We start from the raw sequence: 42,872 nt of genomic DNA on the forward strand, positions 1-42,872 counted from the left end.
GAACGTGAAGGCGACGTTCGACGAACCCACCCGCACCCGCTACGTCCTGGTCCATGTCTCCAAGCTCCCGCTGGAGTTCGGGAACAAGTACCGCGGCGGCATCACGGAGATCAACATTCTCGGCCGTTGAGCACGGGAGTGGCGGCGGGCCTCCCGTCGCCGCCCCCGTCCGCCCGCCCCACGCGGGTCGGGGCGGCGGCGACGGATTGCGCTTTCCCCCTGCCTCTCGCCGTCTGAATCGTGATAGACAGACCGAGCCACAGCCGATTCGATCAGGTACGGAATGCGACTGACCAGAGGGTGGAGGCCGTGACGACGGGGGCGTCCCACACACTCAGTGACTTCGAACTCATCGCCCGCCATGTCGAGGGCGACCCCGACGCCTTCGGTGAACTGGTCCGCCGGCACCGCGACCGGCTCTGGGCCGTCGCCCTGCGCACCCTGGGCGACCGGGAAGAGGCCGCGGACGCCGTCCAGGACGCGCTGGTCTCCGCCTTCCGTGCGGCCCACACCTTTCGGGGGCAGTCGGCCGTCACCACTTGGCTCCACCGCATCACGGTGAACGCCTGCCTGGACCGGGCCCGCAAGGCCGCCACCCGGAAGACCGCTCCCGTCGACGACACCGAGCGCCTGGAGCAGCTCCTCGAACCGCACGAGTCCGCCGAGGCACCCGCCGAACGACACGACCTCAACCGCGAGGTGCTGGCCGCGCTGGCGAAGCTCCCCACCGATCAGCGGGCCGCTCTGGTGCTGGTGGACATGCAGGGCTACTCGGTCGCGGAGGCCGCCCGGATCCTCGACGTCCCCGTCGGCACGGTGAAGAGCCGCTGCGCCCGGGGGCGGGCCCGGCTCCTGCCGATGGTCACCCATCTGCGCGGCGACCAGGGGGATAGCCCCGATCACAGAAGGGGAAGGAACCGGACGCCGGGGACAGCCGTCCCACCGGCGACGGACCAAAAGGACGCAGGGCCGAGTGATCCTGCTGCTGTGAAGGGCGGAGGTGGACGCACGTGACATCCACGGCCGACATGACTCAGCATCCGGACGTCTCGGAGATCTCCAACCTCGCGGAGGGCCTGCTCTCCCCTTCTCAGAGCGCCGATCTCCGCGAACACCTCGACGGCTGTGAACTGTGCGCCGACGTCCAGGCGTCCCTGGAGGAGATCCGCGGGCTGCTGGGCACCCTGCCCGGGGCCGCACGCATGCCCGCGGACGTCGCCGGCCGCATCGACGCGGCGCTCGCCGCCGAGGCACTGTTGAACTCCAGCGCCCCCGAACACCGGCCGCACGACGCGTCCGCCGATGCGAATGTTTCACGTGAAACAGCGCAGCAGCCGTCGTCAACGACGACCGCCGACGCCGCGACCGACACCGACGCAACCACCACCGAGAACGACGGCGCGCCCCACACGGGCAGCGCTCCCCGCAGCGCCACAGCCGCCCAGGGAGCGCCCAAGAGCGTGGACCGGCCGGCCGGCCATGCGCGTGGCGCCACCGGGCCCGGTCGCGCCCCCCAGCTACGCCGGAAGCGGCGCGCCGCCCTCTGCGCCGTCGCCGCCGTCGCCGTCGCGGGCGTGAGCGTGCTCGTCCTCCAGACCTACCGGGCCGTGGACGACCAGCCGAAGGCCACCGAGGTCCAAGCCACCTCCACGGTCGACGGATCGAAGGAGTTCTCCGCCGCCGCCCTCAAGGGGCAGGTGCAGGCCCTGGTCTCCGACTCCGCCCCGCTCAGCCCGAACGGCAACCGGGGGAACACCCTGCGCACGGAGGGGGAGCCGGGGACCCGAGCACCCGGCACCGAGATCGGCAACGGCACGGAGGTCGCCGTCTCGGTGCCGCCCTGTGTCCAACTGGGCACCGGCCGCACCGATCCTCCGATCGCCGCGGAACAGGGCCGCTACCAGGGGTCCGCCGCCTACCTCGTGGTGCTTCCGCACTTCAAGGACGCCCAGCAGGTCGAGGCGTTCGTGATCGACGCGAGCTGCACCTCGGACTCGTCCACCTCTTCCGGAGAGGTCCTGCTGGCCCGTTCCTATCCTCGTCGTTGACGCTTTCCACAGCGCTGCGCTGACAACACGGGAATGCATCCCCCGTAGGATCCGTTGGGTGGGGTGAGAGCCTTCGACCCCGGGCCCAACAGTCAGCAGCCAGCCTGCAGAGACGAGGAAGAAATCCGTGAGCGACGTCCGTAACGTGATCATCATCGGCTCCGGACCCGCCGGCTATACGGCGGCGCTCTACACCGCGCGGGCGTCGCTGAAGCCGCTGGTGTTCGAGGGTGCCGTCACCGCCGGTGGCGCACTGATGAACACGACCGATGTGGAGAACTTCCCCGGCTTCCGCGACGGCATCATGGGCCCGGACCTCATGGACAACATGCGGGCCCAGGCCGAGCGCTTCGGTGCCGAGCTGGTGCCGGACGACGTGGTCTCCGTCGACCTCAGCGGTGAGATCAAGACCGTCACCGACACCGCCGGCACCGTGCACAAGGCCAAGGCCGTGATCGTCACGACCGGTTCCCAGCACCGCAAGCTCGGCCTGCCGAACGAGGACGCGCTCTCCGGACGCGGCGTCTCCTGGTGCGCCACCTGCGACGGCTTCTTCTTCAAGGAGCAGGACATCGTCGTGGTCGGCGGCGGCGACACCGCGATGGAGGAGGCGACCTTCCTCTCCCGGTTCGCCAAGTCGGTCACCATCGTCCACCGTCGGGACAGCCTGCGTGCTTCGAAGGCCATGCAGGACCGTGCCTTCGCCGACCCGAAGATCTCCTTCGCCTGGGACAGCGAAGTCGCGGAGATCCACGGCGACCAGAAGCTCTCCGGCCTGACCCTGCGCAACACCAAGACGGGCGAGACCTCGCACCTGGCGGCCACCGGACTCTTCATCGCCGTCGGCCACGACCCGCGCACCGAGCTCTTCAAGGGTCAGCTCGAACTGGACGACGAGGGCTACCTGAAGGTCGACGCCCCGTCCACCCGCACCAACGTCACCGGTGTGTTCGCCGCCGGCGACGTGGTCGACCACACCTACCGCCAGGCCATCACGGCCGCCGGCACGGGCTGCTCCGCCGCTCTGGACGCCGAGCGCTTCCTCGCCGCGCTGGCCGATGGCGAGCAGGCCGCCCAGGCCGAGCAGACCGCTGCGGTCTGATCCCACCCCAGCAACTCCCCGCCACCCCGCAGAAGACTAAGGAGGCCGCCGTGGCCGGCGCGCTGAAGAACGTAACGGATGCCACCTTCGAAGAGGAGGTCCTCAAGAGCGGCAAGCCCGTTCTGGTGGACTTCTGGGCCGCCTGGTGCGGTCCGTGCCGCCAGATCGCGCCGTCGCTTGAGGCGATCGCGGCCGAGCACGGCGACAAGATCGAGATCGTCAAGCTCAACATCGACGAGAACCCCGCCACTGCTGCGAAGTACGGCGTCATGTCCATCCCGACGCTGAACGTGTACCAGAACGGCGAGGTCGCCAAGACCATCGTCGGCGCCAAGCCGAAGGCCGCGATCGTCCGCGACCTGGAGAGCTTCCTCGGCTGAGCACTGCACGAGCAGCCACTTCACGGCGCTGATGCGCCTGCGTTGTTTCACGTGAAACATGCGCCAGGGCCCGTCCCCATCCGGGGGCGGGCCTCGGTGTTACAGGGGGCGCAGCACCGGCTCCTTCTGCACCGCTCCCAGCAACCGGTCCAACGCCAGCTCCACGTCTTCCTTCCAGGAGAGCGTGTTCCGCAGCTCCAGCCGCAGTCGTGGATACGTCGGATGCGGACGGACCGTCTTGAAGCCCACGGCCGTCAGATGGTCAGCGGGCAGGACGCAGACGGGCTCCTGCCAGTGCACCAGACCGAAGGCTTCGATCGCCTTGAAGCCCCGGCGCAGTATGTCCTTGGCAACCGTCTGCACGATGACCCTGCCGAGCCCCTGCCCTTGGTAACCGGGGTCGATCCACCCGGTGATCAGTTGAACCGCGTCCACCGACACCGGACTCGTGGGAAAGGCCAACGAGCGCGGCGCGTAAGCGGGAGGCGCGTAGAGGACGAAGCCCACCGGCACCTCGTCGACGTAGACGACCCGTCCGCAGGAGCCCCACTCCAGCAGCACCGCGGAGATCCACGCTTCCTTCTCCAGTTCGGGCGTGCCCGCCTTTACGGCTGCTTCTCCGCTGACCGGATCAAGTTCCCAGAAGACGCACGAGCGGCATCGCCTGGGGAGGTCCGAAAGGTTGTCCAGGGTGAGGGGTACAAGCCGACGCCCCATGAAGGCTGTTCCTCGCTTCCTTCCCCGGCCGCGTTCCGGGCGGCTGCCAGGACGCTCCGCTCAAGGAGCAGGCTGGTGACGAAGCCCCCCACCGCTCCCAGGCCCAACCCGGCCGTCACCCATTGACTGCGGCTGACCGATCGCATGGCCCTGTCCTCCTCCGAGGCGGCTCACACCGTGGATGCGTCCCTACCCCACGCATCGTATCCATCCGGCTTCGAAGCGGACACCGATGTCATGCAGAAGGCGGGCCGCCATCGGTGATGCACCGTGTCGGCCCGCCTCCGTCGATCGTGCGGGAAGGTCAGTCCTCGCCGTCCTCGCCCGTTCCCGTCAGGCCCTTCTCCAGGGCCCGGTCCTCGCCCGGAGCGAGCGTGCCGAGAATGCGCTCCAGATCCTCCATCGAGGCGAACTCGACGACGATCTTCCCCTTCTTCTGCCCCAGGTCGACCTTCACCCGGGTCTCGAAGCGGTCGGAGAGACGGGACGCCAGGTCGGTGAGCGCGGGCGAAACCCGAGCGCCGGCCCGCGGGCCCTTCTTCTGCTTGGCCGAACCCTTGGCCTCGGACTCGTACAGCTTCACGATCTCTTCGACCGAGCGCACCGAGAGCCCCTCGGCGACGATCCGCCGGGCCAGCTCTTCCTGTGTCTGCGGATCCTCCACACCGAGCAGCGCCCGGGCGTGCCCGGCCATCAGCACTCCGGCCGCCACCTTCTGCTGAACGGCGGGCGTCAGCCGCAGCAGCCGCAGGGTGTTGGAGACCTGAGGACGGGAGCGGCCGATCCGGTCGGCGAGCTGGTCATGGGTGCAGCTGAAGTCCTTGAGCAACTGGTCGTAGGCGAACGCCTCTTCCAGCGGGTTCAGCTGTACCCGGTGCAGGTTCTCCAGGAGCGCGTCCAGCAGCAGCTTCTCGTCGTCCGTGTGGCGGACGATGGCGGGGATCGTCTCCAGGCCGGCCTCACGGCAGGCCCGCACACGACGCTCACCCATGATCAGCTCATACTGCTCCGGCTCAGTCTGTCGAACGACGACCGGCTGGAGGAGCCCGACCTCCTTGATGGAGACGACCAGTTCGGCGAGATCGTCCTCGTCGAAGACCTTGCGCGGCTGGAAGGGGTTACGGCTGATCGAGTCCAGCGGCACTTCCGCGAAGAACGCACCGACCGGCGTCAGCAGCTCAGGAGCGGTATCCGGCTCCGGCTCGGGCACCACGACGGAGTCGGGCGCCGGGGCGGCCGACGGCAGCTTCAGCGACGTGGGCGTCGTGACTCCGCGGTCCACGGTCTGCACGGGAGATGACCCCGAAGGGCTCCCCCCGCTACCGGTGGGCACCGGCTTCTCTTGGGGAGCTGCAGGGATCAGGGCGGCGAGCCCCCGCCCCAACCCTCTACGTCGCTCACTCACTGGATCCCCTCCGAGACGTTCTTCTGGCTGTTCTGCACGCCCGCATGGGCGTGATGCGGGTCGTACTGGAGGCCGACGCCGCGCAAGGCGATCTCTCGTGCCGCTTCCAGATACGACAGGGATCCGCTGGACCCCGGGTCATAGGTCAGCACCGTCTGTCCATAGCTCGGTGCCTCCGAGATGCGGACGGAGCGCGGAATGCTCGTCCGTAGGACCTCCTCACCGAAGTGACTGCGGACTTCGTCGGCCACCTGGGAGGCGAGCCGGGTCCGACCGTCGTACATCGTGAGGAGGATCGTCGACACGTGCAGCACGGGGTTCAGGTGGCCGCGCACCAGATCGACGTTCCGCAGCAACTGCCCCAAGCCTTCCAGCGCGTAGTACTCGCACTGGATGGGGATCAGGACCTCGGCCCCGGCCACCATGGCATTGACCGTCAGCAGCCCGAGCGACGGAGGGCAGTCGATGAAGATGTAGTCCAGGGGCTGCTCGTACGCCTGAATCGCACGCTGGAGCCTGCTCTCCCGCGCCACCAGCGACACCAACTCGATCTCCGCACCGGCGAGATCGATGGTGGCCGGGGCGCAGAAGAGACCTTCGACGTCCGGGACGGGCTGGACCACGTCCGAGAGCGGCTTGCTCTCCACCAGGACGTCATAGATCGAGGGCACTTCGGCGTGATGATCGATCCCCAGTGCCGTGGAGGCATTGCCCTGCGGATCCAGATCGATCACAAGAACACGTGCGCCGTGCAGCGCGAGCGACGCAGCAAGGTTGACGGTGGTCGTCGTCTTGCCCACGCCGCCCTTCTGGTTGGCGACGACGACGATGCGCGTCTGCGCAGGTCGGGGCAGCCCCTCGCCGGCACGCCCCAATGCCTCCATGGCCAGCTGGGCTGCACGGCCGATGGGGGTGTCGTCCAAGGGGGGCGGTGTTTCACGTGAAACATCGTCTCCCGGCGACTCGGTACGGGGACCGGGGACCGGATCGGTCATCGGTCCCGCGATGTTGGCGTCGGACCGCAAGGATTCACTCTCCTCGACTTCAGGCTCGCGATGAACAGAGCCTGCCATGCTTTCGGGGTCATGAACCAGCGAGGCCCGTGCTTCTGTGGATGAATCCACGTCTGTGGACAACTTCGTAACCCCTGCGAGGGGTCTGCGGTTCCGAATCGGGGCGGCAGCACGCCCGCGGCTGATGATTCCGTGCAGCAGTGAGCGACGTTTCACGTGAAACACGATGCCCGGGCCGCGAAACGACATCCGGACGACACTCCGAAATACGTACGTATGGAACTACTCAGCGACGCCGACGACCACGGCTGACCCGAGCCGCCTTCGCCCGCTTGGCGGCGAAGCGGACCCCGCCCGGGCTCTCGCCGACCTCCACCCGCACCACGGTGGCCAGCGGATCGACCAGCCCCTCACCGACGTGCAGCACCTCGGTCTCCACCACACCGAGCTTGCTCAGCGCAGCACGGGCACCCTTCAGCTCCTCCTCGGCGGTGTCGCCCTTCAGAGCCAGCATCTCCCCGTAAGGCCGCAGCAGTGGAACGCCCCAGCCGGCGAGCCGATCCAGCGGCGCCACGGCTCGGGCGGTCACCACGTGCACCGGAGGCACCTTGCCCAGCACTTCCTCGGCCCGCCCGCGGACGACGGTCACATGGTCTAGCCCCAGCAGCTCGACGACCTCCTGGAGGAAATTGGTCCGTCGCAGCAGGGGTTCCAGGAGCGTGATCTTCAGATCCGGGCGCACCAGGGCCAGCGGGATGCCGGGCAGACCGGCGCCCGAGCCCACGTCGCAGACCGTGACTCCCTCCGGCACCACCTCGGAGAGCACCGCGCAGTTCAGCAGGTGCCGCTCCCAGAGCCGGGGGACCTCACGGGGGCCGATCAGGCCGCGCTTGACGCCGGCGTCAGCGAGCAGTTCCGCGTACCGCACGGCTTCCGGAAAGAACTCTCCGAATGCCGTCCGCGCCGCATCGGGCGCCTGGGGAAGCTCTGCTGCCTCCGTCACGGGGACCGTCCTTCCGTACCGCACTGTCGTTCATCGAACGGGGTGGCTGATGACTATCAGGCTGACAAAGATCGGCCCCGCCTGTGAACAGACGGGGCCGACGGAACGATCGAGGTCAGGCGGGGAGCACGACGACGAACCGCTGCGGCTCCTCGCCCTCGGACTCACTGCGCAGACCCGCCGCGGCGACCGCGTCGTGCACGACCTTGCGCTCGAACGGCGTCATGGGGTTCAGCTTCACCGGCTCGCCGGAGTTCTTCACCTCGTCGGCGGCCTTGGCCCCCAGCTCGGCGAGTTCGGTGCGCTTCTTGGCCCGGAAGCCCGCGATGTCCAGCATCAGCCGGCTGCGGTCGCCCGTCTCGCGGTGCACGGCGAGCCGGGTCAGCTCCTGGAGGGCTTCCAGGACCTCGCCGTCCCGGCCGACGAGCTTCTGGAGGTCCCGGCTGTTGGCGTCGCTGATGATCGAGACCGCGGCCCGGTCGGCCTCGACGTCCATGTCGATGTCGCCGTCGAGGTCGGCGATGTCGAGCAGGCCCTCCAGGTAGTCCGCGGCAATCTCCCCCTCCTGCTCAAGGCGGGTCAGGGTGTCGCTCTCCTCAGCGGCGGGGATGGTGCCTTCCGTCACGGATGGACTCCTTCTACTACTTCTTGGACGACGGGTGCTTGGGGCGCTGCTGGCCCTTGCGCTGTCCCGACTTGGGCTGCTGGCGGGCCGAGTTGGCGCGTCCGGCCTGCTTGGACTTGGGCTTCGCGCCCTGTGACGCGTCCTTCTCCAAGGACGTCGTGGACTCCGACCCCTTGGGCGAGGAGTCCGACGGGGAGTCCGAAGAGGAATCGTCGGAAGAGTCGGAGGAGCCCGAGGAGTCCGAGGAGGACTTGTCCTCGGCGCTGCTGCCGCCGCCCCGCTGGGCACCGCCGGACTGGCGCTTGGACTTCGTCTGCCGCTTGGGCTGCTGACGACGCTGGGCGGCGCCGCCCTCGGCCTCGGCGGCGATGGTCTCGCTCTTGATCACGGTGCCGTCCGCCTGGGCGGCGTAGCCGGCCTTGGCCAGGCTGCTGATGAACTTGCGCTCGTTGTCGTTGCGGTCCGAGCCCTTGGCGACGAGCGTCTGCACGACCTTGCGCTTGCGGCGCGAGCGGACCTCACCGTGCTGGGTGGCGCCCTTCAGCAGCCGCTCCAGGTACTGGTCCTGGGCCTTGCTGCCGGGGGTCGGGTTCTGGTTGATCACGTACATCTGCTGACCCATGGTCCAGAGGTTGGTGGTCAGCCAGTAGACGAGGACACCCACGGGGAAGTTGATGCCCATCACGGCGAAGATGATCGGGAAGATGTACATCAGCAGCTTCTGCTGCTGCATGTACGGGGTCTTCACGCTCAGGTCGACGTTCTTCTGCATCAGCTGGCGCTGCGTGTAGAACTGCGACGCCGACATCAGGATGATCATGATGGCGGTGACGACGCGGACGTCGGTGAGCGAGGCGTCGAGCGAGGCGACCTTGGCGGAGCTGTCGGTGAACTTCGCCGCCAGCGGGGCGCCGAAGATGTGCGCCTGACGGGCGCTGGCGAGCAGCGGCTCGTTGATCACGCCGACGACGTCACCGGACGCGATCTTGGAGAGCACGTAGTACAGCGCGAAGAAGAACGGCGACTGCGCGAGGATGGGCAGGCACGAGGAGAGCGGGTTGGTGCCCGTCTCCTTGTACAGCTTCATCATCTCTTCGGACTGACGCTGCTTGTCGCTCTTGTAGCGCTCCTGGATCGCCTTCATCTTCGGCTGGAGCGCCTGCATGTTCCGCATCGACTTGATCTGCTTCACGAAGAGCGGGATCAGACAGATGCGGATGAGGACCACCAGCGACACGATGGACAGTCCCCAGGCCCAGCCCGTGTCCGGGCCGAACATCGCCCCGTAAAGACTGTGGAACTGGACGATGATCCACGAGACGGGCGTGGTGATAAAACTGAAGAGACCGGCAATCGTGTCCACTAATCAGGCTCCTTGAGCATTGGGCGAGGTGTCTGCGGCCGTGCTCGGGGGGTTACCCCGGGAAGGCACGTCCGTGGGGTGCCCGCCCTTCGTGCCGCCGTCGGCGTCCTTGCCCCGTAGGGCGTCGCGCAGCATCTCGTGCCACCGCGGTCGCTTTCGTGGCGGCACGTGATCCACTCCGCCTGGCGACCACGGGTTGCACCGTAGGATCCGCCAGGCGGTGAGCACCGTGCCTTTCAGTGCACCGTGCCTGTCTATGGCCGTGTATCCGTAGTGGGAACACGACGGGTAGTACCGGCAGACGGGGCCCAGCATGGGGCTGATCGTCCACTGGTACAGCTTGATCAGAGCCAGCAGCGGGTACTTCATCGCGTGCCCCCTCCCAGCAGCCGCGAGAGGGCGGCGTCCAGGTCTCGGGCCAGCTGTGGTTGGTCGGCGTCGCCCGCTCCGGGCAGCGCCCGTACGACCACCAGGCTACCGGGGGGAAACTCGGCGAGCCGGTCGCGTATCAGATGCCGCAGCCTGCGCTTGACCTTGTTGCGTACGACCGCGCCACCCACTGCCTTGCTCACGACGAAACCCGCACACGTCGGGGGAGCGCTCTCCCCAGGCGCGTGCGGGTCCGTTGAACCGCTGCGTAGGTGGACGACCAGGAGGGGGCGTCCGGCCCTGCGTCCTCGTCGTACCGCGGTCGCGAAGTCCTCGCGCCGCCTCAGCCGATTCTCGGTAGGCAGCACGTCATGACCTGTGCGCGATCAGGCGGACAGGCGAGCGCGACCCTTGCCACGGCGAGACGCGAGGATCGCGCGGCCGGCGCGGGTACGCATGCGCAGACGGAAACCGTGGGTCTTGGCCCGACGACGGTTGTTCGGCTGGAAGGTGCGCTTGCTCACTCGGGGGCTCCAGAAATGATTCGTAGATGGCGGGACATCGCCTGGCTGTCACCGTGCGCCCACGAGAAGCTCGCGTTTCGCCCGAGTGCACCGCTTCATGACCACGGAAGGTGAACTCTGTGATCTTTGCCCATCGGAGGCAGGCGGCAGCAGCCATCGACAACTCGACCTGGTCACGGTACGCGGGGCTGCGCCATCCGGTCAAACCAGCCCCCGGTCGCCCGTCGACCGTCCGACAAAGACGGCCCTCTGTGCACAGGCTGTGGACAACAACTTGAACCACGCGGGTCGCGCTGACTACCTTGGCTGAACTCCGAATCTTTTCCTTTCTGTCCTTGACTGTCCTTCCCCCACCCCGTCCCCGGAACCACACATTCGTGGGACGCCGCGGGACCTGCGAGAGAGCGTGCCTTGTGGCTGACGTACCTGCCGATCTTGCCGCAGTGTGGCCACGGGTGCTGGAGCAGCTCCTCGCCGAAGGGGCGCAGGGGGTCGAGCCCAAGGACAAGCAGTGGGTCGAGCGCTGCCAGCCGCTGGCGCTGGTCGCGGACACCGCGCTGCTCGCCGTCCCCAACGAGTGGGGGAAGCGGGTCCTCGAAGGCCGGCTCGCCCCGCTGATCAGCGAGACCCTGAGCCGGGAGTGCGGCCGACCCATCCGGATCGCGATCACGGTCGACGAATCGGTCGCCGGCCCCGCGGCGCCGCAGCAGTCGGCGCCCTCCTCCGCGCCGCACTACGAAGGGCGCGACGAAGCGCAGGACGGCCCGTACCCGCCGGACGGTCAGTACGGGCAGGACGACCGCTACCCGCCGGACGACCGCTACCAGCAGGGCGGCCCCTACGGCGGGTACGGCCACCGGCCCGCCGACGACGGCCTGCCCGAGATCCGGCCCGCCTACCCCGACTACGCCCAGCAGCGGCCCGAGCCGGGCGCCTGGCCGCGCACCCAGGAGGACCTGTCCTGGCAGCAGCCGCGGCTGGGCGGCTTCCAGGACCGGGACCCGTACGCCACCGCACGGCCGCAGCCCCCGCGCGACTACCGCGCACCGCAGCCGCCCGAGCGCCAGGGGTACGACTCCGGCCGCCCGGAGCGCCCCGAGCCCCCGCCGCCGCACCGCGGCGGTCCGACCGGACCGGGGGGCCCTGGCGGGCCCGGCAGCACGTCTGCGGGCGGTTCCGGGGCGCAGTCCGCGGCCGCGGCCGGCCCGGGCGAACCGCACGCCCGGCTGAACCCCAAGTACCTCTTCGACACCTTCGTCATCGGCGCGTCCAACCGGTTCGCGCACGCGGCGGCCGTCGCGGTCGCCGAGGCCCCGGCGAAGGCGTACAACCCGCTCTTCATCTACGGGGAGTCGGGGCTCGGCAAGACGCACCTGCTGCACGCGATCGGGCACTACGCGCGCAGCCTCTACCCCGGGACGCGGGTGCGGTACGTCAGCTCCGAGGAGTTCACCAACGAGTTCATCAACTCGATCCGGGACGGCAAGGGCGACACGTTCCGCAAGCGCTACCGGGACGTGGACATCCTGCTGGTCGACGACATCCAGTTCCTCGCGAGCAAGGAGTCGACGCAGGAGGAGTTCTTCCACACCTTCAACACCCTGCACAACGCCAACAAGCAGATCGTGCTCTCCTCCGACCGGCCGCCCAAGCAGCTGATGACGCTGGAGGACCGGCTGCGGAACCGCTTCGAGTGGGGGCTGACGACCGACGTCCAGCCGCCCGAGCTGGAGACCCGGATCGCGATCCTGCGCAAGAAGGCGGTCCAGGAGCAGTTGAACGCGCCCCCGGAGGTGCTGGAGTTCATCGCGTCCCGGATCTCGCGCAACATCCGCGAGTTGGAGGGCGCGCTGATCCGGGTCACGGCGTTCGCGTCGCTGAACCGGCAGCCCGTCGACCTCGGGCTGACCGAGATCGTGCTGAAGGACCTGATCCCCGGCGGCGAGGACTCGGCGCCCGAGATCACCGCGGGCGCGATCATGGCGGCGACCGCGGACTACTTCGGTCTGACGGTGGAGGACCTGTGCGGCTCCTCCCGCAGCCGGGTGCTGGTCACGGCCCGGCAGATCGCCATGTACCTGTGCCGGGAGCTGACGGACCTGTCGCTGCCCAAGATCGGTGCGCAGTTCGGCGGCCGGGACCACACGACCGTGATGCACGCGGACCGGAAGATCCGCGCGCTGATGGCGGAGCGCCGCTCCATCTACAACCAGGTCACCGAGCTGACCAACCGCATCAAGAACGGCTGACCGACCGAGCACGCCACCGGCCCCTGACGGCCGTCGTCGAGGCGCCCCGGGAGAACGCTCCCGGGGCGCCTCTGCGCGTGCGCACGGGGCGGTGGGCGTGCGCCGGGAGCCGTTCTGCGCGACCGTCCGAGAGGCGCGACGCACCCGTCCGAGGGCCGCGCCGGCGGCTTTCCGCGCGTCCGCAACCGCGTTTTCGGGTACGAACCGGGGGCGCGGGCGCTGTGGAGCGGCGCCGGAGGCCGCGGGCGGTGTTCGAATACCCGGCCCGGGAGCCGGGTTCTCCACAGATTCGGGGACGATCGTCCGTCCACAGGCTGGGGACTGCGAAGTTGTCCCAACTCCATCCACAGGCGGGCCGATCACCTCATGATCGCAGCAGGTCAGCCGGTTGTGGATTTGTGGCCAACCGCAATCCACAGACTGTGGACAGCCGTTCCTTCCACAGGGCGCCGCGGGCGTTGTCCACCGGCGACCCACAGGCCGGGGGCAGTTGCCCACAGCTTCTCCACACCGCTGTCCACTGTTCGGCAACGAAACACCCGCTCTCACCGGGTCGAGTGAAAGCCGTCACACCAGGGAGCCGGGTTGGGCTGTGGGGAACCTGGGTAAAGCTGGGGACAGGACTGGGGAGAACTCCCCTCGGGCTGTGCATCGACTGTGCAGAACTTTCCGGCGTCCACAGGAAACCCGGGTTATCCACTGCCGTCACCCACAGGACCGGTGGACAAAAAACCGCGCCTGAGCTGCGCAAACGAGGTTTTCCACGGTTTCCACAGGCCCTACTACTACTCCCACTTAGAGTTACCGGTGAATCCGTTTCGAAGCGGGGCCTGTGCACAACTCGACGCCGGAGCCCGATCCGCCCGCCGCCACGACTTGACCCCGAGCCGCACCTACTGTCGGTGCCGTGCGTCAGACTGGTCCCCGGCGACACAGCCGACACGAAGGCCAGCAAGGCGAGACGGCGATAGCAGGAGGCGGTTCCGGTGAAGATCCGGGTTGAGCGCGATGTACTCGCGGAGGCGGTGGCCTGGGTGGCCAGGAGCCTCCCGGCCCGTCCCCCCGCGCCCGTGCTCGCTGGCCTCCTGCTGAAGGCGGAGGACGGCGCGCTCAGCTTCTCCAGCTTCGACTACGAGGTCTCGGCCCGGGTCTCCGTCGACGCCGAGGTCGAGGAGGACGGCACGGTCCTGGTCTCCGGCCGGCTGCTCGCCGACATCTGCCGCGCCCTGCCCAACCGCCCGGTGGAGATCTCCACAGACGGTGTACGGGCGACCGTGGTCTGCGGCTCCTCCCGCTTCACCCTCCACACCCTCCCGGTGGAGGAGTACCCGGCGCTGCCCCAGATGCCGACCGCCACCGGCACCGTGCCCGGTGAGGTCTTCGCCGCCGCCGCCTCCCAGGTCGCCATCGCCGCCGGCCGGGACGACACGCTGCCCGTGCTCACCGGCGTGCGGATCGAGATCGAGGGCGACACCGTCACCCTCGCCTCCACCGACCGCTACCGCTTCGCGGTCCGCGAGTTCCTGTGGAAGCCGGAGAACGCCGACGCGTCCGCCGTCGCCCTGGTGCCCGCGAAGACGCTCCTGGACACCGCCAAGGCGCTGACCAGCGGAGACACCGTCACGCTCGCTCTCTCCGGCTCTGGCGCCGGCGAGGGTCTGATCGGTTTCGAGGGCGCCGGCCGGCGGACCACGACCCGGCTGCTCGAAGGCGACCTGCCGAAGTACCGGACGCTGTTCCCCACCGAGTTCAACTCGGTCGCGGTGATCGAGACCGCGCCGTTCGTCGAGGCCGTCAAGCGCGTCGCCCTCGTCGCCGAGCGCAACACCCCGGTCCGGCTGAGCTTCGAGCAGGGCGTGCTGATCCTGGAGGCCGGCTCCAGCGACGACGCACAGGCTGTGGAGCGCCTCGACGCCCAGCTGGAGGGCGACGACATCTCGATCGCCTTCAACCCGACGTTCCTGCTCGACGGTCTGAGCGCGATCGACTCCCCGGTCGCCCAGCTCTCGTTCACGACCTCCACCAAGCCCGCGCTGCTCAGCGGCAAGCCGGCCGTGGACGCCGACGCGGACGAGGCGTACAAGTACCTGATCATGCCGGTGCGGCTGTCCGGCTGAGGCCGCCGGCCCGCTGCACCCGGCGCCCGTCGAGCCCCACCGGATCCTCCGTCGTAGGCTCGACCCAGGTCAGGTACGGAAACCTCGGAACACGTGAACGAAGCGAAGGACACTGAGATGCAGCTCGGCCTCGTCGGCCTCGGGAAGATGGGCGGCAACATGCGCGAGCGCATTCGCCGCGCCGGCCACACCGTCGTCGGATACGACCGCAACCCGGACCTCGCCGACGTCCACAGCCTCCAGGAACTTGTGGACGCGCTCCCCGCCCCCCGCGTGGTGTGGGTGATGGTCCCGGCCGGCGCCGCGACCCAGTCCACCGTCGACGAGCTCGCGGAGCTGCTGTCCCCCGGTGACGTCGTCGTCGACGGCGGCAACTCCCGCTGGACGGACGACCAGAAGCACGCCGTCGAGCTGGGCATCAAGGGCATCGGCTTCGTCGACTGCGGCGTCTCCGGCGGCGTCTGGGGCCTGGAGAACGGCTACGCGCTGATGTACGGCGGCGACGCGGAGAACGTCGCCCGCGTCCAGCCGATCTTCGACGCCCTCAAGCCCGCGGGCGAGTACGGCTCGGTGCACGCGGGCAAGGTCGGCGCCGGCCACTTCGCCAAGATGGTCCACAACGGCATCGAGTACGCCATGATGCAGGCGTACGCCGAGGGCTGGGAGCTGCTGGAGAAGGCGGACGCCGTCACCGACGTCCGCGAGGTCTTCCGCTCCTGGCAGGAGGGCACCGTCATCCGCTCCTGGCTGCTCGACCTGGCGGTCAACGCGCTGGACGACGACGAGCACCTGGACAAGCTGCGAGGGTACGCGGAGGACAGCGGCGAGGGCCGGTGGACGGTCGAAGCCGCCATCGACCACGCCGTGCCGCTGCCGGCGATCACCGCGTCGCTCTTCGCGCGCTTCGCGTCCCGCCAGGACGACTCTCCGCAGATGAAGATGATCGCCGCGCTGCGCAATCAGTTCGGCGGCCACGCCGTGGAGACCAAGAAGTAACGGCACCAAGAAGTAACGGCTTCGGCCGGGGAGGTCGGCTTCCAGCCATGCACGTCACGCATTTGTCGTTGGCCGACTTCCGCTCGTACGCCCGGGTCGAGGTCGCCCTCGACCCGGGCGTCACCTCGTTCGTGGGGGCGAACGGCCAGGGCAAGACCAATCTCGTCGAGGCGGTCGGCTATCTGGCCACCCTCGCCAGCCACCGCGTCTCGTCGGACGCCCCGCTGGTGCGGGTCGGCGCCGACCGGGCCGTGATCCGGGCGGCCGTCACCCAGGGCGAGCGCTCCCAGCTCGTCGAGCTGGAACTGAACCCCGGCAAGGCCAACCGCGCCAGGATCAATCGGTCCTCGCAGGTCAGGCCGCGTGACGTGCTGGGGATCCTGCGTACGGTGCTCTTCGCGCCGGAGGACCTGTCGTTGGTCAAGGGCGACCCCGGCGACCGCCGCCGCTTCATGGACGAGCTGGTCACGGCCCGCTCGCCGCGGATGGCCGGCGTCCGGTCCGACTACGAGCGGGTGCTCAAGCAGCGCAACAGCCTGCTGAAGTCGGCGGCGCTGGCGCGCCGGCACGGCGTCGCCAAGGGCGCATCCGGCGGCGGGGCGGACCTGTCCACGCTCGACGTGTGGGACCAGCACCTGGCGCGCACCGGAGCGGAGCTGCTGGCGCAGCGCCTGGAGTTGATCTCGGTGCTCCAGCCGTTGGCGGACAAGGCGTACGAATCGCTGGCACCCGGGGGCGGCCCGGTCGTCCTGGAGTACCGTTCCTCCGCGCTGGAGGACCGTTCCGCCAGCGGTGACGCCAGCGACGGCACCGGCAGCGACGGCGGTACAGCGGGGGACGTACGGACCCTCCCCCAGCCGCGGGAAGAGCTGTACGCACAGCTGATGAACGCGCTCGGCGAGGCCCGCAAGCAGGAGGTCGAGCGCGGGGTGACGCTCGTCGGGCCGCACCGGGACGAACTGCTGCTGAAGCTGGGCCGGCTGCCGGCGAAGGGGTACGCGAGCCACGGCGAGTCCTGGTCGTACGCGTTGGCGCTCCGACTCGCCTCGTACGACCTGCTGCGGGCCGAGGGCAACGAACCCGTGCTCGTCCTGGACGACGTCTTCGCCGAGTTGGACGTGCGCCGTCGGGAGGCGCTGGCGGAGCTGGTCGCGCCGGGCGAGCAGGTGTTGGTGACCGCGGCGGTCGACGACGACGTGCCGGGGGTGCTGGCCGGGGCGCGGTACCGGGTGGCCGGCGGCGAGGTGACGCGGCTGTGAACGGAGCGATGCCCTTCCCCGGGGGACCCGGCGGACCCGGTGGACCGGGTCTGCCCGGCGGCTCCGGTGCACCCGGTGCTCCAGCGCAGCAGGAAGCCCCGCTGACCCCGAGCGCACCCGCCGCTTCCGGCGTCGACCTGGCGCGGGTCGCCCTGCGCGCGGCCAAGGAGCAGGCCCGGGCCCGCGGCGCCGCCGCGCAGGAGCGCAAGCAGGCCCGCCGGGGCGGCGGCCTGCGCTCCGGCGCCCGCGCGGACGGCCGCGATCCGCTTCCGCTCGGCGCCGCGATCAACCGGCTGATCACCGAGCGCGGTTGGGAGACGCCCGCCGCGGTGGGCGGCGTGATGGGCCGCTGGCCGCAGATCGTCGGCGAGGGCCTGGCCAACCACTGCGTACCCCAGCGGTACGACGAGGACGAGCGCGTCCTGACCGTCCAGTGCGACTCGACGGCCTGGGCCACCCAGCTCCGGCTGCTCGCGCCCCGGCTCGTCGCCCGGCTCAACGAGGACCTGGGCCAGGGCACCGTACGGCTGATCAAGGTCATGGGGCCGGGTGCGCCCCGGCGCGGTTACGGCCCGCTGCGGGCCCCGGGCAGCACGGGCGCCGGCGACACCTACGGGTGAGCCGGCCCGTACGCGTACGCCCCTTCCGCCACCTGCACTCTTTGTCCCTTTTGCGGGGCAGTCCGTGTACGGTCCCTTCACCTCTCCTGCACCCTGCGTGAGCGTCGTCGGGGGTGCCCGGACGGGCGTTCCCACACCGTGAGCACCGTTTGACAGCTCGAAGCCCACAATGCCCGTGTGAGCCTCTTGAGCCCCCTCCCCTGATATGGGGAGTCGGGCCAACGGGTCCCAGGGCGGCACATGCGGACTCAAGCGCCGGCAAACCCCCATTCGTGTCGGCGGTACCGGTAGACTGGTGGACAATCCCGCCACCTTGCGGAACATGTCGAAACGACGCAGCCGTACCCGTCTGCACGGAGAACGGCTTGTGCTGTGCCAGAAAGGGCGCTTCGTGGCCGATTCCGGCAACCCCAACGAGATCAACCCGTCCACCTCCGCCGGCGACAGCGGCGAGGCCACCGCCTCGTACGACGCCAGCGCCATCACCGTCCTTGAGGGGCTGGACGCGGTCCGCAAGCGGCCCGGCATGTACATCGGCTCGACCGGTGAGCGTGGCCTTCATCACCTGGTGTACGAGGTCGTCGACAACTCCGTCGACGAGGCGCTCGCCGGACACGCGGACACCATCGACGTCACGATCCTCGCCGACGGCGGCGTCCGGGTCATCGACAACGGCCGTGGCATCCCCGTGGGCATCGTTCCGTCCGAGAACAAGCCCGCCGTCGAGGTCGTGCTCACCGTGCTGCACGCCGGCGGCAAGTTCGGCGGCGGCGGCTACGCCGTCTCGGGCGGTCTGCACGGCGTCGGCGTCTCCGTCGTGAACGCGCTCTCGACCAAGGTCGCCGTCGAGGTCAAGACGGACGGCCACCGCTGGACGCAGGACTACAAGCTCGGCGTCCCCACCGCCCCGCTGGCGCAGCACGAAGCTACGGAGGAGACCGGCACCTCGGTCACGTTCTGGGCGGACGGCGACATCTTCGAGACCACCGAGTACTCCTTCGAGACGCTGTCGCGGCGCTTCCAGGAGATGGCCTTCCTGAACAAGGGCCTCACCCTGAAGCTCACCGACGAGCGCGAGTCCGCGAGGGCCACCGCCGGCGCCGACACCGCCGAGGAGGCGGACGCCGACCAGGCCCGCACGGTCACGTACCACTACGAGGGCGGCATCGTCGACTTCGTGAAGTACCTGAACTCGCGCAAGGGCGAGCTGGTGCACCCCACCGTGATCGACGTGGAGTCCGAGGACAAGGAGCGGATGCTCTCGGTCGAGATCGCGATGCAGTGGAACTCGCAGTACAGCGAGGGCGTCTACTCGTTCGCGAACACGATCCACACCCACGAGGGCGGTACCCACGAGGAGGGCTTCCGCGCCGCGCTGACCGGCCTGGTGAATCGCTACGCCCGGGACAAGAAGCTGCTGCGCGAGAAGGACGACAACCTCTCCGGCGAGGACATCCGCGAGGGTCTGACGGCGATCATCTCGATCAAGCTGGGCGAGCCCCAGTTCGAGGGCCAGACCAAGACCAAGCTGGGCAACACCGAAGCGAAGACCTTCGTCCAGAAGGTCGCCCACGAGCACCTGACCGACTGGTTCGACCGCAATCCGAACGAGGCCGCGGACATCGTCCGCAAGGCCATCCAGGCCCAGACGGCCCGCGTCGCCGCCCGCAAGGCCCGCGACCTGACCCGCCGCAAGGGCCTGCTGGAGTCGGCGTCCCTGCCCGGCAAGCTCAGCGACTGCCAGTCGAACGACCCGACGAAGTGCGAGATCTTCATCGTCGAGGGCGACTCCGCCGGCGGCTCCGCGAAGTCCGGCCGCAACCCGATGTACCAGGCCATCCTGCCCATCCGCGGCAAGATCCTGAACGTCGAGAAGGCCCGGATCGACAAGATCCTCCAGAACACCGAGGTCCAGGCGCTGATCTCGGCCTTCGGCACCGGGGTCCACGAGGACTTCGACATCGAGAAGCTCCGCTATCACAAGATCATCCTGATGGCGGACGCCGACGTCGACGGCCAGCACATCAACACCCTGCTGCTCACCTTCCTCTTCCGCTTCATGCGACCGCTGGTCGAGGCGGGCCACGTCTTCCTCTCCCGCCCCCCGCTCTACAAGATCAAGTGGGGTCGGGACGACTTCGAGTACGCGTACTCGGACCGCGAGCGCGACGCCCTGGTCGAGCTGGGCAAGCAGCAGGGCAAGCGCATCCGCGAGGACTCGATCCAGCGCTTCAAGGGTCTGGGCGAGATGAACGCCGAGGAGCTGCGCGTCACCACGATGGACGTCGAGCACCGCGTCCTCGGGCAGGTCACGCTGGACGACGCCGCCCAGGCCGACGACCTCTTCTCGGTGCTGATGGGTGAGGACGTCGAGGCCCGGCGCTCCTTCATCCAGCGCAACGCCAAGGACGTCCGCTTCCTCGACATCTGAGTCGGCCCCCGCTGACCGCACGAAAGGACCCACGACCAGCAATGGCCGACGAGAACACCCCTGCCACCACCGCTGCCGAGGACGAGCCGCCGACCATGCGGATCGAGCCCGTCGGGCTCGAAACCGAGATGCAGCGCTCGTACCTCGACTACGCGATGTCCGTCATCGTCTCGCGTGCGCTGCCGGACGTGCGGGACGGCCTCAAGCCCGTCCACCGCCGCGTGCTCTACGCGATGTACGACGGCGGCTACCGGCCCGAGAAGGGCTTCTACAAGTGCGCCCGCGTCGTCGGCGACGTCATGGGCACGTACCACCCGCACGGCGACTCCTCGATCTACGACGCCCTGGTGCGGCTCGCCCAGCCGTGGTCCATGCGCATGCCGCTGGTCGACTCCAACGGCAACTTCGGTTCCCCGGGCAACGACCCGGCCGCCGCCATGCGGTACACCGAGTGCAAGATGATGCCGCTGTCCATGGAGATGCTCCGGGACATCGACGAGGAGACCGTCGACTTCCAGGACAACTACGACGGCCGCAACCAGGAGCCGACGGTCCTGCCGGCGCGCTTCCCGAACCTGCTGGTGAACGGCTCCGCGGGCATCGCGGTCGGCATGGCGACGAACATCCCGCCGCACAACCTGCGCGAGGTCGCGGCCGGTGCGCAGTGGGCGCTGGAGCACCCGGACGCGTCCCACGAGGAGCTGCTGGAAGCGCTGATCGAGCGCATCAAGGGCCCCGACTTCCCCACCGGCGCGCTGGTCGTCGGCCGCAAGGGCATCGAGGAGGCGTACCGCACCGGGCGCGGCTCCATCACGATGCGCGCGGTCGTCGAGGTCGAGGAGATCCAGAACCGGCAGTGCCTGGTGGTCACCGAGCTGCCGTACCAGGTCAACCCGGACAACCTCGCGCAGAAGATCGCCGACCTCGTCAAGGACGGCCGGATCGGCGGCATCGCCGACGTGCGCGACGAGACCTCGTCCCGCACCGGCCAGCGCCTGGTCATCGTCCTCAAGCGGGACGCGGTCGCCAAGGTCGTCCTCAACAACCTCTACAAGCACACCGACCTCCAGACGAACTTCGGCGCCAACATGCTGGCGCTGGTCGACGGGGTGCCGCGCACGCTCTCGCTGGACGCCTTCATCCGCCACTGGGTGACGCACCAGATCGAGGTCATCGTCCGGCGCACCCGCTTCCGGCTGCGCAAGGCGGAGGAGCGGGCGCACATCCTGCGCGGTCTGCTCAAGGCGCTGGACGCCATCGACGAGGTCATCGCGCTGATCCGGCGCAGCGACACCGTCGAGATCGCGCGCGGCGGCCTGATGGACCTGCTGGCGATCGACGAGCTCCAGGCGAACGCCATCCTGGAGATGCAGCTTCGCCGGCTGGCCGCGCTGGAGCGGCAGAAGATCCTCCAGGAGCACGACGAGCTCCAGGCGAAGATCAACGAGTACAACGCGATCCTGGCCTCCCCGGAGAAGCAGCGCGCGATCGTCAGCGAGGAGCTGGCGGTGCTGGTGGACAAGTACGGCGACGACCGGCGCTCGCAGCTGGTGCCCTTCGACGGCGACATGTCCATCGAGGACCTGATCGCCGAGGAGGACATCGTCGTCACGATCAGCCGCGGCGGCTACGTGAAGCGCACGAAGACGGACGACTACCGCTCGCAGAAGCGCGGCGGCAAGGGCGTGCGGGGCACCAAGCTCAAGGAAGACGACATCGTCGACCACTTCTTCGTCTCCACCACCCACCACTGGCTGCTCTTCTTCACCAACAAGGGCCGGGTCTACCGGGCCAAGGCGTACGAGCTCCCCGACGCCGGCCGGGACGCCCGCGGGCAGCACGTGGCCAACCTGCTGGCCTTCCAGCCGGACGAGCAGATCGCCGAGATCCTGGCGATCCGCGACTACGAGGCCGTGCCGTACCTGGTGCTCGCCACCAAGGGCGGTCTGGTGAAGAAGACGCCGCTGAAGGACTACGACTCGCCCCGCTCGGGCGGCGTGATCGCGATCAACCTCCGGGAGACCGAAGACGGTCGCGACGACGAGCTGATCGGCGCCGAGCTGCTGTCGGCCGAGGACGACCTGCTGCTCATCAGCAAGAAGGCCCAGTCGATCCGGTTCACTGCGACGGACGAGGCGCTGCGTCCGATGGGACGAGCGACGTCGGGCGTCAAGGGGATGAGTTTCCGCGAAGGAGACGAACTCCTCTCGATGAATGTCGTCCGGCCCGGTACGTTCGTGTTCACCGCCACCGACGGTGGGTACGCGAAGCGGACCGCCGTCGACGAGTACCGCGTCCAGGGCCGCGGCGGCCTCGGCATCAAGGCCGCCAAGATCGTGGAGGACCGCGGGTCGCTCGTGGGCGCCCTGGTGGTCGAGGAGTCCGACGAGATTCTGGCCATCACCCTCGGCGGCGGTGTGATTCGCACGCGAGTCAATGAAGTCAGGGAGACCGGGCGTGACACCATGGGTGTTCAACTGATCAACCTGGGCAAGCGCGATGCCGTGGTGGGCATCGCCCGGAACGCCGAGGCCGGTCGCGAGGCCGAGGAAGTCGACGGAACCGACGTCGAGACCGAAGTCGGAACCGATGTCGGCGCCGAGGGAACCGACGGGGCCCCGCAGACCTCTGAAGAGGTCAGGGGGATCAGTGGCGAGGCCGGCGACGGTCCGGCCGAGGCGGCAGCCGAGGGCACCACGCCCCCGGCCGGTGAGCACGAGGAGTAGAGCGTGAGTGGAGCCACGGGAGCCGGTCCGGCGGCAGCTGCCGGAGCTACTGGAGCGAACGGTCCCCGTGGCTCTGCCACGGACTCCCAAGGAGTTGCGGTGACAGACACGCGTGACGGCCAGTCCCCGGTCTTCGGCGGCGAACGCCCCAAGCCGCGTCCGTCGGGCCCGTACCGTCCGCCCCAGGCGTACCAGACGCCCCAGGAGGAGGACCCGGACGGCGCGGTGCGCATGCCGCGCACGGGGGCGCGCACGACCCCGCGCACGCGCAAGGCGCGCCTGCGGGTGGCGAAGGCCGACCCGTGGTCCGTGATGAAGGTCAGCTTCCTGCTCTCCATCGCCCTGGGCATCTGCACGATCGTCGCCTCGGCGGCGCTGTGGATGGTCATGGACGCGATGGGCGTCTTCTCGACGGTCGGCGGCACGATCAGCGAGGCGACGGGCTCGAACGAGAACAACGGCTTCGACCTCCAGGCGTTCCTGTCCCTGCCGCGCGTGCTGATCTTCACCTCGGTCATCGCGGTGATCGACGTCGTCCTGGTGACGGCACTGGCCACGCTGGGCGCCTTCATCTACAACCTGTCGGCGGGCTTCGTGGGCGGCGTGGAGCTGACCCTGGCGGAAGACGAGTAGCAAGCCCGAATCCGCTGCTCGCAGCGGGTCGCGGGGCGGTTCCGGGGCCGTTCCGGACCGGTTCTGGACCGGTTCCGGCACCGCCCCGGGGCCGTCGCGCCGGCCCCGTCGGGAACGGATTTGGGAGCAGCGCCGGACGTGCGCTAATCTTCAGAGGTCAGCGCGCAGCGCGGCGGGGCTATAGCTCAGTTGGTTAGAGCGCATCCCTGATAAGGATGAGGCCACAGGTTCAAATCCTGTTAGCCCCACATTGACGAAACCCCCGATCCATGAGGATCGGGGGTTTCTGTTTGCACATGAATTCCGTCGGCGGCTCGGATGCTGGCCGGGCCGTCATGTCCTTTGCTCGGGGTGGCGTCGTCTTTCGGCGATCGCGTAGCGGGCGAGGGTCTTCACGTGTTCCGCGAGCTGTATCAGGTATTCGCCGGGCGGGGTGGGGCCGGGGCCTTCCGCGGCGGCTGTTTGGGCGCGGTGGATGTCGCGGAGGAGAACGTGTTGGTGGCCGCCCGCGGGGAGGCTGCGGGCGTACGCCTCGGCCGGGGCGGCCAGTACGGAGATGTGGGTCCGTAGGCGGTCGCGTAGGGCCACTTCTTTGTCCGGCAGCGCCTGGGCCACCGTCCATGCCAACTGCACGTCTCGCGTGACGTCAACCAGGCTCACGCCCACTCGCCCCTCGGCCATGGCATCCATGGAACCGGCGCGGCGGGGCGTGGACCAGGACGCCGTGCGGCCATTGAGCGGCCATCGGACGGCCGCCGCCAACTCGGTGCACACCTACGGCCAAAGGAGGCATGGAGCGCGCGTCGGCGGAGGCGTACCTTGGACACGTGGCGAGCCCAGACACCAACAGGAAGTTACGGACGGCCCGGATCGAGCAGGGGTGGCACTCCCAGGAGCAGGCCGCCGAGGCACTGAGCACCATCGGCCAGAACATCCTGGAGGACCCGCACTTCTGCATCAGCGTGCGGACGTACCGCAGATGGGAGTCCGCGACGCCGGGCTGGCCGCGTCCCGACACCGCCACCGTCCTCAGCGCGGCGTTCGGGTGCAGCCCCGCTGACTTGGGATTCACGCCGTCGGCCGGCCGGCCCCCCGGCCCGGACGCTAGGGAGGACCCTTTGAAGCGCCGCAACTTCCTCGCAGCCGGGTCGGCGGGCGCGCTGGCCGCGGTCAACGCCGCGCCCGCCGGAGCCGTGGCCCACCGCCGCGTCGATCCCCAACTCGTCGGCTACTTCAGCCAACAGCTCACCGGGCACGCCGCGGCCGACATGTTCCTCGACCCCCGCGACCTGATAGGGACCGTCGGGGAGCAGCACCGGCTCATCGCCGGCCTTGCGCGCACGGCCGACGGGCCGGTGCGCGACGACCTGACGCGGGTGGGCGCCGCCTACGCCGTACTCGCCGGTTGGCTCCACCAGGACGCCGGCGACTGGACCGCGGCGCGTTCCTGGCACGCCTCCGCGCTGGCCGACGCGCAGACCATCGACGACCCGGACCTCCACGCGTACACCCTGGCCAACCTCTCCTACCTGCACACGGAGATGGGCGACGGGCGGGCGGCCGTCGCGCTGTGCAGCCGCGGCCTGTCGCTGCCCGGAATTCCTCCGGTGGCGCGGATGCAGTTGATGTACCAGCAGGCGCACGGTCATTCGCTGCTCGGCGACCGGGGGGCCGTGGACCGTCTCCTCGACGCCGCCGAGACCACCGCCCGGACCCGGCCCGAGCAGCCGCCCGCGCCCTGGAACCGTACGGCGGCGATCACGAACTCGCTGTTCTTCGACATCCAGCGCGCGACTTGCTACGGGCGGCTCGGCCTGCACGTGCAGGCGCAGCCGCTGTGGGAGCGCGTGACGTCCGCCGTGCCCGACAGCGCCCGCCGTCGCGCCGGCATCTACCTCGCCCGGCAGGCCAGCGCGCACGTCGCGCTCGGGGACCCGGAGCAGGCGCTCGTACTGGCCGCCGAGTCGGCGCAGATCGCGGCCGAGTCCGGGTCGGTGCGTCACCTCGGTGAACTGGCCATGTTGCGGAGTCACATGAGTCCGTGGCAGAAGGGCCCCTTGGCCGCCCAGCTTGAGCTGGCCTTCCAGCCCGTTTCGGGGTGATGGCACCCGCCGCAGGTGCCGCGTCAGGGACGGGCTCCGTGGGAGACTTCCCGCCTCCGGCCTGGTGTTCGAGGCCGGGTTCGCGTACGTCGGGGAGGGACCTTGAGACGGGGCAGGAACCGTACGGCTTTGGGCGCGGTCGTGGGGATGGTCTTATTGGCCGGCTGCGAGGGGAGCGCAGCGGAGGGGAAGCCGGAGACGAAGGCGTCGGAGGCGTTGAAGGTTCCGCCTTTGCCGTCGCCCCTGGTGAAGACGGGGGAACAGGTCGTGGACGACTTCGAGTTCGCTGTGCAGGGGCTCGCCGAGGCCCGGACGACCGTCATGGAGGAACGCGAGGACGGCAGCCCTTGCGGGGTCGCCGCTGTCGGCTTCACGAAGGCGGTTGCCGGCATCAGTGACGCTCAACTCGTCGTCGATCGGCTGGTGCAGAGGGGTTGGCGGGACGGTGGTGACATGCCGGCTGACGGAGGGACGGTGAGAGTCGCCCAGGCCGGCGAGTCGAGGATCTTCGTGACCGGATCGGCAGTGCCTGAGGAGTTCACGGCCCAGGCCGGCGCCAACAAGGGGGTCGTCACCTTTCAATGGATGGCGCGGTGCGGCCCCAAAGAGGAGATCCCGCCCGAGGACGGGCCGCCGCCGAAGCCTCAGTGGGAATGACTCGGGGAGACCTTGTTCCCCAGCGTTCCTATGTGCTCGATGAAGACCGTGACCCAGTCGCCGGGGGCGAGTTCGCCCGCCCCCGTGGGGGTGCCGGTGAGGACCACGTCGCCCGGGGCCAGAGGGGTCGTCGCGGTGATGTGGGCGAGGAGCGGGGCGACGGGGGCGGGCAGGCGGGCGGTGGTCGACTCCTGGCGGCGTACGCCGTTGACCATGCTGCCGATGCGGAGTGACGCCGGGTCGATGCCCGTGACGATCCAGGGCCCGAGGGACAAGGAGTCGGGCGTGAGGGCGTTGGCGCAGGTGTAGCCGAAGACGCGGGAGTCGCGGCCGATGACGACGGCCAGCTCGGCCGCGTAGCGCGCGGGCGGGTCGACGGTCGTGTGCGGGTTGACGGGGGTGGGCGGAGGGCTGAGGGAGAAGTGGGGGGAGCACGGGGGCGTAGTGCGTCGGGGCGGGTCCGAGGGGGCGTTGGCGTAGGCGTCCCGGACCGCCACCACCCGTCCCGGCAGCAGCGGCGACAGGAAGTGGACCTCCTCCATCTCCAGCAGCTCGCCCGTCGGTGACGCGTCCGTGCGGACCGGGTCGTCGCTCAGGACCTCGATCGGGGTGACGTCGTCCACGGTGGGTGCCACGCGGCCGAACCGTGCGCGGCCCAGGTGTTCGAAGCGTACGTACCGCTGGCGTTCCATCTGCTCAACTCCGTTGGCCGGCCGTCGTCGTGGGGAGCGCAGTTCATCAGGGCGGCGGGGTGCTCAGCAAGGTGAAGCCGAGGCCGGAGATGACGAGGCCGGTGGGGCTGAGGGCGGTGGGGCTGTGGGCAGTGGGGCTGTGGAGCGCGGTGTTGCGGTGGCGCGCCGTGTGCACCAGGCGCTCTGTGGTGTCTCGGCTCGTGCTGCGATGACTCAGTTGGAGAAGAGGCCCAGTGTCGCGTCGAGGGACCACGTCTGCCAGGCCATGCCGAAGAGCGCCACCACTGCGATCAGCGCCATCATCAGGTTCTGGCCCTGTTCCGCCCAGTCGTGGACCATCAGTACCAGGTAGATCAGGCTCAGCAGCAGCCCGCAGGCGAGGGCGATCGGGGTGAGGAAACCGGCTACGAGGCCCAGGCCGAGGGCCAGCTCTGCGTAGGCGACGACGTACGCCATCGTGCGCGGGTGTGGTCTCACCACGGTGTCGAAGCCCTTGCGGACGACGGGCCAGCGGTGCTTCTCCGCTATGCCGCCGGCCCAGGCGATGCCGCCGCCCTTGAACCACTCCTTCTTGTCCTTGTGGCGCCAGCTCTCCAGCCACCACAGGCCGAGCCCGATGCGGAGCACCGCGAGCCACTGGGCTCCGTCGAGCCAGATCGTGTCCATCCGGGCTCCTTCGTGTGGCGTCGTCGACTTTCCCGACGGGTTTTCCTGATGGGTCGTCAGTTCAGCGGAGGCGGGGCGATGGCGCAAGGGGTGCGGCGGGTGCTTGCCCTCTTCGACCGGCCGGCCGTAGCCTGAATCTGATGGGTCGTCAGATGGGAGTGTGATCGGCGTGGTCGACAAGGCGAACGGCGACAAGGACCTGCCCAGGGTCATCAGCGTGGACGATCACGTGATCGAGCCGGCGCACCTCTTCGAGACCTGGCTGCCGGCGAAGTACCGGGAGCGCGGGCCGCAGCCCTTCACCGCGGGGATCGGGGAGTTGGCGTACGTCGGCGGGAAGTACCGCTTCACCACGGACCCGGACGGGCAGCTCACCGACTGGTGGCGGTACGAGGGCGAGATCTTCCCGTACAAGCGCATCATCGCCGCCGTCGGGTTCTCCCGGGACGAGATGACCTTGGACGGGATCACCCGCGAGCAGATGCGGCGCGGCTGCTGGGACCCGAAGGCGCGGCTGGCCGACATGGACCTGAACCACGTGGAGGCGTCGCTGTGCTTCCCCACCTTCCCCCGCTTCTGCGGGCAGACCTTCGCCGAGGCCGGGGACAAGGAGGTCGCGCTCGCGTGCGTGCGCGCGTACAACGACTGGATGGTGGAGGAGTGGTGCGGCGACAGCGGCGGGCGGCTGATCCCGCTCTGTCTGATCCCGCTGTGGGACGTGGAACTCGCCGTCGCCGAGATCCGGCGGAACGCCGCCCGCGGGGTGCGCGCGGTGACTTTCTCCGAGATACCGACGTACCTGGGGCTGCCGTCGATCCACTCCGGGTACTGGGACCCCTTCTTCGCGGCCTGCGAGGAGACGGGGACGGTGGTGAACATGCACATCGGGTCGTCCTCGCAGATGCCCGCGGCCTCCCCCGACGCACCGCCCGCCGTCCAGGCGTCGCTGAGCTTCAACAACGCCATGGCCTCGATGATGGACTTCCTCTTCAGCGGGGTGCTGGTGAAGTTTCCGCGGTTGAAGCTGGCGTACAGCGAGGGGCAGATGGGGTGGATCCCGTACGCGCTGGAGCGGGCGGACGACGTGTGGGAGGAGCACCGGGCCTGGGGCGGGGTGCGGGACCTGATCCCCGAGCCCCCGTCCACGTACTACTACCGGCAGATCTTCTGCTGCTTCTTCCGGGACAGGCACGGGATCGAGGCGATCGAGCGGGTGGGGGTGGACAACGCGACCTTCGAGACGGACTACCCGCACGTGGACTCGACGTGGCCGCACACCAAGGAGGTGGCGGCCGAGCACGTCGGCGGGCTGTCGGACGAGGTGGCGTACAAGCTGCTGCGCGGGAACGCGATCCGGATGCTGGACCTGCCGTTCGACCGGGGGCGGGGGGTGTGAGCGGTGGGCTGGGAGTGGAGCGGTGCGCTCTGGGTGGAGCGGTGCTCTGAGGGTGGGGCGGTGCTCGTGCTTCGGAGCACTGCTCACGCCGCGAGAGCGGGACTCAACACCGAGAGCGCTGCTCTCGGTGTTGAGCGCCAGCCTTGGGGGCGAGCACTGCTCTTGGCATAGAGCAGCGCTCTCGGGGGCGAGTGGTGCTCTCGGCATAGAGCAGCACTCTTGGGGTTGAGCACCGCTCTTGGAGGCGAGCAGCACTCTCGATGTGGAGCGCCGCTCACCGCGTGGAGTGCCGCTCTCCGCGTGGAGCGCTGCTCTCGGCGTGGAGCACCGCTCACCCGTGCATGTGGGCGCCCTTGAAGACCTTGTCGACCGCGTTCTTGGGGCCGTACGCCGCCAGGCCCACCAGGTTCAACTGGTCGCGGGGCACTGCGCGCACCGCGGCGCGGTTGTCACGGTCGTTGCCGGTGGCGAACAGGTCCGCGGTGAAGACGGAGCACGGGAGCGAACGAGCCACGGCCCGCTGGTGCGCCGTCGTCAGCAGTTCCTTGCCGCCCTCGAAGACCAGCACGGGCTGTCGGAACATCGGTAGGTACGGGGTGTCGTCGGCGTCCGCGTACGGTTCGCCGATCACCTCGGGATGGCGGGTGCCGAGGCCGCTGACGAGGAAGGCGGTCACGTTGAGTCGTTGCCAGGCGGCCAGGTCGGTGCGGAGCAGTACGGCGATCTTGGTGTCGAAGCGCACGGGGGCGTCGTCGTTCGTCATGCGCCCAGCGTGCCGACGGGCGGCCGGGCCCTTCTTGTACGTTCCTGGCCACTTGCGGCCGACCGCGGCCGCCCGCGGCCACCAGTGGGCAGGCGCGGTCAGCCGCTGCCGGTTGCCGCCGGCCGTTCCGCCGCTGATCAGCCGTGGGTGGTGCGCAAGGGCACGCAGGTCACCGATCGGTATCGGTCGGTGTGTATAGTCGGGCGCCAGAAGTCCTCATTCGTCATACGCATACGTCAAGGAAAGACGAGGTCGCGCGGTGAAGAAGCTTCTCCTGGTCGCACTGGCCGCCATCGGCGGGCTCCTCGTGTACCGCCAGATCCAGGCGGATCGGGCCGAGCAGGACCTGTGGACGGAGGCGACCGACTCCGTGCCCGCAGGTTCGGGTTCGAGTGTCTGAACGCTCAACTGTTCTTCCGCAAAGCCCCGGTTGCTCGATCTGAAGCGACCGGGGCTTTCTGCTGCCCGCGGTGAGGGCCGGGTCGTCGAGGTCAGGCCGCTTGGCCCAGGGCCCAGAAGCCGACGGCGAAGCAGATCAGGGCGAGGAACAGCACCGGGACGGCGACCTTGGGCGGGGGGCCGGTGCGCTTGCGTCTGCGCTCGTTGCGGCGGCGCTCGGCCCGGGAGAGCGGGGCTTGCGGCTGCGGTGCGGTGTACGGGCGCGTGTGCGGCGTCTCGTACCGGGCGCTGTGACCGCCCTGGCTGCCGTGACCGCCGTGACCGCCGTGGCCACCGTGCGCGTCGTACTGCCGTACGGCCCGGGGCGGTGGCGCGGGGGCCGGTGTGGGCGTCGGTGTGGGATCCGGGGTTGGTGACGCCGGGGGTACGGGCGGGAGCGGCGGCGGGGGAGTCGGGGTCGGCGGCTGGCTCGGCGGCGGGGGCACCAGGAGCCCTGACGAAGGAGACGACGGATGTGACGTCTGCGGCGGTGGTGGTACGGGGGAGGCGGGAGTGACGCGAGATGGTGGGACGGGCCCTTGCCCCGTGGGCCCGTTCGGGCCGAAGCCCGTGGGCAGCGGCTCCAGTTGGTCGAAGATCTCCACGGGTTCGTCGTCCGGCCCCGTGTCCGGCAGCGCGTCGACGGCCGCCAGCAGGGCCTTGCGTGCGCCCGCCGCCGAACGGAAACGGTCCTCCGGATCCGGCTGGAGCAGCCCCGCCAGGACCTGCCACAGGGGCTCGGGTATGCCGAGGGGGGCGCTCGGGGTGCCGTGCTCGGCGAAGTGGTCCACCAGTGCGCCGGCGTCCGGCTTCTGGCCCTGGAGGAGGTAGAGGCCGACCAGTCCGACCGCGAAGAGGTCCGCGGGGAAGTCGGGCTCGGCGCCGGCCATCTGCTCGGGGGCGAAGTAGCCGGGGGTGCCGACCACGTAGTTCGCCTCGGTCAGCCGCGGCTCGCCCTTGCGCATGGAGATGCCGAAGTCGGAAAGGCGCAGGTGCGGCCGGCCCGTGCCGGTGGCCTCCATCAGGATGTTCGCCGGTTTGATGTCGCGGTGCACCACGCCTTCCGCGTGCACCGCGGAGAGCCCGGACAGCAACTGGTCGAGCAGGGCGCACACGTAGTGCGGGGGCAGCGGGCCGTAGTCGCCGATCACGTGGGCCAGCGAACCGCCGCCGACCAGGTCCATCGTGAAGAGGACCTTGTCGTCGTCCGCGGCCCAGCTCGCGGGGGCGAGGACGTGCGGGTGGTCGATCCGGGTGGCCTGCTCGCGCACGAAGCGCAGAAGGGTGTGCGCGTCGCCCTGCTGGAGCACCTTGGCCGCGACGTAGCGGCGGCGCCGGTGGTCCCAGGCGCGCCACACCGCGCCCACGCCACCGTGCCCGATCGGGTCGATCAGCTCGTACCGAGCGGCGAAGACCTCACCCATGGTGCCGTGCCCGCTCCTCGTTCCGTCATGAGGCGTTCGCGCCGCCCCGCATCGCCTCGCCACTGCTGTGAGTCACTGCCGTGCGTCGTGCGTCGTGCGTCGTGTGCTGTGCGCCGGGCTCGGTCGCGCGTCCGGCGCGGCCGGTTCAGCTCTGGTGGGACTCGTAGTGCGCGACGGCGTCCGCCGTGCGCCCGGCGCCGTACACCCGGAGGAACTCTGCCAGCTCCGGGTGGGTGGCGGCGAGGGAGTCGGCGGCGTCGATGATGTCCCCCGCGGCCGACACGGACCGCAGCAGCGACTGGATCTCCCGCACCACCCGGCGCACGGTCGGAGCGCCCGAGCTGGTGGTGGTCTGGCTGGTGCCGGTCAGTACGGACCCGCCCTGCGACTTCTTGATCTCGTCCATCCGCCCCGTCGCCTCCACGGCGCTCACGCTGCCGTCCGCGACCTGTCCCGCCAACTCCTGGAGCGCCTGCACCCGCTGGACGACCGCGGGGTTCCCGATCTTCGCCCGCTGGCCGCTCATCAGCTGGGACAGCATGGGGGCGGACAGTCCGAGCACGGCCGCGAGCCGCGCCTGGTTCAGCCCCAGGTCGTCTATGAGTCGTCGGAAGAGCGCACCCAACGGTTCCCCGTACCAGCTGCGCTGCAGCTCACGTGCCCTGGCGGTCGTCTCCTGCTGAGCGGCGTCCATGCGCGTCTCCCCATCGCTTCCCCATGCGGGGCTTCCCACGGCTGGCTTCGCTGCTGCGAACCACGCCGTGCATCTTACGGAGAGTGGTTGCGCATCGGGAGTCCCAATCCTTTTGCAGGATGGGCGGGGGTACCCGGTATTCTGGTGCCCGGCGACGGTCGGGGCGATGACGGTGTTCATCGGTCCCGTTCTTCGTTGGTCCGGGGCCTTAGCTCAGTTGGTAGAGCGCTGTCTTTGCATGGCAGATGTCAGGGGTTCGACTCCCCTAGGCTCCACATCCCGAGAGGCCCTCTGAACTGCGGAAACGCAAGTCAGAGGGCCTCTTTGTGTCATTGGCTCGGCTCCGACGGGCCGGCGGTCGAGCGGCAGTCCCCGTCGGGTTGACGGCTGTGTCCCACTTCGCAGCGCAGGCGGTGCCGGGGCCGGAGATCCGGCGCTTGCCTCGTCGCTCGTTCAGTTCTTCGGTTCGGTCCGGCGCCAGTGGTTGTTGGTGGTGTGGTCGCCGGCGAGCCAGCGGGCGAGGTCGGCGTGTGCTGTGGTGCGTCGCTCGGCGTCGATCTTCTCCACGTCGGGGTGGTCGACGGCGAACTCCAGGATCAGACCGTTCGGGTCCGTGACGTACAGCGAGACGCAGAACCCGTGGTCGATCACGTGGGCGTTCGATTCGGCGTGGCCGGCCGCGGTGATGCGCTGGAGCAGGGCTTCCTGGGCGTCCGCCTCGACCTTGAAGGCGATGTGGCGCGCGGGGGTGGAGTTGATGTCGGTCTTGAACTCCTCCTGGTGCTCGGGGTCGGCGAACTGGAAGAAGGCGAGGGCGCTGCCGTCGGCGAGGCCGTAGAGGGTGTGGCTGTAGGCGCGTTCGGCTCCGTACAGCACCTCGCGTTCGGTCCAGGTGGCTATCAGGGGCAGGCCGATCACGTCCTCGTAGAAGCGCCGGTTGGCTTCCTGGTCGTCGGTGATCCAGGCGTGGTGGTGGAGGCGGAGCGGCAGGGTTTGACTCATGTCGGGTCATCTCCGTTGGTCGGCTGGGGCGTTGGGTCGAAGGTCGGGCCAAACGTGGGGCCGGATGCGGGCCGGATGCCCGGGTGGTCGTCGTCGCTCCTGACCAGCATGCAACCCGGATTGGTTGAGTGTTAAACCAATTCGAGCCATTGTTCGCCGGGGTGCGGGCGCGGGCCGGGCGGCGACTTCGAGGGGGTGTCCGTGCCGGGGTGGGCGTCATGGCGCGGTCTGCCGCGTCCTGGGGTGTTCTGCGTCTACTTGAGGTGTTCTGCGCCTTCTCCGGAGTCTTTCCGGGGTCTCCTGAGGGGTGGACGGGGCGGCAGTCGTTTGAGGGTTTGCCGCCCCGATGCGTTCCGCTCGTGCGGCCGTGGGTCGGTGCTGAGGGCATTCGATGGCCATTTGGCTTCCCGCATTTCGAGGCGGCGGAATCCATGGTCCTCGTGCGGTGCGCTCAGGGCGCGGTCAAGCAATCCGGTCGCGTTTTCGGGTATCGCCGTCACGCGGTTCGGGGAAGTGGATTAACTCGTCCGGCCTGGGCGAATTTCCTGTGAATTCTGCTTATGTCAGTCCGGTGCCAGGCACTCGGTGTATGGGGTAATGATCATGGTGTGCGGCTCCGGTTCGGGCTCTGTGGTCGACCTGACACGGCGGCGTTACCTTGCCTGATGAGAGCTCGATGAGGGGTTGTTGGGGGCCCGGCGGCGGGTGCGTGGCGGCCTCCTGTGGCGCGCGGGAGGCATTAGTTGGATGGTATTCTGGTCAGGCTGGGCACTGAGATCTGGTATTGCCGGACATCTAGTGGCGGCGAAGACCAGAGTTCATCCACGTGAAAGGAGACGGGGGTAAGGGTCCGTAGCCCCTGCTTCCCTTAAACGCCATGAATAACCCCTCTGACCTCGCTACCGAAGGTATAAACGCCGACGACCTGTGCTCCTACGCGGTCGACGTCTGGGTCAGTGACCACAGCATCCTCACTGATGAGCAGCGTCTTCTCGAAGTGCTGCGCACGGCCGCGGAAAAGGGCAACGCAAAGGTCCTCGGCGAGGCGTCCCACGTCTTTCCCAACGGCGCCGTGACGGCGATCCTGCTGCTCTCCGCCTCGCACCTCAGCATCCACACCTGGCCCGAGTACAGCCTGGCCAACGTCGATCTGCTGGCCTACGGCCGGCTCAACGGCGAGCGGATGATGGAGAGCGTGGAGCTCGGGCTCTCCCCCACGAAGATCAACGTGACCCGCATGCTGCGGGCCGTTCACTGACGTCACCGAGGCCCGCCACCGAGGCCACTGTCTGACTTCAGCGACCGTTCCGCGCCGTTCTCGCGGCTCTGCTGGAATTTCTTCCCCGTGCGCGGTGCGGTTCGCCCCGCGCACGGGGAGAACGCGGTCGTGGATAACGCATCGACTGCCAGTGCCCGTCAGGACCGACTGACCGTCCCCCTGCCCGATGCCTTCGGCATCGATCCGTCCCCGACGCTCCGCCGGCTCCGAGAAGAGGAGCCGGTGGCGTTGGCCCGGACCGTGAACGGGCACGAGGTGTGGCTCGTGACGCGCTACGCCGACGTGAAGACCGTGCTGTCCGACCCGCGCTTCTCCCGCGCCGAGGTGGTGCGGCCCGGACGTCCGTACGCCGCCGCCACCCCGCCCCGCACCAACACGCTGCCCGCGATGGACCCGCCCGAGCACACCCGGCTGCGTGGCCTGGTGACCGCCTCCTTCGCGCACCGCAGGATCGAGCAGCGGCGGCAGTGGGTGCGGGAGCAGGCGGACCGGTGCGTGGACGAGTTGGTGGCGGCCGGTGCCCCCGCGGACCTCCAACTCCACCTCGCCACGCGGCTGCCGCTGCGGGTGATCTGCGAGCTGCTGGGCGCACCGGTGGCGGACGAGCCCGCGATCCGGGAGTGGACCGAGGCCATGTACAGCCTCGAACCAGACACGGCCCGGGCCGCGAACGACGCGTACGACGCCCTCCTGACGTACATGGCCGCGCTGGTCGACGAGAAGGAGCGGGTGCTGGCCGCCCCGGCGGCCGAGCCGGCCGACCTGCTGGGCGAACTGCTGCGGACCGCCAAGGACAGCGACCGCATCAGTCACGACGAGCTCGTCCACTTCGGCGTGACGATGCTGGTCGGGGGGTACGAGACGACCGCCAACCAGATCGGCGCCTTCGTCATCGACCTGCTGCGGCGGCCCGCGCGCTGGGAGTCGCTGCGGGCCGATCCAGCGCTCCTGCCCGACGCGATAGAAGAGCTGCTGCGCAGCAACATGCTCAGCGAGACGGGGCAGGTCCGCGTCGCCCTAGAGGACGTGGAGCTGTCGGGCACGCTGATCAGGGCCGGCGAGGGCGTGATGGCGCACATCGGCGCCGCCAATCGCGACGCGGACGTCTTCACCGCACCCGACGAGATCGACTTCCGGCGCTCCGAGTCGACCCACCTCACCTTCGGGCACGGCATCCACTACTGCCTCGGCGCGCACCTGGCCCGCGTCGAGCTCCAGGAAGCGCTCGGGGTGCTGCTGAGCCGGCTGCCCGGGCTGCGGCTGGCGGTGCCGGCGGAGGACATCGTGTGGCGCCGCAGTTTGCTGCGCGGTCCGCAGGCCGTTCTGGTCGCCTGGGAGGAGTGAGGCCCCAGCCGTACGGAGCGGTCGTACGAAGCGGTCGTACGGGCTGGTTTTACGGGCCGGTTGTACGGGCCGGTCGTACGGAGCGGCCGTACGGCCGGTCGTACGCATCGGGCTATCGGACGCTCCGGAGCGCGGGACCCGCGTCCCGCTCTTCGAGCGCGACGCCGCCGCGCCCGATGACGCAGACCGCCGCGGGGTGCCGGCCGGCGACCACCGTGTCGACCATGTCCAGCTCGCGGGGGAGGTCGGGGCGCTCGGGCCAGCTCACGACCTCGGGCGCCTGCTCGGGGGAGGTGACCTCCAGTTGGCGCAGCGGCACGTGCAGGCCCGTGCCCCACGCCTTCAGTGCGGCCTCCTTGCGCACCCAGTAGCGCAGGAAGGCGCCGGGGAGGTCGGCCGGCGGGCGGTCGTGCAGCGCGGCCAACTCCGTGGCGGTCAGCACGCGCGGGGCGAGGACGGCCACGTTCCGTGCGCCGCCGTTGCCGTTCCTGCCGTCGTTTCCGTTGCCGCTTCCGTCGTCGAGCTGGCTGATCTCCTCGACGTCGAGGCCGATCTCGGCACCGGGGCAGAAGGCCACCCCGACCGTGTCGCCGCCGTGGGTCACGGAGAAGCGGACGTCGGCGAGCGGCGGGGCACCGGGCGCGGTGCGCGAGAGGTCGAGCGCGACCTTGCCGTGCGGACCGCCGCAGCGCGGGCAGACCCGCTTCAAGGGGACCTCGACGGGCGGCAGCCCGAGCCGTTCGCCGAGCACCAGCCGGCTCACAGCGCAGCCCACGAGGAAACGCCGGGCGCTCGCCGGGTCCGTCGTCGCCGCGTACCGGGCGCGTTCCACCGGGTCGAGCAGCCGGACGAGCCGGTCGTGCCCGTCGTCGGCCCGGGCCCACCAGACCTCGACGGCGCGCGGTGTCCGGGCGGGCTCCGTCACGGCGCGGCCTTCGGCTGGTGCATCCGGTTCACGGGATTCGTTCGGTTCACCGGATTCGTTCGGTTCATGCGGACGTCCTTCGGCGGACCGGGTTCTGTACGCACATGGTTCCCCAGCCCTCCTCGTTCGTGCTGCCGAGTGCTGCCGTCGCGCTCCGGACGATCATCGTTTCATGGGATGGGGGTGCCTTACACTCCGGAGGCATGTCACAACACCCCGTAAGGTCCATGTCAAGGCGGTCGCCGAAGGCGCTCGTCCCGACCGACCGGCCGACGAGGCTGCCGCACGTGGAGTTCGACGCCACGGCGGTGCGCTTCCTCGGGGACGCGGTCGACCCCGAGGTCTTCCCTCCGTCGGAGGCGGAGCTGTGGCACACCTGCGACGGCAGTCGCCCCCTCGGCTCCTGGGATCCGGCGGACCGGGAGCGAATAGCCCGCTGGCACTCGGCCGGTCTGGTGGTCGCGGTGCCGGCCCCGCGGGCGGCGCCGGCACGGGCGCTGACCTTCCTCTCCCCCCACCCCGACGACGCGCAACTCGCCCTGGGAAGCACGGTGTTCCGGTTCGGCGGGCGCGTCGTCGACGTGTTCTCGGACGAGACCTGGACGCGTCGCCCGTACTACCGGGAACGGCCCGCGCTCGCCTCCCGCATGTTGATCGAGGAGGAGCGGGTGTCCTGCCGGGTGCTCGGCGCGGGGCTGACGCTGTTGGGGCACCTGGACGGCGAGAGCCGGCCCGCCTGGCGCGACGGCTTCCTGCTGGGGCCGGCGCCGACGGTCGACGTGCGGCGGGCGGAGCCGGAGCTGTTCGAGCGGATCGTCCTCGACCTGGCGCGGGAACTGGCCGACGCCTCGCTCGTGCTGGTGCCGCTGGCCGTGGGCGGGCACGTCGACCACGTCATGACGCGCGAGGCGGTGTTCGAACTGGTGGCCCGGGGGGCGGTGGCGGCCGGGCGGATCGCCTTCTACGAGGACATGCCGTACGCGCTGTTCGGCGACGCGCGGGCCGACGCCGCCCGGCTGGCCGCCGCGTGGGGCGGGGCCGCGCTGACGCCGGTGCTCGTCCCCGGGTCGGACCTCTCCGCCGAGGTCAAGCGGGAGGCCCTGTGGCCGTACCGGCTCCAGGTCATGGAGCCGATCACCAACCGGATCGTCCGGTACGGGCGGGGGCTCGCGTCGACGGACGGTACGGGCGGCGCGGGCGGGTTCGCCGAGCGCGTCTGGGCGCCCGCGGAGTCCGTCGCGGCGGTACGGGAACTCGCCGCCTGCGCCCCCTAGTGCTGTGACCGGAAGGTCCGGTGCGCTTCCCTGCGCGGACCCCAGCGCCACCTGTTTCGCTGCCCCCGTCACTTGTCTGCGGGCTGGAGACGGGGGTCTTGGGGGCGCTGGGGTCCCCCCACGCCCGCAGGGCGTAGGGGGCGGAACTGCGCGACAAGCCACCCACCGGGCCGCACAGACCAACGCTCCTGCAGGGAAACGGCGGCTACGTCCCGAATCGGACTCTGCGGACATGACCCAGGTCCTTCCGCACCTGCCGGCCCGCCGGGCGTGCCCCGATGCCGACCTCAGCCCGCCGGGCGTGCCCCGATGCCGTCGAGGAGGAACTCCAGGCCGGTCGCGAAGTTGGCGTCCCAGTCGTCGTCGGCGATGTAGTTGTTCGCGGCCACGGTCGGGTACTGGTCGCGCCGTTCGGCCAGGTACGCCCGGCCGGCCTCCGCCTCGTCGGCGGAGAGCTGGAGGTTCGACTGCACGGCCGTGGACCCCATCACGTGGTTGTAGAGGACCCACGTCGCCGCGTTGAGCCGGGTGCCGCTCAACCCGGCGCGCTCCAGCGCGGACTGGAGGAACTCCATCCAGGCCAGGAAGTTCGGGCCGAGCAGCGGCCGCTGACGAGCCGGCACCGAGGCGGCCCAGGGGTGGCGGAGCAGGGCCCGGCGCCAGCCGTCGAGCAGCGTGGTGACGTCGTCCCGCGGACTCGCGCCGTGGCGGTCGGGGACCGCGGTCTCGCCGAAGATCGCGTCGACGGCGAGGTCGACGACGTCGTCCTTGGTCGCCACGTGCCAGTACAGGGTGGTGGCACCCGCCTGGAGGCGCTCGGCCAGCCGGCGCATCGTCAGCCGGTCCATGCCCTCCTCGTCGAGGAGCGCGACGGCGGCGTCCACGATGCGCTCGCGGGTGAGCGGGGGCTCTCCCTTCTTGGCGCGCGTGGGTCGGATCCAGACGTTTCCCGGCGGGTGGCCCGGCGTGCTTCTCCTGCGCTCTCCGGCAGCGATGACGTTCACCTCCAGTCGACGCGCATCGGGGTGCTGCGCGTCGTCGCGGACGAGTTTTGCACGGTCGGGGCGGTGGGCTGCGCCGTGTGCCGGCTTCCCGGCCGCGAGCGGCGCCGGCCCGCCCGCGCGCCGGCCGATCGGCGTCGCCCGCTGGCCGGATATCGCCCTTCCGCGGGCCCGACCGGGGCGCGGGGATGCCGTACCTTTGGCCGCCACTAGACCAACGTTCGAGTGGATCGACCGACGTACGAGGTCGACCGAAGGCGGGAGGGCGCACGGTGACCGGGACACAAGGGACGCACGGGATGCGGCGGGACGACGGCGGGGGCACGGATAGGAGTACGGGGAAGGCGACGTGGGAGCCCGGTGCCGAGGGCGGGGTGGACACCGAGGAATCATCGGCCGCCTCCGCGCGGCGCTGGTGGGCACTGCCCGTGGTGAGCCTCGCCCAACTGATGGTCGTCCTGGACGTGACCATCGTGAACATCGCCCTGCCGTCGGCCCAGGGCGCCCTGGGGATCAGCGACACCGACCGGCACTGGGCCGTCACGGCGTACGCCCTGGCCTTCGGCGGTCTGCTGCTGGTCGGCGGCCGGGTGTCCGGCGCGCTGGGGCACCGACGGGCCTTCGCCGTCGGCCTCGTCGGCTTCGCGCTTGCCTCGGTGCTCGGCGGCGCCGCGAACGACGCGGCGATGCTCTTCGCGGCCCGCGCCGCCCAGGGCGTCTGCGCTGCGCTGCTGGCCCCGGCCGCGCTCTCGCTGCTGGTGCTGACCTTCACCGACGGGCCGGCGCGGGCCCGGGCGTTCGGGGTGTTCGCCGGCGTCGGCGCCGGTGGCGCGGCGCTCGGGCTGGTGGCCGGCGGACTGCTCACCGAGTACGCCGACTGGCGCTGGTGCCTCTACATCAACGTGCCCATGGCCGCGCTCGCCCTGCTCGGCGTACCGCTCGTACGGCGCGACCGGCCGAGCGGCGACCTGCGCCGGCTCGACGTCCCCGGGGTGCTGCTCAGCACGGCGGGGCTCGTCGCCCTGGTCTACGGGTTCACGGAGGCCGAGCCGCACGGCTGGGGCGACCCGAAGGTGCTCGCCCTGCTCGGCGGCGGCCTCCTGTTGCTGGGGCTGTTCGTCCGGGTGGAGGCGGTGTCGCGGCGACCTCTGCTGCCGCTGCGGATCCTGGCCCACCGGGCGCGCGGCACCGCGTTCGTCGCGGTCTTCGTGATGTACGTGTCGATGTTCGGCTGCTACCTCTTCCTGAGCTACTACACCCAGACGGTGCTCGGGTACTCCCCCGTCGAGGCCGGGTTGACGCTGCTGGTCAACGCGGTGAGCACCACGGTCGGCGCGATGGTGCTCGCGCAACGGCTGCACGGGCGCCTCGCGCCCGGCCGGCTGATCGGGGGCAGTCTGCTCTCCGCCGCCCTCGGCATGCTGGTCCTCACCCAACTGGCGGTGGACAGCTCACGGGTCTTCTTCGTCTTCCTCACCCCGTCGATGGTGCTGACCGGGCTGGGCCTCGGCTGTCTGCTGGCGGTGGCGACGAACCGGGCGACGGTGGAGTTGGCGCCGGCCGATGCGGGCGTGGCCGCCGCGGCGTACAACACCGTGCAGCAGGTGGGGGCGGCCTTCGGCACCGCGCTGCTGAACTCGATCGCCACGGGTGCCACCGCGTCGTACCTGGCGGACCACGGGCCGGGCGCGCTCAAGGCCGGTACGGTGCACGGTTATGCGACGGCCCTGTGGGTGGCCTTCGGGATCCTGGCCGGCGGGGCGCTGCTCGTGGCCCTGCTCTCCCGTGCAGCGCCCTCCCGCGGCACGCCCCTCCGTGATGACCGTCCCGCAAGGTGAACTCCCGCAAGGTGAACTCCCGCGATGCGCCCTCCCGTGAGCGCCTCCGGCGGTGACCGTCTCGGTCCGCGGCGGCGGCTGGTCGAGTAGCCCGGGCAGCCCCGTCCCGGATGCCGGCGGCGGGGCGACACGGCAGGGTGACGATGAGCAGGACGTACGTACCGGGCTGCCCTGACCGTGTTCCGGGCCGTCCCCCACTGCCCGCGGACCCACCCGCGCGGAGCACCGCCGCGCAGACAAGGACTGGCCATGGTCGTGACCCACCACCGGCGCCCGCAACCGCGTCCCGGTCGACGCCGGTCGGCCCGCCGTCGTCGGCTCGTCGGCGGTACGGGGGCTGCGCTCCTGGTCGTTGCGCTCGCCGGCTGCTCGGGGCTGGGGCGTACGGCCGTGGGCCCGTTGGACTACGAGACGCAGCGGGCGGTCCATGTGAAGGTCAACAGCCCCGAGGTGACGGGGTGCCACCGGCTGGGCCCCAACGGTGCGGTGTCGGTGGAGAACGGCACGCTGGTGGACGCGATCATGTACCCCAGCGCGGACTGCTCCGGGGGTGACACCGTCTATGTGGCGACCATGACGTCCGATGTGATCGCCCCGGGCGAGGGCCCCTGGCGGAGCTACAGCTTTGTGCACTGAGCACGGGATGCAGGCGATGCACGCGATCGGGGATGTTCCACGTTTCACGTGAAACATCCCCGATCTGCGTGGGACGAGCCGTCGGCCGCACCCCATGTGGGCCATTGGGTCGCTGGCCTGCTGGCGCTTACTTCGGGTCGCGGTTGAAGAGCGACTTGGACCAGACGTAACCGAGCACCGCCAGCGCCACGCACCAGGCCACGGCCAGCCACCCGTTGTGGCCGATCTCGGTGCCGAGCAGCAGTCCGCGCAGGGTCTCGATGGCCGGGGTGAAGGGCTGGTACTCGGCGATCGGCTGGAACCAGCCCGGCATCGCGTCGACCGGGACGAAGGCGCTGCCCAGCATCGGCAGCAGCATCAGCGGCAGGGCGTTGTTGCTGGCGGCCTCGACGTTCGGGCTGGACAGCCCCATCCCGACGGCCACCCAGGTCAGCGCCAGGGAGACGAGCGACAGCAGTCCGAAGGCCAGGACCCACTCCAGCACGGTGGCGTCGGTGGAGCGGAAGCCGATGGCGACGGCGACGGCACCGACCAGGGTCACGCTCATCACGCACTGGAGCACGCTGCCGATGACGTGTCCGATGAGCACGGAGCCGCGGTGGATGGCCATGGTGCGGAAGCGGGCGATGATGCCCTCGGTCATGTCCATCGCGATGGACACCGCGCTGCCGATCGTGGTGCCGCCGATGGTCAGCATCAGGATGCCGGGGAAGACGTAGGCGAGGTAGTCGGAGCGGTCGGCGCCGCTGCCCCCGATGCCCGAACTCATCGCGCCGCCGAAGATGTAGACGAAGACCAGCAGCAGCATGACCGGCGTGAGCAGCAGGTTCAGCGTCAGGGACGGATAGCGGCGCATGTGGAGCAGGTTGCGGCGCAGCATGGTCGTCGAGTCGCGGAGGGCGAGGGAGAAGGTGCTCATCGGACGGTCTCCTTGGACTGGTTCGGCTGGCTGGGGACGGTGTTGCCGGTCAGGGCGAAGAAGACGTCGTCGAGGTCGGGGGTGTGGAGGGTGAGTTCGTCGGCTTGGACGTTGGTGGAGTCGAGCCAGTCGAGGATGGCGCGGAGCTCGCGTTGGCTGCCGTCGCTGGGGATCTGGAGGGCGAGGGCTTCGTCGTCGCGGGTGACGTCGGTCAGTGCGGTGGCGGCGCGCTGGTAGGCGGT

At 69.9% G+C, this 42,872-nt stretch carries 42 protein-coding genes, 2 tRNA genes and 1 pseudogene (1 of these 45 running past the window's edge); 24 read left to right on the top strand and 21 right to left on the bottom strand.

Annotation, left to right across the window (positions count from 1 at the left end):
- The 5 genes from ACH4E8_RS23625 to trxA all read left to right on the top strand — a co-directional run.
- Nucleotides 1–130, top strand: the end of a protein-coding gene (locus ACH4E8_RS23625; protein WP_398451221.1) for a serine/threonine protein kinase. It extends 1,757 nt beyond the left edge of the window; only the last 130 of its 1,887 coding nucleotides appear in the window; its start codon lies off the left edge, out of view; its stop codon occupies nucleotides 128–130.
- 179 nt (nucleotides 131–309) lie between these two features.
- Nucleotides 310–1,014 carry an RNA polymerase sigma factor SigM gene (gene sigM, locus ACH4E8_RS23630; RefSeq protein ID WP_398451223.1) on the top strand — a complete coding sequence of 235 codons (705 nt, stop codon included), beginning with the start codon at nucleotides 310–312 and terminating at the stop codon, nucleotides 1,012–1,014.
- A 14-nt stretch (nucleotides 1,015–1,028) separates the two neighbouring features.
- Nucleotides 1,029–2,048 (top strand): hypothetical protein, encoded by a 1,020-nt coding sequence (locus ACH4E8_RS23635; RefSeq protein ID WP_398451225.1) that lies wholly within the window; start codon nucleotides 1,029–1,031, stop codon nucleotides 2,046–2,048.
- Between the two features lie 127 nt (nucleotides 2,049–2,175).
- A complete protein-coding gene (gene trxB / locus ACH4E8_RS23640) occupies nucleotides 2,176–3,150 on the top strand; it encodes a thioredoxin-disulfide reductase (protein ID WP_398451227.1) in 975 nt (324 codons plus the stop codon).
- Nucleotides 3,151–3,200: 50 nt separating this feature from the next.
- Nucleotides 3,201–3,530 carry a thioredoxin gene (trxA, locus tag ACH4E8_RS23645; protein ID WP_361959762.1) on the top strand — a complete coding sequence of 110 codons (330 nt, stop codon included), beginning with the start codon at nucleotides 3,201–3,203 and terminating at the stop codon, nucleotides 3,528–3,530.
- Nucleotides 3,531–3,629: 99 nt separating this feature from the next.
- Here trxA and ACH4E8_RS23650 read toward each other — a convergent pair whose 3' ends face one another.
- The 9 genes from ACH4E8_RS23650 to rpmH form a co-directional block, all read right to left on the bottom strand.
- Entirely contained in the window at nucleotides 3,630–4,247 is a 618-nt protein-coding gene (locus ACH4E8_RS23650) for a GNAT family N-acetyltransferase (RefSeq protein ID WP_398451229.1), read from the bottom strand.
- A 304-nt stretch (nucleotides 4,248–4,551) separates the two neighbouring features.
- The gene (locus tag ACH4E8_RS23655; RefSeq protein ID WP_398451231.1) at nucleotides 4,552–5,652 is read right to left on the bottom strand and encodes a ParB/RepB/Spo0J family partition protein; all 1,101 of its coding nucleotides are present in this window, start codon (nucleotides 5,650–5,652) and stop codon (nucleotides 4,552–4,554) included.
- Nucleotides 5,649–6,725, bottom strand: coding sequence for a ParA family protein (locus ACH4E8_RS23660; RefSeq protein ID WP_398451233.1), 1,077 nt, complete (start codon nucleotides 6,723–6,725; stop codon nucleotides 5,649–5,651). Before ACH4E8_RS23660 ends, ACH4E8_RS23655 begins: the two co-directional genes overlap by 4 nt.
- 226 nt (nucleotides 6,726–6,951) lie before the next feature.
- Nucleotides 6,952–7,668: a 16S rRNA (guanine(527)-N(7))-methyltransferase RsmG gene (gene rsmG / locus ACH4E8_RS23665; RefSeq protein ID WP_398451235.1), complete on the bottom strand. Its 717-nt coding sequence runs from the start codon at nucleotides 7,666–7,668 to the stop codon at nucleotides 6,952–6,954.
- Between the two features lie 115 nt (nucleotides 7,669–7,783).
- Nucleotides 7,784–8,293 carry a R3H domain-containing nucleic acid-binding protein gene (locus tag ACH4E8_RS23670; protein ID WP_361536315.1) on the bottom strand — a complete coding sequence of 170 codons (510 nt, stop codon included), beginning with the start codon at nucleotides 8,291–8,293 and terminating at the stop codon, nucleotides 7,784–7,786.
- A gap of 16 nt (nucleotides 8,294–8,309) precedes the next feature.
- On the bottom strand, nucleotides 8,310–9,656 hold the full coding sequence (gene yidC, locus ACH4E8_RS23675) for a membrane protein insertase YidC (protein ID WP_398451237.1): 1,347 nt from the start codon (nucleotides 9,654–9,656) through the stop codon (nucleotides 8,310–8,312).
- Between the two features lie 3 nt (nucleotides 9,657–9,659).
- On the bottom strand, nucleotides 9,660–10,025 hold the full coding sequence (yidD, locus tag ACH4E8_RS23680; RefSeq protein WP_398451239.1) for a membrane protein insertion efficiency factor YidD: 366 nt from the start codon (nucleotides 10,023–10,025) through the stop codon (nucleotides 9,660–9,662).
- Nucleotides 10,022–10,393: a ribonuclease P protein component gene (gene rnpA, locus ACH4E8_RS23685; protein ID WP_361536321.1), complete on the bottom strand. Its 372-nt coding sequence runs from the start codon at nucleotides 10,391–10,393 to the stop codon at nucleotides 10,022–10,024. The genes yidD and rnpA overlap by 4 nt, the downstream gene beginning before the upstream one ends.
- Nucleotides 10,394–10,411: 18 nt before the next feature.
- Complete coding sequence (rpmH, locus tag ACH4E8_RS23690; RefSeq protein ID WP_003949374.1) at nucleotides 10,412–10,549, bottom strand: 50S ribosomal protein L34; 138 nt, start codon at nucleotides 10,547–10,549, stop codon at nucleotides 10,412–10,414.
- Nucleotides 10,550–10,962: 413 nt separating this feature from the next.
- Here rpmH and dnaA point away from each other — a divergent pair, with 413 nt between their 5' ends.
- The 9 genes from dnaA (at nucleotide 10,963) to ACH4E8_RS23735 (ending at nucleotide 23,828) form a co-directional block, all read left to right on the top strand.
- The gene (dnaA, locus tag ACH4E8_RS23695; RefSeq protein ID WP_398451241.1) at nucleotides 10,963–12,798 is read left to right on the top strand and encodes a chromosomal replication initiator protein DnaA; all 1,836 of its coding nucleotides are present in this window, start codon (nucleotides 10,963–10,965) and stop codon (nucleotides 12,796–12,798) included.
- A 986-nt stretch (nucleotides 12,799–13,784) separates the two neighbouring features.
- Complete coding sequence (gene dnaN / locus ACH4E8_RS23700; RefSeq protein ID WP_398451243.1) at nucleotides 13,785–14,915, top strand: DNA polymerase III subunit beta; 1,131 nt, start codon at nucleotides 13,785–13,787, stop codon at nucleotides 14,913–14,915.
- A 117-nt stretch (nucleotides 14,916–15,032) separates the two neighbouring features.
- Complete coding sequence (gene gnd / locus ACH4E8_RS23705) at nucleotides 15,033–15,911, top strand: phosphogluconate dehydrogenase (NAD(+)-dependent, decarboxylating) (protein WP_398451313.1); 879 nt, start codon at nucleotides 15,033–15,035, stop codon at nucleotides 15,909–15,911.
- A 47-nt stretch (nucleotides 15,912–15,958) separates the two neighbouring features.
- A complete protein-coding gene (recF, locus tag ACH4E8_RS23710) occupies nucleotides 15,959–17,170 on the top strand; it encodes a DNA replication/repair protein RecF (protein WP_398451245.1) in 1,212 nt (403 codons plus the stop codon).
- Between the two features lie 8 nt (nucleotides 17,171–17,178).
- Complete coding sequence (locus ACH4E8_RS23715) at nucleotides 17,179–17,790, top strand: DUF721 domain-containing protein (RefSeq protein ID WP_398451315.1); 612 nt, start codon at nucleotides 17,179–17,181, stop codon at nucleotides 17,788–17,790.
- A 367-nt stretch (nucleotides 17,791–18,157) separates the two neighbouring features.
- A complete protein-coding gene (gene gyrB, locus ACH4E8_RS23720) occupies nucleotides 18,158–20,221 on the top strand; it encodes a DNA topoisomerase (ATP-hydrolyzing) subunit B (RefSeq protein WP_398451247.1) in 2,064 nt (687 codons plus the stop codon).
- A 41-nt stretch (nucleotides 20,222–20,262) separates the two neighbouring features.
- A complete protein-coding gene (gene gyrA, locus ACH4E8_RS23725) occupies nucleotides 20,263–22,947 on the top strand; it encodes a DNA gyrase subunit A (protein ID WP_398451249.1) in 2,685 nt (894 codons plus the stop codon).
- A 3-nt stretch (nucleotides 22,948–22,950) separates the two neighbouring features.
- The gene (locus tag ACH4E8_RS23730; protein WP_398451251.1) at nucleotides 22,951–23,580 is read left to right on the top strand and encodes a DUF3566 domain-containing protein; all 630 of its coding nucleotides are present in this window, start codon (nucleotides 22,951–22,953) and stop codon (nucleotides 23,578–23,580) included.
- 174 nt (nucleotides 23,581–23,754) lie between these two features.
- Nucleotides 23,755–23,828 (top strand) — tRNA-Ile (locus tag ACH4E8_RS23735).
- An 85-nt stretch (nucleotides 23,829–23,913) separates the two neighbouring features.
- Here ACH4E8_RS23735 and ACH4E8_RS23740 read toward each other — a convergent pair.
- Complete coding sequence (locus ACH4E8_RS23740) at nucleotides 23,914–24,240, bottom strand: DUF6415 family natural product biosynthesis protein (RefSeq protein WP_398451253.1); 327 nt, start codon at nucleotides 24,238–24,240, stop codon at nucleotides 23,914–23,916.
- Between the two features lie 167 nt (nucleotides 24,241–24,407).
- On the opposite strand from ACH4E8_RS23740, the gene ACH4E8_RS23745 reads away from it, so the two are divergent.
- Nucleotides 24,408–25,682, top strand: a complete 1,275-nt coding sequence (locus ACH4E8_RS23745) for a Twin-arginine translocation pathway signal (RefSeq protein ID WP_398451255.1) — start codon at nucleotides 24,408–24,410, stop codon at nucleotides 25,680–25,682.
- Nucleotides 25,683–25,811: 129 nt separating this feature from the next.
- Nucleotides 25,812–26,339, top strand: a complete 528-nt coding sequence (locus ACH4E8_RS23750) for a hypothetical protein (protein ID WP_398451257.1) — start codon at nucleotides 25,812–25,814, stop codon at nucleotides 26,337–26,339.
- On the opposite strand, the gene ACH4E8_RS23755 is transcribed toward ACH4E8_RS23750, so the two are convergent.
- The 3 genes from ACH4E8_RS23755 to ACH4E8_RS23765 are packed head-to-tail and all read right to left on the bottom strand — an operon-like array spanning nucleotide 26,327 to nucleotide 27,697.
- Nucleotides 26,327–27,031 (bottom strand): fumarylacetoacetate hydrolase family protein, encoded by a 705-nt coding sequence (locus ACH4E8_RS23755; protein ID WP_398451259.1) that lies wholly within the window; start codon nucleotides 27,029–27,031, stop codon nucleotides 26,327–26,329. The two genes, ACH4E8_RS23750 and ACH4E8_RS23755, sit on opposite strands and share 13 nt — an antisense overlap.
- Before the next feature lie 46 nt (nucleotides 27,032–27,077).
- Complete coding sequence (locus ACH4E8_RS23760) at nucleotides 27,078–27,206, bottom strand: hypothetical protein (RefSeq protein WP_398451261.1); 129 nt, start codon at nucleotides 27,204–27,206, stop codon at nucleotides 27,078–27,080.
- Nucleotides 27,207–27,244: 38 nt separating this feature from the next.
- Complete coding sequence (locus ACH4E8_RS23765; protein ID WP_398451263.1) at nucleotides 27,245–27,697, bottom strand: DoxX family membrane protein; 453 nt, start codon at nucleotides 27,695–27,697, stop codon at nucleotides 27,245–27,247.
- Between the two features lie 160 nt (nucleotides 27,698–27,857).
- On the opposite strand from ACH4E8_RS23765, the gene ACH4E8_RS23770 reads away from it, so the two are divergent.
- Nucleotides 27,858–29,093, top strand: a complete 1,236-nt coding sequence (locus ACH4E8_RS23770) for an amidohydrolase family protein (RefSeq protein WP_398451265.1) — start codon at nucleotides 27,858–27,860, stop codon at nucleotides 29,091–29,093.
- A 331-nt stretch (nucleotides 29,094–29,424) separates the two neighbouring features.
- Here ACH4E8_RS23770 and ACH4E8_RS23775 read toward each other — a convergent pair whose 3' ends face one another.
- Nucleotides 29,425–29,856 (bottom strand): DUF2000 family protein, encoded by a 432-nt coding sequence (locus ACH4E8_RS23775; RefSeq protein ID WP_398451267.1) that lies wholly within the window; start codon nucleotides 29,854–29,856, stop codon nucleotides 29,425–29,427.
- 259 nt (nucleotides 29,857–30,115) lie between these two features.
- On the opposite strand from ACH4E8_RS23775, the gene ACH4E8_RS23780 reads away from it, so the two are divergent.
- The gene (locus tag ACH4E8_RS23780; RefSeq protein ID WP_361536351.1) at nucleotides 30,116–30,256 is read left to right on the top strand and encodes a DLW-39 family protein; all 141 of its coding nucleotides are present in this window, start codon (nucleotides 30,116–30,118) and stop codon (nucleotides 30,254–30,256) included.
- 91 nt (nucleotides 30,257–30,347) lie between these two features.
- Here the strand turns inward: ACH4E8_RS23780 and ACH4E8_RS23785 are convergent, their stop codons facing one another.
- Complete coding sequence (locus tag ACH4E8_RS23785; RefSeq protein ID WP_398451269.1) at nucleotides 30,348–31,718, bottom strand: serine/threonine-protein kinase; 1,371 nt, start codon at nucleotides 31,716–31,718, stop codon at nucleotides 30,348–30,350.
- 145 nt (nucleotides 31,719–31,863) lie between these two features.
- Nucleotides 31,864–32,412, bottom strand: a complete 549-nt coding sequence (locus tag ACH4E8_RS23790) for a helix-turn-helix domain-containing protein (protein WP_398451271.1) — start codon at nucleotides 32,410–32,412, stop codon at nucleotides 31,864–31,866.
- A 202-nt stretch (nucleotides 32,413–32,614) separates the two neighbouring features.
- Here ACH4E8_RS23790 and ACH4E8_RS23795 point away from each other — a divergent pair.
- Nucleotides 32,615–32,687 (top strand) — tRNA-Ala (locus tag ACH4E8_RS23795).
- A gap of 178 nt (nucleotides 32,688–32,865) precedes the next feature.
- Here ACH4E8_RS23795 and ACH4E8_RS23800 read toward each other — a convergent pair.
- Complete coding sequence (locus ACH4E8_RS23800; RefSeq protein ID WP_398451273.1) at nucleotides 32,866–33,414, bottom strand: VOC family protein; 549 nt, start codon at nucleotides 33,412–33,414, stop codon at nucleotides 32,866–32,868.
- An 877-nt stretch (nucleotides 33,415–34,291) separates the two neighbouring features.
- Between ACH4E8_RS23800 and speD the strand changes: the two genes are divergently transcribed.
- Together speD and ACH4E8_RS23810 are read left to right on the top strand one after the other, a co-directional pair.
- Complete coding sequence (gene speD, locus ACH4E8_RS23805) at nucleotides 34,292–34,672, top strand: adenosylmethionine decarboxylase (protein WP_398451275.1); 381 nt, start codon at nucleotides 34,292–34,294, stop codon at nucleotides 34,670–34,672.
- Nucleotides 34,673–34,801: 129 nt separating this feature from the next.
- A complete protein-coding gene (locus ACH4E8_RS23810; RefSeq protein ID WP_398451277.1) occupies nucleotides 34,802–36,037 on the top strand; it encodes a cytochrome P450 in 1,236 nt (411 codons plus the stop codon).
- A 112-nt stretch (nucleotides 36,038–36,149) separates the two neighbouring features.
- On the opposite strand, the gene ACH4E8_RS23815 is transcribed toward ACH4E8_RS23810, so the two are convergent.
- Nucleotides 36,150–36,962: a 4'-phosphopantetheinyl transferase family protein gene (locus tag ACH4E8_RS23815; RefSeq protein ID WP_398451279.1), complete on the bottom strand. Its 813-nt coding sequence runs from the start codon at nucleotides 36,960–36,962 to the stop codon at nucleotides 36,150–36,152.
- Between the two features lie 227 nt (nucleotides 36,963–37,189).
- On the opposite strand from ACH4E8_RS23815, the gene ACH4E8_RS23820 reads away from it, so the two are divergent.
- Complete coding sequence (locus ACH4E8_RS23820; RefSeq protein WP_398451281.1) at nucleotides 37,190–38,236, top strand: PIG-L deacetylase family protein; 1,047 nt, start codon at nucleotides 37,190–37,192, stop codon at nucleotides 38,234–38,236.
- 287 nt (nucleotides 38,237–38,523) lie between these two features.
- Here the strand turns inward: ACH4E8_RS23820 and ACH4E8_RS23825 are convergent, their stop codons facing one another.
- Nucleotides 38,524–39,447 carry a TetR/AcrR family transcriptional regulator gene (locus ACH4E8_RS23825; RefSeq protein ID WP_398451283.1) on the bottom strand — a complete coding sequence of 308 codons (924 nt, stop codon included), beginning with the start codon at nucleotides 39,445–39,447 and terminating at the stop codon, nucleotides 38,524–38,526.
- Between the two features lie 239 nt (nucleotides 39,448–39,686).
- Between ACH4E8_RS23825 and ACH4E8_RS23830 the strand changes: the two genes are divergently transcribed.
- Both ACH4E8_RS23830 and ACH4E8_RS23835 read left to right on the top strand, forming a co-directional pair.
- Nucleotides 39,687–41,075, top strand: a complete 1,389-nt coding sequence (locus ACH4E8_RS23830) for an MFS transporter (RefSeq protein ID WP_398451317.1) — start codon at nucleotides 39,687–39,689, stop codon at nucleotides 41,073–41,075.
- A 249-nt stretch (nucleotides 41,076–41,324) separates the two neighbouring features.
- Entirely contained in the window at nucleotides 41,325–41,711 is a 387-nt protein-coding gene (locus ACH4E8_RS23835) for a hypothetical protein (RefSeq protein WP_398451285.1), read from the top strand.
- 127 nt (nucleotides 41,712–41,838) lie between these two features.
- Here ACH4E8_RS23835 and ACH4E8_RS23840 read toward each other — a convergent pair whose 3' ends face one another.
- Nucleotides 41,839–42,630, bottom strand: a complete 792-nt coding sequence (locus ACH4E8_RS23840; RefSeq protein ID WP_398451287.1) for an ABC transporter permease — start codon at nucleotides 42,628–42,630, stop codon at nucleotides 41,839–41,841.
- A pseudogene (locus tag ACH4E8_RS23845) lies at nucleotides 42,627–42,872 on the bottom strand (ABC transporter); the annotation flags it as partial. The pseudogene ACH4E8_RS23845 and the gene ACH4E8_RS23840, both read right to left, overlap by 4 nt.

The organism is Streptomyces sp. NPDC017979 (assembly GCF_044328175.1).
Lineage (GTDB): Bacteria > Actinomycetota > Actinomycetes > Streptomycetales > Streptomycetaceae > Streptomyces.

Coding starts and splice junctions, on each gene's coding strand:
- ACH4E8_RS23830 (WP_398451317.1), top strand. CDS start 39,687: ATGGTCGTCCTGGACGTGACCATCGTGAACATCGCCCTGCCGTCGGCC.
- ACH4E8_RS23765 (WP_398451263.1), bottom strand. CDS start 27,697: ATGGACACGATCTGGCTCGACGGAGCCCAGTGGCTCGCGGTGCTCCGC.
- yidD (WP_398451239.1), bottom strand. CDS start 10,025: ATGAAGTACCCGCTGCTGGCTCTGATCAAGCTGTACCAGTGGACGATC.
- ACH4E8_RS23835 (WP_398451285.1), top strand. CDS start 41,325: ATGGTCGTGACCCACCACCGGCGCCCGCAACCGCGTCCCGGTCGACGC.
- ACH4E8_RS23800 (WP_398451273.1), bottom strand. CDS start 33,414: ATGAGTCAAACCCTGCCGCTCCGCCTCCACCACCACGCCTGGATCACC.
- ACH4E8_RS23785 (WP_398451269.1), bottom strand. CDS start 31,718: ATGGGTGAGGTCTTCGCCGCTCGGTACGAGCTGATCGACCCGATCGGG.
- ACH4E8_RS23775 (WP_398451267.1), bottom strand. CDS start 29,856: ATGACGAACGACGACGCCCCCGTGCGCTTCGACACCAAGATCGCCGTA.
- gnd (WP_398451313.1), top strand. CDS start 15,033: ATGCAGCTCGGCCTCGTCGGCCTCGGGAAGATGGGCGGCAACATGCGC.
- ACH4E8_RS23650 (WP_398451229.1), bottom strand. CDS start 4,247: ATGGGGCGTCGGCTTGTACCCCTCACCCTGGACAACCTTTCGGACCTC.
- ACH4E8_RS23660 (WP_398451233.1), bottom strand. CDS start 6,725: ATGGCAGGCTCTGTTCATCGCGAGCCTGAAGTCGAGGAGAGTGAATCC.
- ACH4E8_RS23755 (WP_398451259.1), bottom strand. CDS start 27,031: ATGGAACGCCAGCGGTACGTACGCTTCGAACACCTGGGCCGCGCACGG.
- ACH4E8_RS23715 (WP_398451315.1), top strand. CDS start 17,179: ATGCCCTTCCCCGGGGGACCCGGCGGACCCGGTGGACCGGGTCTGCCC.
- gyrA (WP_398451249.1), top strand. CDS start 20,263: ATGGCCGACGAGAACACCCCTGCCACCACCGCTGCCGAGGACGAGCCG.
- ACH4E8_RS23840 (WP_398451287.1), bottom strand. CDS start 42,630: ATGAGCACCTTCTCCCTCGCCCTCCGCGACTCGACGACCATGCTGCGC.
- ACH4E8_RS23790 (WP_398451271.1), bottom strand. CDS start 32,412: ATGGACGCCGCTCAGCAGGAGACGACCGCCAGGGCACGTGAGCTGCAG.
- ACH4E8_RS23635 (WP_398451225.1), top strand. CDS start 1,029: ATGACTCAGCATCCGGACGTCTCGGAGATCTCCAACCTCGCGGAGGGC.
- recF (WP_398451245.1), top strand. CDS start 15,959: ATGCACGTCACGCATTTGTCGTTGGCCGACTTCCGCTCGTACGCCCGG.
- speD (WP_398451275.1), top strand. CDS start 34,292: ATGAATAACCCCTCTGACCTCGCTACCGAAGGTATAAACGCCGACGAC.
- ACH4E8_RS23820 (WP_398451281.1), top strand. CDS start 37,190: ATGTCAAGGCGGTCGCCGAAGGCGCTCGTCCCGACCGACCGGCCGACG.